The organism is Micromonospora sp. NBRC 110038, assembly GCF_020884815.1.
Lineage (GTDB): Bacteria > Actinomycetota > Actinomycetes > Mycobacteriales > Micromonosporaceae > Micromonospora > Micromonospora haikouensis.
Map to the genome: position 1 here is coordinate 56,224 of NZ_BBOL01000010.1, position 55,492 is coordinate 111,715.

The 55,492-nt window shown below is 73.7% G+C and carries 55 protein-coding genes, 1 tRNA gene and 4 pseudogenes (2 of these 60 running past the window's edge); 24 read left to right on the forward strand and 36 right to left on the reverse strand.

Annotation, left to right across the window (positions count from 1 at the left end):
- Nucleotides 1-282, reverse strand: the start of a protein-coding gene (gene cobC / locus LPU61_RS27915; protein ID WP_043966259.1) for an Rv2231c family pyridoxal phosphate-dependent protein CobC. 882 nt of this gene lie to the left of the window's left edge; 282 of the gene's 1,164 nt are visible here — the first part of the coding sequence; the start codon lies at nt 280-282; its stop codon lies beyond the left edge, outside the window.
- A 121-nt stretch (nt 283-403) separates the two neighbouring features.
- Between cobC and LPU61_RS27920 the strand changes: the two genes are divergently transcribed.
- Nucleotides 404-2,536: a transglycosylase domain-containing protein gene (locus LPU61_RS27920; protein ID WP_043966257.1), complete on the forward strand. Its 2,133-nt coding sequence runs from the start codon at nt 404-406 to the stop codon at nt 2,534-2,536.
- Between the two features lie 10 nt (nt 2,537-2,546).
- On the opposite strand, the gene LPU61_RS27925 is transcribed toward LPU61_RS27920, so the two are convergent.
- The gene (locus LPU61_RS27925) at nt 2,547-3,938 is read right to left on the reverse strand and encodes a cobyrinate a,c-diamide synthase (RefSeq protein WP_229406654.1); all 1,392 of its coding nucleotides are present in this window, start codon (nt 3,936-3,938) and stop codon (nt 2,547-2,549) included.
- A 304-nt stretch (nt 3,939-4,242) separates the two neighbouring features.
- Here LPU61_RS27925 and LPU61_RS27930 point away from each other — a divergent pair, with 304 nt between their 5' ends.
- Together LPU61_RS27930 and LPU61_RS27935 are read left to right on the forward strand one after the other, a co-directional pair.
- Complete coding sequence (locus tag LPU61_RS27930; RefSeq protein WP_229406655.1) at nt 4,243-5,064, forward strand: SURF1 family protein; 822 nt, start codon at nt 4,243-4,245, stop codon at nt 5,062-5,064.
- Between the two features lie 236 nt (nt 5,065-5,300).
- Complete coding sequence (locus LPU61_RS27935) at nt 5,301-6,089, forward strand: hypothetical protein (RefSeq protein ID WP_229406656.1); 789 nt, start codon at nt 5,301-5,303, stop codon at nt 6,087-6,089.
- Nucleotides 6,090-6,147: 58 nt separating this feature from the next.
- Here the strand turns inward: LPU61_RS27935 and LPU61_RS27940 are convergent, their stop codons facing one another.
- The 4 genes and pseudogenes from LPU61_RS27940 to LPU61_RS27955 all read right to left on the reverse strand — a co-directional run.
- Complete coding sequence (locus tag LPU61_RS27940) at nt 6,148-7,785, reverse strand: ATP-dependent DNA ligase (RefSeq protein ID WP_229406701.1); 1,638 nt, start codon at nt 7,783-7,785, stop codon at nt 6,148-6,150.
- Between the two features lie 264 nt (nt 7,786-8,049).
- Nucleotides 8,050-8,256 carry a hypothetical protein gene (locus tag LPU61_RS27945; protein WP_043966249.1) on the reverse strand — a complete coding sequence of 69 codons (207 nt, stop codon included), beginning with the start codon at nt 8,254-8,256 and terminating at the stop codon, nt 8,050-8,052.
- 113 nt (nt 8,257-8,369) lie between these two features.
- Nucleotides 8,370-9,722: a dipeptidase gene (locus LPU61_RS27950; protein ID WP_229406702.1), complete on the reverse strand. Its 1,353-nt coding sequence runs from the start codon at nt 9,720-9,722 to the stop codon at nt 8,370-8,372.
- Nucleotides 9,715-10,388, reverse strand: a pseudogene (locus LPU61_RS27955) (uridine kinase); the annotation flags it as partial. The pseudogene LPU61_RS27955 and the gene LPU61_RS27950, both read right to left, overlap by 8 nt.
- Before the next feature lie 125 nt (nt 10,389-10,513).
- Here LPU61_RS27955 and LPU61_RS27960 point away from each other — a divergent pair.
- Complete coding sequence (locus tag LPU61_RS27960) at nt 10,514-10,915, forward strand: rhodanese-like domain-containing protein (protein WP_043966639.1); 402 nt, start codon at nt 10,514-10,516, stop codon at nt 10,913-10,915.
- Between the two features lie 32 nt (nt 10,916-10,947).
- Here the strand turns inward: LPU61_RS27960 and LPU61_RS27965 are convergent, their stop codons facing one another.
- The 4 genes and pseudogenes from LPU61_RS27965 to ssb all read right to left on the reverse strand — a co-directional run.
- Nucleotides 10,948-12,009 (reverse strand): hypothetical protein, encoded by a 1,062-nt coding sequence (locus LPU61_RS27965; protein ID WP_229406658.1) that lies wholly within the window; start codon nt 12,007-12,009, stop codon nt 10,948-10,950.
- Between the two features lie 126 nt (nt 12,010-12,135).
- Nucleotides 12,136-13,784: pseudogene (locus tag LPU61_RS27970) on the reverse strand (cobyric acid synthase).
- Nucleotides 13,781-14,914, reverse strand: coding sequence for a cobalamin biosynthesis protein (locus LPU61_RS27975; RefSeq protein ID WP_082106467.1), 1,134 nt, complete (start codon nt 14,912-14,914; stop codon nt 13,781-13,783). Before LPU61_RS27975 ends, LPU61_RS27970 begins: the two are co-directional and overlap by 4 nt.
- Before the next feature lie 774 nt (nt 14,915-15,688).
- A pseudogene (ssb, locus tag LPU61_RS27980) lies at nt 15,689-16,312 on the reverse strand (single-stranded DNA-binding protein); the annotation flags it as partial.
- Between the two features lie 338 nt (nt 16,313-16,650).
- Here ssb and LPU61_RS27985 point away from each other — a divergent pair.
- The 4 genes from LPU61_RS27985 (at nt 16,651) to LPU61_RS28005 (ending at nt 20,251) form a co-directional block, all read left to right on the forward strand.
- Complete coding sequence (locus LPU61_RS27985; RefSeq protein ID WP_229406660.1) at nt 16,651-17,109, forward strand: HPF/RaiA family ribosome-associated protein; 459 nt, start codon at nt 16,651-16,653, stop codon at nt 17,107-17,109.
- Nucleotides 17,110-17,206: 97 nt separating this feature from the next.
- Nucleotides 17,207-18,247: an alpha/beta fold hydrolase gene (locus tag LPU61_RS27990; RefSeq protein WP_229406661.1), complete on the forward strand. Its 1,041-nt coding sequence runs from the start codon at nt 17,207-17,209 to the stop codon at nt 18,245-18,247.
- Between the two features lie 126 nt (nt 18,248-18,373).
- Nucleotides 18,374-18,446, forward strand: a tRNA-Arg gene (locus LPU61_RS27995).
- A gap of 1,241 nt (nt 18,447-19,687) precedes the next feature.
- The gene (locus LPU61_RS28005; RefSeq protein WP_229406662.1) at nt 19,688-20,251 is read left to right on the forward strand and encodes a dihydrofolate reductase family protein; all 564 of its coding nucleotides are present in this window, start codon (nt 19,688-19,690) and stop codon (nt 20,249-20,251) included.
- A 651-nt stretch (nt 20,252-20,902) separates the two neighbouring features.
- Here LPU61_RS28005 and LPU61_RS28010 read toward each other — a convergent pair.
- Genes LPU61_RS28010 through LPU61_RS28020 form a run of 3 tightly spaced genes read right to left on the reverse strand, consistent with a single transcriptional unit; the run spans nt 20,903 to nt 22,353 of the window.
- Nucleotides 20,903-21,691: an inositol monophosphatase family protein gene (locus tag LPU61_RS28010; protein WP_043966214.1), complete on the reverse strand. Its 789-nt coding sequence runs from the start codon at nt 21,689-21,691 to the stop codon at nt 20,903-20,905.
- Between the two features lie 9 nt (nt 21,692-21,700).
- A complete protein-coding gene (locus LPU61_RS28015; protein ID WP_229406663.1) occupies nt 21,701-22,000 on the reverse strand; it encodes a hypothetical protein in 300 nt (99 codons plus the stop codon).
- Nucleotides 22,001-22,050: 50 nt separating this feature from the next.
- Entirely contained in the window at nt 22,051-22,353 is a 303-nt protein-coding gene (locus LPU61_RS28020) for a hypothetical protein (RefSeq protein ID WP_229406664.1), read from the reverse strand.
- Between the two features lie 308 nt (nt 22,354-22,661).
- Here LPU61_RS28020 and LPU61_RS28025 point away from each other — a divergent pair, with 308 nt between their 5' ends.
- Entirely contained in the window at nt 22,662-23,546 is an 885-nt protein-coding gene (locus LPU61_RS28025) for a helix-turn-helix transcriptional regulator (RefSeq protein WP_229406665.1), read from the forward strand.
- Entirely contained in the window at nt 23,543-23,740 is a 198-nt protein-coding gene (locus tag LPU61_RS28030; protein WP_229406666.1) for a DUF397 domain-containing protein, read from the forward strand. The genes LPU61_RS28025 and LPU61_RS28030 overlap by 4 nt, the downstream gene beginning before the upstream one ends.
- 170 nt (nt 23,741-23,910) lie before the next feature.
- Here the strand turns inward: LPU61_RS28030 and LPU61_RS28035 are convergent, their stop codons facing one another.
- Complete coding sequence (locus tag LPU61_RS28035; RefSeq protein ID WP_229406667.1) at nt 23,911-25,335, reverse strand: glycoside hydrolase; 1,425 nt, start codon at nt 25,333-25,335, stop codon at nt 23,911-23,913.
- 97 nt (nt 25,336-25,432) lie between these two features.
- On the opposite strand from LPU61_RS28035, the gene LPU61_RS28040 reads away from it, so the two are divergent.
- Nucleotides 25,433-25,918 (forward strand): hypothetical protein, encoded by a 486-nt coding sequence (locus LPU61_RS28040; protein WP_229406668.1) that lies wholly within the window; start codon nt 25,433-25,435, stop codon nt 25,916-25,918.
- A 128-nt stretch (nt 25,919-26,046) separates the two neighbouring features.
- Here LPU61_RS28040 and LPU61_RS28045 read toward each other — a convergent pair whose 3' ends face one another.
- From LPU61_RS28045 to LPU61_RS28110, 14 genes and pseudogenes are all read right to left on the reverse strand, one after another.
- Nucleotides 26,047-26,412, reverse strand: a complete 366-nt coding sequence (locus tag LPU61_RS28045) for a hypothetical protein (RefSeq protein ID WP_229406669.1) — start codon at nt 26,410-26,412, stop codon at nt 26,047-26,049.
- 345 nt (nt 26,413-26,757) lie between these two features.
- Complete coding sequence (locus tag LPU61_RS28050) at nt 26,758-27,258, reverse strand: hypothetical protein (RefSeq protein WP_229406670.1); 501 nt, start codon at nt 27,256-27,258, stop codon at nt 26,758-26,760.
- 218 nt (nt 27,259-27,476) lie between these two features.
- Complete coding sequence (locus LPU61_RS28055) at nt 27,477-28,229, reverse strand: dihydrofolate reductase family protein (RefSeq protein ID WP_229406671.1); 753 nt, start codon at nt 28,227-28,229, stop codon at nt 27,477-27,479.
- Between the two features lie 127 nt (nt 28,230-28,356).
- The gene (locus LPU61_RS28060) at nt 28,357-28,824 is read right to left on the reverse strand and encodes a GNAT family N-acetyltransferase (protein ID WP_229406672.1); all 468 of its coding nucleotides are present in this window, start codon (nt 28,822-28,824) and stop codon (nt 28,357-28,359) included.
- A 45-nt stretch (nt 28,825-28,869) separates the two neighbouring features.
- Complete coding sequence (locus tag LPU61_RS28065; protein ID WP_229406673.1) at nt 28,870-30,012, reverse strand: hypothetical protein; 1,143 nt, start codon at nt 30,010-30,012, stop codon at nt 28,870-28,872.
- Between the two features lie 57 nt (nt 30,013-30,069).
- On the reverse strand, nt 30,070-30,819 hold the full coding sequence (locus tag LPU61_RS28070; protein WP_043966198.1) for a 1-acyl-sn-glycerol-3-phosphate acyltransferase: 750 nt from the start codon (nt 30,817-30,819) through the stop codon (nt 30,070-30,072).
- Between the two features lie 87 nt (nt 30,820-30,906).
- Nucleotides 30,907-32,967, reverse strand: a complete 2,061-nt coding sequence (locus tag LPU61_RS28075; protein ID WP_043966624.1) for a glycogen debranching N-terminal domain-containing protein — start codon at nt 32,965-32,967, stop codon at nt 30,907-30,909.
- A complete protein-coding gene (locus LPU61_RS28080; RefSeq protein ID WP_043966195.1) occupies nt 32,967-33,338 on the reverse strand; it encodes an SCP2 sterol-binding domain-containing protein in 372 nt (123 codons plus the stop codon). The genes LPU61_RS28075 and LPU61_RS28080 overlap by 1 nt, the downstream gene beginning before the upstream one ends.
- A 159-nt stretch (nt 33,339-33,497) precedes the next feature.
- Nucleotides 33,498-33,914, reverse strand: coding sequence for a CBS domain-containing protein (locus tag LPU61_RS28085; protein ID WP_043966193.1), 417 nt, complete (start codon nt 33,912-33,914; stop codon nt 33,498-33,500).
- Between the two features lie 86 nt (nt 33,915-34,000).
- Nucleotides 34,001-35,026 carry an aspartate-semialdehyde dehydrogenase gene (locus LPU61_RS28090; RefSeq protein WP_043966190.1) on the reverse strand — a complete coding sequence of 342 codons (1,026 nt, stop codon included), beginning with the start codon at nt 35,024-35,026 and terminating at the stop codon, nt 34,001-34,003.
- 220 nt (nt 35,027-35,246) lie between these two features.
- Nucleotides 35,247-36,593: a pitrilysin family protein gene (locus LPU61_RS28095; RefSeq protein ID WP_229406674.1), complete on the reverse strand. Its 1,347-nt coding sequence runs from the start codon at nt 36,591-36,593 to the stop codon at nt 35,247-35,249.
- The gene (locus LPU61_RS28100) at nt 36,590-37,882 is read right to left on the reverse strand and encodes a pitrilysin family protein (protein WP_077938605.1); all 1,293 of its coding nucleotides are present in this window, start codon (nt 37,880-37,882) and stop codon (nt 36,590-36,592) included. The genes LPU61_RS28095 and LPU61_RS28100 overlap by 4 nt, the downstream gene beginning before the upstream one ends.
- Before the next feature lie 125 nt (nt 37,883-38,007).
- Entirely contained in the window at nt 38,008-38,223 is a 216-nt protein-coding gene (locus LPU61_RS28105) for a hypothetical protein (RefSeq protein ID WP_043966184.1), read from the reverse strand.
- A gap of 26 nt (nt 38,224-38,249) precedes the next feature.
- Nucleotides 38,250-39,032: pseudogene (locus LPU61_RS28110) on the reverse strand (alkaline phosphatase PhoX).
- Between the two features lie 313 nt (nt 39,033-39,345).
- Between LPU61_RS28110 and LPU61_RS28115 the strand changes: the two are divergent.
- The 3 genes from LPU61_RS28115 (at nt 39,346) to LPU61_RS28125 (ending at nt 41,670) form a co-directional block, all read left to right on the forward strand.
- Entirely contained in the window at nt 39,346-40,455 is a 1,110-nt protein-coding gene (locus tag LPU61_RS28115) for a 3-deoxy-7-phosphoheptulonate synthase (protein WP_043966183.1), read from the forward strand.
- Nucleotides 40,456-41,185: 730 nt separating this feature from the next.
- Nucleotides 41,186-41,440, forward strand: a complete 255-nt coding sequence (locus LPU61_RS28120) for a hypothetical protein (protein WP_043966178.1) — start codon at nt 41,186-41,188, stop codon at nt 41,438-41,440.
- Nucleotides 41,441-41,472: 32 nt separating this feature from the next.
- Entirely contained in the window at nt 41,473-41,670 is a 198-nt protein-coding gene (locus tag LPU61_RS28125; RefSeq protein ID WP_043966176.1) for a hypothetical protein, read from the forward strand.
- 82 nt (nt 41,671-41,752) lie between these two features.
- Here LPU61_RS28125 and LPU61_RS28130 read toward each other — a convergent pair whose 3' ends face one another.
- The 3 genes from LPU61_RS28130 to LPU61_RS28140 form a co-directional block, all read right to left on the reverse strand.
- Nucleotides 41,753-42,292, reverse strand: coding sequence for a DUF1360 domain-containing protein (locus LPU61_RS28130; RefSeq protein ID WP_043966174.1), 540 nt, complete (start codon nt 42,290-42,292; stop codon nt 41,753-41,755).
- Nucleotides 42,293-42,353: 61 nt separating this feature from the next.
- A complete protein-coding gene (locus LPU61_RS28135) occupies nt 42,354-42,689 on the reverse strand; it encodes a hypothetical protein (RefSeq protein ID WP_229406675.1) in 336 nt (111 codons plus the stop codon).
- Nucleotides 42,689-43,003, reverse strand: coding sequence for a DUF6158 family protein (locus LPU61_RS28140; protein WP_043966170.1), 315 nt, complete (start codon nt 43,001-43,003; stop codon nt 42,689-42,691). Before LPU61_RS28140 ends, LPU61_RS28135 begins: the two co-directional genes overlap by 1 nt.
- 121 nt (nt 43,004-43,124) lie before the next feature.
- Between LPU61_RS28140 and LPU61_RS28145 the strand changes: the two genes are divergently transcribed.
- From LPU61_RS28145 to LPU61_RS28155, 3 genes are all read left to right on the forward strand, one after another.
- Nucleotides 43,125-43,565 (forward strand): hypothetical protein, encoded by a 441-nt coding sequence (locus LPU61_RS28145; RefSeq protein ID WP_229406676.1) that lies wholly within the window; start codon nt 43,125-43,127, stop codon nt 43,563-43,565.
- Nucleotides 43,566-43,616: 51 nt separating this feature from the next.
- Nucleotides 43,617-43,943: a DUF3817 domain-containing protein gene (locus tag LPU61_RS28150; RefSeq protein WP_043966165.1), complete on the forward strand. Its 327-nt coding sequence runs from the start codon at nt 43,617-43,619 to the stop codon at nt 43,941-43,943.
- A 172-nt stretch (nt 43,944-44,115) separates the two neighbouring features.
- Nucleotides 44,116-45,099 carry a C40 family peptidase gene (locus LPU61_RS28155; protein WP_229406677.1) on the forward strand — a complete coding sequence of 328 codons (984 nt, stop codon included), beginning with the start codon at nt 44,116-44,118 and terminating at the stop codon, nt 45,097-45,099.
- A 74-nt stretch (nt 45,100-45,173) separates the two neighbouring features.
- Here LPU61_RS28155 and LPU61_RS28160 read toward each other — a convergent pair whose 3' ends face one another.
- The 4 genes from LPU61_RS28160 to LPU61_RS28175 all read right to left on the reverse strand — a co-directional run bounded on the left by LPU61_RS28160 (nt 45,174) and on the right by LPU61_RS28175 (nt 49,486).
- Nucleotides 45,174-46,163, reverse strand: coding sequence for an RNA polymerase sigma factor RpoD/SigA (locus LPU61_RS28160; protein ID WP_199486118.1), 990 nt, complete (start codon nt 46,161-46,163; stop codon nt 45,174-45,176).
- A 448-nt stretch (nt 46,164-46,611) separates the two neighbouring features.
- The gene (gene murQ, locus LPU61_RS28165) at nt 46,612-47,565 is read right to left on the reverse strand and encodes an N-acetylmuramic acid 6-phosphate etherase (RefSeq protein ID WP_043966159.1); all 954 of its coding nucleotides are present in this window, start codon (nt 47,563-47,565) and stop codon (nt 46,612-46,614) included.
- Nucleotides 47,562-48,476, reverse strand: a complete 915-nt coding sequence (locus tag LPU61_RS28170; RefSeq protein WP_043966157.1) for a MurR/RpiR family transcriptional regulator — start codon at nt 48,474-48,476, stop codon at nt 47,562-47,564. The genes murQ and LPU61_RS28170 overlap by 4 nt, the downstream gene beginning before the upstream one ends.
- A 224-nt stretch (nt 48,477-48,700) precedes the next feature.
- Nucleotides 48,701-49,486, reverse strand: a complete 786-nt coding sequence (locus tag LPU61_RS28175; protein WP_043966622.1) for a dTMP kinase — start codon at nt 49,484-49,486, stop codon at nt 48,701-48,703.
- A 98-nt stretch (nt 49,487-49,584) separates the two neighbouring features.
- Here LPU61_RS28175 and LPU61_RS28180 point away from each other — a divergent pair, with 98 nt between their 5' ends.
- The 5 genes from LPU61_RS28180 (at nt 49,585) to LPU61_RS28200 (ending at nt 52,083) form a co-directional block, all read left to right on the forward strand.
- A complete protein-coding gene (locus LPU61_RS28180; RefSeq protein WP_255700247.1) occupies nt 49,585-50,226 on the forward strand; it encodes a nucleotidyltransferase family protein in 642 nt (213 codons plus the stop codon).
- Complete coding sequence (locus LPU61_RS28185; RefSeq protein WP_043966155.1) at nt 50,223-50,519, forward strand: hypothetical protein; 297 nt, start codon at nt 50,223-50,225, stop codon at nt 50,517-50,519. The genes LPU61_RS28180 and LPU61_RS28185 overlap by 4 nt, the downstream gene beginning before the upstream one ends.
- A gap of 13 nt (nt 50,520-50,532) precedes the next feature.
- Nucleotides 50,533-51,306 (forward strand): metallophosphoesterase, encoded by a 774-nt coding sequence (locus tag LPU61_RS28190; RefSeq protein ID WP_043966154.1) that lies wholly within the window; start codon nt 50,533-50,535, stop codon nt 51,304-51,306.
- Complete coding sequence (locus LPU61_RS28195) at nt 51,297-51,443, forward strand: GPGG-motif small membrane protein (RefSeq protein WP_013288160.1); 147 nt, start codon at nt 51,297-51,299, stop codon at nt 51,441-51,443. The genes LPU61_RS28190 and LPU61_RS28195 overlap by 10 nt, the downstream gene beginning before the upstream one ends.
- A 148-nt stretch (nt 51,444-51,591) precedes the next feature.
- Nucleotides 51,592-52,083 (forward strand): TspO/MBR family protein, encoded by a 492-nt coding sequence (locus tag LPU61_RS28200; protein WP_229406678.1) that lies wholly within the window; start codon nt 51,592-51,594, stop codon nt 52,081-52,083.
- Between the two features lie 69 nt (nt 52,084-52,152).
- Here LPU61_RS28200 and LPU61_RS28205 read toward each other — a convergent pair whose 3' ends face one another.
- Nucleotides 52,153-52,926 carry a M23 family metallopeptidase gene (locus LPU61_RS28205; protein WP_043966153.1) on the reverse strand — a complete coding sequence of 258 codons (774 nt, stop codon included), beginning with the start codon at nt 52,924-52,926 and terminating at the stop codon, nt 52,153-52,155.
- 259 nt (nt 52,927-53,185) lie between these two features.
- Here LPU61_RS28205 and LPU61_RS28210 point away from each other — a divergent pair, with 259 nt between their 5' ends.
- A complete protein-coding gene (locus LPU61_RS28210; RefSeq protein ID WP_043966151.1) occupies nt 53,186-54,532 on the forward strand; it encodes an ABC transporter substrate-binding protein in 1,347 nt (448 codons plus the stop codon).
- A 71-nt stretch (nt 54,533-54,603) separates the two neighbouring features.
- Nucleotides 54,604-55,492, forward strand: partial view of a carbohydrate ABC transporter permease gene (locus LPU61_RS28215; protein ID WP_043966149.1) — the 5' portion only. Its footprint extends 161 nt past the window's final position; the window shows 889 of its 1,050 coding nt (coding positions 1-889); the start codon lies at nt 54,604-54,606; its stop codon lies beyond the right edge, outside the window.

Here is a 55,492-nt window from a genome sequence, read left to right on the forward strand (position 1 = left end):
GGCGCGGGCGGGCCGGGGGTCCGGGTACGCGGCCAGCTCGCCCAGGGCTGCGGTGATCGGGTCGGCCAGCCAGTCCGGCATCGGGGCGCGGCGGACGTTGACGGCGAGGTCGACCAGTCCGTCGCCGACCTCGGCGTCCCCGTGGTGGCCGAGGTCGGGACCGCCGGGGGCGGCCCGGTCGGGGCCCGGTCCGTCGGGGCCGGGGCCGGGACGGGGGCCCGCCTCGACGGTGGCGTCCGGCTCGTCCCGGGTGGGTGGTGGCGGCACCAGGTGAGCACGCATGTCCGCGATCCTGCCGGGAAGCCGCCGCGCGGGACAGCGCATCCCGGCGTGGGCCGCGTCACCCGCCGCCGGTTTATGAATTGTTCTCACGGACGAATCGGAAATGTCATAACTTGACCCCGTGAGCAACCGACCCCTTGCCTCCGCTGGTCGTCTCGTCCCTCTCCTGCGCGCCGGGCTGATCGCCGGCATCGTCATCGCCGGCGCGCTCTACCCGCTGGCCGCCGTCACCGGCCTCGGCGCCAAGGCCACCGCGCACGCCGGCGAGCAGAAGGCCGACATCCTGCGCACCGCGCTGCCCGCCGAGACCTCGTACGTGTACGCGCCCGACGGCCGCACCGTGCTGACGATGTTCTACGAGGAGTACCGCCGCTACACGAAACTGTCCGACATGTCCCCGAACATCCAGCAGGCCATCGTGGCCGCCGAGGACAGCCGCTTCTACCAGCACCGGGGCGTCGACCCGAAGGGCGCCGCCCGCGCCTTCGTCGCCAACTCCCGCTCCGGCGGGGTGTCCCAGGGCGCGTCGACCCTCACCATGCAGTTCGTCCGGATGACCCTGCGGGACAGCGCCAAGACCCCGAAGGAGGTCCAGGAGGCCACCCAGCAGACCAGCCTGCGCAAGGTCAAGGAGATGCGGATGGCGATGGACGTCGAGAAGGAGCTGACCAAGGAGCAGATCCTGGAGCGCTACCTCAACTCGGCGTACTTCGGCCACCGGGCGTACGGCATCTACGCCGCCGCGCAGATCTTCTTCTCCAAGACGCCGGCCACCCTCACCCCGGTCGAGGCGGCCACCCTCGCCGGCCTCGTCAAGTCGCCCTCCGAGTACGACCCGGCCAGCTCCGACCAGAAGGACGCCACCGGCCGGCGCAACTACGTGCTGGACCGGATGGCGCAGCTCGGCTACCTCAGCCCGGACGCCGCCAACGCGGCGAAGGCCGAACCGATCCGGCTCAAGCTCACCGACCCGCCGAACGACTGCGCGTCGCTGCCGGCGACGTACCAGACCTGGGGCTTCGCCTGCGACTACCTGAAGAACTGGTGGAGCGCCCAGCCCGCGTTCGGGGAGAACCGGCTGGAACGGATGGACAAGCTGCGCCGCGGCGGCTACCGGATCGTGCTCAGCATCGACCCGAAGATCCAGGCGGCGGCCGAGAAGAACGTCGGGGCCAAGGAGAACACCGGCAGCCCGTTCGCCAACGGCATCGTCGTCGCCGAACCGGGCACCGGGCGGATCAAGGCGATGGCGGTGAACCGCAACTACTCGCTGGACGTCAGCGAGAACGGGCCCAGCTCCAACCCGGAGGCGTCGCCGAAGGTGAAGGCGAACTATCCGAACACGGTGGCGCCCCTGCTCGGCGGCGGCGACCTCCCCGGCTACCAGGCCGGATCGACGTTCAAGATGTTCCCGATGCTGGCCGCGCTCAACGCCGGGATGCCGCTGTCCACCGCGTACGACTCGCCGTACCGGTACCGCTCCGAGGTGTACGACGGGTGGGCCCCGTCCAACGCCAGCGGCGCGATGACCGGCCGGCAGACCATGTGGTCCGGGTTCGGCAAGTCGGTGAACACCTACTTCGTCCAACTGGAGGAGAAGGTCGGTGCGGACGCCGCCGTGCGGCTCGCCGAGCAGCTCGGGCTGCGCTGGCGCACCGACGTCGACCGCGAGCAGGCGTCGCCGACCAAGGCCAAGAAGTGGGGCGCGTTCACCCTGGGCGTCTCCGACGCCACCCCGCTGGAGATGGCGAACGCCTACGCCGCGATCGCCGCCGACGGGCGGTACTGCGAGGCGATGCCCGTCCAGTCCATCAGCCAGCGGGACGGCACCCCGGCCACGTACACGACGGCCGGCGGGATCGAGCGGGAGGTCGCCAAGCCGCGCTGCCGGCAGGTGGTCAGCGCCGACGCGGCCCGCGCCGCCACCGACGCGGCCCGCTGCCCGACCGGCGACACCCCGGCGAAGGGCAGCTGCGGCGGCTGGTCGACCGCCGACAGCGTGCGCGGCACGGTGGGGCGGCCGGTGGCCGGCAAGACGGGTACGACCGACAGCACCCGGTCGGCCTGGTTCGTCGGCTACACACCGGAGCTGGCGGCGGCGAGCTTCATCGCGGACCCGGACAACCCGTTCAACGCGGTCGGCGACGGGCAGTCCCAGATCCCGATCGCGGCGGTGGCAAACACCCTGCGCGACGGGCTGAAGGGTCAGCCCACCCGCCAGTTCACCCCGCCCTCCGACGCCATCGTCGGCTGACCGGCGACGGTCAGGCGGGAGCCACGAGCGTCGCGGCGGCCCGGGCCGCCGCGACGACCCGCGCACCGACCCCGGGCTGCCCGGCCCAGTGCACCATCAGCTGGGAGGCGTGCACGCCCCGCCAGACGAACCCCTCGGGCGCGCCGCCGTCCCAGCTCCACGCCGGGGCCTGCCCGGCCCGGGGGGTGAGCACCGCCCGGTGCTCCTTGTAGCCGACGACCGTCGCACCGGCCGGGGCCAGCACGCTGTCGGTGCGGGCGGTCGCCGACCGGTAGCCGACCACCACGCCGTCGCGGCTGGCGCCCACCGCGTCGAGCACGCCGCACATCGGCAGCCCGTCCAGCTCCCGGGCCAGCCAGAGCAGGCCGGTGCCCTCGGCGAGCACCGGCCGCCCGGTGCGGGCCAGCTCCGCCACCGCGATGCAGAGCCGACGGTTGGCGGAGAGCTGCTCCGCGTACGACTCGGGGAGGCCGCCGCCGACGACCAGCGCGGCCGCCCCGGCGGGCAGCGCCTCGTCGCGCAGCGGGTCGAAGCGGACCACCTCGGCACCGGCCGCGCGCAGCAGCTCGGCCGTCTCGGCGGGGCCGTAGTCGCCGCCCGGCCCGCCGGCCACCGCGATCACCGGGGACGCGCCGGCCGGCACGGGCCCCGACGAATCCGCCGGCTCGGCCGGCTCCGGCGACCAGGGCTCGCCCGGCACCGGCGGGGCCGACCTGGCCAGCGTCAGCAGCCGGTCCAGGTCGAGCGTGGCGGCCACCGCCTCGCCGAGCCGGCGGACCGCCCGCAGCGCGTCGGCGTCGCGGCCGACCACCGGGGCCAGGCCGTGCCGCCGGGCCGGCAGCACCGGAGGCAGCTCGTGGCGGCGCACCGCGCCGTAGACCGGCACGCCGACGTCGTCGAGCGCCTCGCGCAGCATCGCCTCGTGCCGGGGCGAGGCCACCCGGTTGAGGATCACCCCGCCCAGCCAGAGCTGCTCGTCGTACGCCCGGAAGCCGTGCACCAGGGCGGCCACCGACTGCCCCATCGACGCCACGTCGACCACCAGCACCACCGGGCTGCGCAGCGCGATCGCCACGGCGGCGGTGGACTCCGTCTCGGGCTGGCCGGCGACCGAGTCGTACAGCCCCATGGTGCCCTGCACCACGGCGAGCCCGGCACCGGCGGCACCGTGGCCGAACAGCGCCGGGACGCGCTCGGGCCCGACCAGCCGGGCGTCGAGGGTGCGCCCCGGACGGCCGGCGGCGAGCCCCAGGTAGCCGGCGTCGACCTGGTCCGGCCCGACCTTGAACCCGGCGACGTCGAGGCCCCGCTCGGCGAAGGCGGCGAGCAGCCCGAGCGCCACCGCGCTCGTGCCGTGACCCGAGGACGGCGCGCTGAGCACGAGGCGCGGCACGACGGTCATCAGCGACTCCTCCGGCGGGGGTGGTACGCGGCGGAGGTCGGCCCCCCGATCCGCCCGCGTGACGATACCCGCCCGGACGGACGCCCGGCGGCCACCGAACGGTTCGCGTCGCGGCGGAGGGGGCGCGTCCCGGCGGAGGGGCTGCGTCGTCGCGCCGGCCGGGTTACGTCGCGGCAGAGGGGGCGCGTCGTAGCGTCGTCGCGCCGGCCGGGTCGCGCGCCGCCGCTCCGCCACACGCCCCCGCCCGCCCGCCGTGCCGGGGCCGGTCGCCTGGTGACGGCACTCCTGCGGGTAGCCTCGACGCGTGTACCGGTTCCTCCTGACGCCACGCTGGCTGGGCATCCTCGCGCTGACCCTGGTCGCCGCGGCCGTGATGGTGCTGCTCGGCAACTGGCAGCTGGACCGCTACCGGGGCCGCACCGCGATCAACGAGCGGATCGACGCCGGCAGCCGGATGACGCCGGTGCCGCTGCGCGACGCCGTGCCGGCCCCCACCGGGGGCGACGGCACCGCCGGCCCAGCCCCCGCCGACGAGGCCACCTGGTCGCGGGTCACCGTGACCGGCCGGTACGACACGGCGAACATCGTCCTGGTCCGGGGCCGGACGGTCGACAACCGGGTCGGCTTCGAGATCGTCACCCCGCTGGTCCTCGCCGACGGCACGGCCGTGCTCGTGGACCAGGGCTGGGTGCCGCCCGCCCCGGGCGGGGCCCTGGCGCAGCCGCAGCTGCCGCCGGTGCCGCCGGGCGAGGTGACCGTGGTGGGCCGGGTGCACCCGACCGAGAGCGGGGCGGGGGCCGTCGACCGACGCGACGGCCGGCTGGAGACCCGGCGGATCGCCGTCCCCCGGCTGGCCCGGGAGCTGCCCTACCCGGTCTACGGCGCGTACGTCCTGCTCGACGAGCAGACGCCGGCCGCCGACCCGGTCTTCCAGGCGGTGCCGATCGGGCACACCAACAACTGGCAGAACTTCGGTTACGTGGTGCAGTGGTGGATCTTCGCCGTGATGACGCTCTTCGGCTACGGCTGGGTGGCACGGCGGGAGGCCCGCCGGGCGGCCGGGCTGGACGGGCCGGCGAAGCCACTCGACCGGGCCGCCGAGCCCTCCCCGAGCGCCCCCGCCTGACCGCCGCCGGGCATTTCCCCGGCCGGGCTCGCTGCGGAAACCGGACACTCGGCGGGTCGCCGGGGCGCGACGGGAAGTTGTAGTGTCCGCCGGGTGATCGACTACCGTGGGGGGTCGCGGTGACCCCTGATCCCACGCCGCCACCACACCCGCCGGAGCCGCCCGCCTCGGGCCCGCCCTCCCCGGAGCTGCCCTCGCCGGGGCCGGCTTCCCCGGGCCTGCCCTCCCCCGAGCCGGTGACCGCGACGCATCCGTCGACCGACCCGTGGGCGGTCACGCCGCGCTCGACGACGTACTCGACCCCGCCGGCGGGCTTCCCGGCCACCGCCGACCCGTTCGCCCCGCCGCCGGCCACGGCCCCGTTCCCGGTGCCGCCGGCCGCCGCGCCGTACTCGGCACCGCCCGCCGGCCCGTACTCCGCCCCGCCGGGCACGGGCGCGTTCTCCGCCCCGCCCGCGACCGGCCCGTACTCGGCCCCGCCCGCCACCGGACCGTTCTCCGCGCCGCCGGGCACCGGACCGTACTCCGCGCCGCCGGCCACCGGAGCGTTCCCGGTGCCGCCGGGCACCGGCCCGTTCTCCGCCCCGCCGGGCACCGGACCGTACTCGGCGCCGCCGGCCGGGCCCTACCCGCCGGCGCTGGCGAGCCCGCTCGGGGCCCCGCAGTACGGGACGCCCTCCGTGGTGGCGGTGCAGATCGGCGAGATCATGGTCACCCCGCCGGAGATCCGCACCCCGGCCGGCGTGCTGCCCCTGGCCGGGACGCAGTGGCACGTCGCCGACTACTGGCAGACGGAGCAGAAGGTCGCCACCTGGGCGATCGTCTGCGCCGTGCTCGGGTTCTTCTGCCTCACCATCTTCAGCCTGCTCTTCCTGCTGATCAAGGAGACCCGGCACTACGGCACCGTGCAGGTGACGGTCAGCAACGGCCCCCACCAGTACGTGGCCCGCATCCCCGTCACCGACCAGGGGCAGGTCATGCACATCAACAACCAGGTCAACTACGCCCGGTCGCTGTCAGCCTGACCGGCCTGCCGGGCGGGTGGCGGTATCCGCTGCTCGGGATGCCGCCACCCGCCCGACATCACGACGACATGTGGCCGGCGTGGATGGCCCGGACCGCGTCGATGGTGTCCGCCTCGGCGGCGGTCTTGTCGCTGCGGTAACGGACCACGCGGGCGAAGCGCAGCGCCATGCCGCCCGGGTAGCGGGAGCTGGTCTGCACCCCGTCGAACGCGATCTCGACCACCTGCTCGGGGCGGACCCGCACCACCCAGTCGCCGTGCTCGACGGCGAGGGCGAGGAACCGCTCGGTCTGCCAGCGCAGCACCTCGTCGGTGAGACCCTTGAACGTCTTGCCGAGCATGACGAACTCACCGGTGGCCGGGTCCCGCGCGCCGAGGTGCAGGTTGGACAGCCAGCCGCTGCGCCGGCCGCTGCCCCACTCCACCGCGATCACCACCAGGTCGAGGGTGTGCCGCGGCTTCACCTTGACCCAGGCAGCGCCGCGCCGCCCGGCGTCGTAGGGCGCGTCGGGGTTCTTGACCACCACGCCCTCCTGCCCGGCGTCGAGCGCCGCGGCGAAGGCCGCACCGGCCGCCTCGGTGTCGTCGACCGTCATCCGGCCGACCAGCAGCGTCGGGTCGACCGCGCCGGCCAGCGCCGCCCACCGCTCGCGGCCGGGCCGGTCGATCAGGTCGTCGCCGTCGAGGTGCAGCAGGTCGAAGAAGTACGGTGTCAGCACCGCCTCGCCCGTGTTCTCGGCGGCGGCGCGCACGGCCGGGGCGACCGGGGCGATGCCGTCGGCGGCGGGTGCCGACGCGGGCGTGTCGTCGGGCGAGCCGGCCCCGGCGGCCGGTGCGGAGCGGCGGGCGGCCCGGCTGGAGGTCTGCTGGAACGGCAGCGGTCGGCCGGTGTCGTCCAGCCCGATGGCCTCGCCGTCGAGCACCAACTCCCGGGCGGGGAGCGCCCGCACGGCGGCGACCACCTCGGGCACCCGGTCGGTGATCTCGTCCAGGCTGCGGGTGAAGACCGCGATGTCGGGGCCGGAGCGGTGCACCTGGATCCGGATGCCGTCGAGCTTCACGTCGACCACGGCGGGGACGCCGGTCGCGGCCAGCGCGTCGTCGACCGTGGGGGCGCTGGACGCCAGCATGGGGGCGAGCGGCCGGCCGACCCGGAGCCGGAACTCGGCCAGCGCCGCCGCGCCGCCGCCCAGGGCGGCCACCGCCACGGCCCGCAGGTCACCGGCGAGCAGCAGCGCCCGGCGTACGGCGGCCAGCGGCACGTCGGCGGCGCGGGCGACCGCGTCGGCGAGCAGCCCGGCCTGGGCGCCCTGGCGCAGCTCGCCGCTGAACAGGCCGCGTAGCATCCGCTGCTCGTCGGCGGTGGCGGCGGCGAAGAGCCCGTGCAGGAGCTGCCGGCGGCGGGCCTGGGAGCCGGGGCCGGCCACCGACGCGATGTCGTCGATCGCGGCGTCGACCGCGCGGACGGTCAGGGTCGGCTCGGCGGCCGGCGGCGGCAGGTCGCGCAGCCCGGCCCAGCCGACGCCGGTCTGCCGCTGCCGCAGCTCACCGGCGAGCCAGCCGGCGCCCGCCGGGACCTCGGCGGGGTCGAGCGCCCGCAGCGCCGCCGCGAGCAGGTCCACCTTGGCCCGCCGGCCGGTGGTCGCGCCCACGGCGGCGGAGGTGGCCGCCAGGTCGAGGAACCGCACGCACCTCATCCTGCCAGCCACCCCCGACACCGCTGGGGATACGCGGAACGCCACCGGAAGTTGCCGCTTCCGGAGCCGCCGCGTCACCCCGGCCCGGCACCCGTGCCGGATGCCCGGACCGCCCGGTCCCCGCCGCCCCCCAGCGTGCGGGGACCGGTGTCTCGGTGGAGCCCGGTCCGCGCCGACCGCGCACGGCCGGTCGAGCCACGACCGCGAGCGGACGGCCAGCCCTGACCGCGAGCGGACGGCCAGCCACGACCGCAGGCCGCACGGTCAGGCCGCGACGGGCTCCTCGATGCGCAGGCCGCGGGCGCGCACCTCGTCGGCGACGCGGGAGAGCAGCGCGTCGAGCGTCACCAGGGCGGTGGAAAGGTCACCGAGCTGTTCCTTGAGCGTGTCCTCGGACCACGCGGAGACGTCCACGTCCCCCAGAGCGCTGACGGCGGCCCCGAGCCGCGCCATCACCTCGTTCGTACTCATGTTCGAAAGGCTATACCGGGCTGTCCCGCGACACGCCGAAAACACCCCGATGAACTGGGACGTTACGGTTCCGTCACCTAACTCCGGTTCGTGCCGGCGGCGTCACCCGCGCCTCAGCGACCCCGCCCCGCCGCCGCGGCCACCTTCGCCAGCAGCAGCGCCTCGGCCGCGCAGACCCGGGCGAACTCGCCGAGGTGCAGGCTCTCGTTCGGGCCGTGCGCCCGGGCGTGCGGGTCCTCCACCCCGGTCACCAGGATCGCCGCCTGCGGGAACATCTCCTGGAACGTGGCGATGAACGGGATCGACCCGCCGATGCCGATGTCCACCGGCTCGGTACCGTCCCAGGCCGTACGGAAGGCGTCGCGGGCCGCGTCGAACATCGGGCCGGACGCGTCGATGACGCACGGGGCCCCGTCGTGTTCCAGCGTCACCGCCACCCGGGCGCCCCACGGGGCGTGCCTCGTCAGGTGCTCGCGCACCGCCGCGTACGCCCGCTGCGGGTCGTCGCCCGGCGCGAGCCGCACGCTCAGCTTGGCCTTCGCGGCCGGGACCAGGGCGTTCGGGGCCTCGCCGGTGGCCGGGGCGTCGATGCCGAGCACGGCCAGCGCCGGCTTGGTCCAGATCCGGTCGGTGATCCGGCCGGTGCCGATGAGGGACACGCCGTCGACCAGCCCGGCCTCGGCCCGGAACCGGTCCTGCGGGTAGTCCACGGTCGCGCCCTCCCGGGCGGACAGCCCGGCGACCGCCACGTCCCCGGCGTCGTCGTGCAGCGTCGCCAGCAGCCGGACCAGCGTCGTCAGCGCGTCGGGCACCGCGCCGCCGAACATGCCGCTGTGCACGGCGTGGTCCAGGGTGCGGACCTCCACGAAGCAGTTGACGATGCCGCGCAGCGAGGTGGTCAGCGCCGGCACGCCGACGTCCCAGTTGGCCGAGTCGGCGATCACGATCACGTCCGAGGCGAGCGCGTCGCGGTGCTCGGCGAGCAGCCGCTCCAGCGAGTCCGAGCCGTACTCCTCCTCGCCCTCGACGAAGATCACCACGCCGACGGGGAGCCGGTCGCCGAACGCGCGCAGCGCCGCGACGTGCGCCATGATCCCGGCCTTGTCGTCGGCCGCGCCCCGTCCGTAGAGGCGGCCGTCCCGCTCGACGGGCTCGAACGGGTCGGACTCCCACAGCGACAGGTCGCCCACGGGCTGCACGTCGTGGTGGGCGTAGAGCAGCACGGTCGGCGCGCCGGGCGGGGCGGCCCGCGTCCCGATCACCGCCGGCTGCCCACCGGACCGCACGATCCGCACGTCGAGGTCGCAGCCGCGCAGCAGCTCCGCCACCGCCTCGGCGGACCGCTCGACGTGCGAGTGGTCGAAGCCGTCGAAGGCGATGCCGGGAATGCGGACGAGTCGTTCCAGGTCGGCGCGGACGCCGGGCAGTTCCCGCGCGACGGCGGCCCGCACCTCGGCGTCGGACATGATCGGTGAGGTCATGACCGGCATCGTATGCCGGCCTTACCGAAGCCGGCGGCGGACGTACTCGGTGCCGGGGTCGTGCGGCACGTCCGGCGCACCGTCGACGACCAGGTCCACCGCGTCGGCCGTGCCGTCGGCGGCGAAGTGCGCGCGCTCGCCGACGTGCCAGCGGCGCAGCTCGGGCAGGATCCCCGGCCCGTCCCGGGCGACGGCCCGGGTCAGCCGCAGCTCGGCGGGCGCGGTCACCAGCACCGACAGGGTCAGCTCGGGCCGCACGGCCGCCCGCGCCGCCGACACCCCCTCGACGATCACGACGGGGGCGGGCGGGACGGGCAGCTCGCCGGGCAGGAAGCGGTGCCGCACCCAGCTGTACCGCCGGTAGGACCCCGGCTGCCCGGCCCGCAGCGGGGCGAGCACCCACCGCTCCAGCCGGGACCAGAACGTGAGCTGGTCGGCCCAGCCGTCGAGCAGGTCGTCGGTGTGCACCACCGGTGGTCGCCCGCCGCCGGGCAGCGCCGCCAGGGCGTCCGCGAGGCGCGCCGCGAAGAGGCTCTTGCCCGCGCCGCTCGGCCCGTCGACCGCCACCAGTCGGGTACGCCCCAACCGCGCCGGCCCGGCCAGCACCCGCCGGCCCAGCCCGGCGTACGTCTCGACGACCGGCACCCCCACGGCCCCGACGCTAGCGGTCCGCCCCGGCGGGCACGTCGGCCGTACGTCGTCCGGTCGAACCGAGGCCGTTTCGGTGCGCGGAGTCCCCGGGCCGCAGGCATGATCGTGCCGTGCGCCACAACGTGATGAGCCCGGGCATCGACGCCCTGCTGGAACAGGCCCGTTCGGGGGTCCGCCGGCTGACCCCGCACGAGACGGTCGAGGCGGTACGCCTCGGCGCGCTGCTCGTCGACACCCGCACCGACGCGCAGCGCCGGGATCAGGGCGACCTGCCCGGCGCGGTCGTCATCGACCGGACGGTGCTGGAGTGGCGGCTCGATCCGGCCAGCGAGTGGCGCATCCCCGAGGCCACCGGGTACGACCGGGAGATCGTGGTGGTGTGCCGGCAGGGCTACAGCTCCAGCCTGGCCGTGGCGAGCCTGCGGACGCTCGGCCTGCACCGCGCCACCGACCTGGTCGGCGGCGTCGAGGCGTGGCGGGAGGCGGGGCTGCCGATGTCCGACCGCCCCGCCGACATCCGCTACTGACCGCCCGCTGGCGGTGCTGGGCCGGGCGGCGGTCAGGCCGGCTCGGCCACCCGGCCCAGCCAGTGCGCCGCCTCGGCCTCGGTGAGCGCCCCGTCGACCGTCAGGGCCGCCGACATCAGCGGGAACCGCCGGATGTTGTTCCAACTCCGCTGGTACGGCGGCGGGTCCAGGACCACGACGCGGGCGTCCTCGAAGAGCGGGATGTCCGCCGGGGCGCCCTCGTTCCAGATCCACTTGCCGTACCCGTCGACCAGGTTGAAGCTGCCCACGACGGTGCCGCCGAACCGGTCCTCGGGCGCGTCGGTGGCCACCTCCACCCAGGCCGGGTCGACGGTCAGCCCCTCGATCAGCCCCCGCTCCGCCGGGCCGGCGAGCGCCCCGGCCAGCAGGGTGTGCAACTGGAAGTTGTCGGCCACCCCGTCGATGGTGACCCGCCAGCCCCGGCCCGTGGCCCGGTGCAGCACCAGCAGCCGCTCGCCGTCGAGCACCCGCAGCAGCCCCAGGACGCACTCCAGGTCGGGCCGCTCGCCGGCCAGCCCGGCCCCGACCTCCAGCAGCCGCTCCCGGTGCGGGAACGAGGCGCGCACCGACGCGGACTGCTGCAACAGGGTGATCACGGGCATCGCCCAGGTGCCGGCCGCGTACCAGCCCTGGACCGCGTCGATGGCGGCGGCCTCGTCGTCGTACGCCTGGGTCAGGGCGGCGAGCGCGTCGTCCATCGTGGCGGGATCGTCGGGGTCGGGCAGAGCGTCGTCGCCGCGTGCCCGCTGCCAGCCGGAGCGGAAGCGGTGCGCGCCGGCCAGCGCGGCGGCGAGCCCGTCGGCGGCCGGGGTGACCAGCTCGTCGGGGCGGGCCCCCAGCTCGACCAGCGCGCCGCAGAGGACGGAGAACTGGCCGCCCGCGCCCGTGCCGAGCTGCGGCAGCAGCGCCACGCACCGGGGCAGCACCGCATCCAGCTCCGCCACGGACGCCTGCTGCGCCGCCTGCCAGACCCGCGCCACGGCCCTGGTCATGGCGTCACCGTCACGCCCGCGCACGGCCGCCTCGACGTCGGCGACCCGGTCCGCCAGCTTCCCCCTGCGATTGAAGATCATCGGCGCAGCCTAGCGAGCGCGCCGGGCCCCGACGGCCGCCGACGGGGGCGGCGGCGACCCGCTATCCGGCTCGCGGTCGCCGACCTGCGCGTGTCCGGACATGTGCGACACGTCACTGCCGGCGCGTCACGGAGAACCGCTCCGGCGCGGCGCGCCGGGTGGGTTCGACGCGGCGCGCCGGGTGGCCGGGGTACCTGGTCGGCGCGGCGCTCCGGGCATGGGGTCCTGGGTCAGCGCGGCGCTCCGGGTGGAACGAACGGCAGGCCGGCGGGCGGACCGGACTCGATCAGCCGCCACAGGGCCGCCGTGTCCAGGTGCTCCTCGACCATGTCACCGAGCAGGTCCAGGGAGCGCTCGCGGGCGGCGGCGAAGCTGGTGTCCGGGGCCACCCGGAACCCGGTACGGCCGGCGAGGCGGGCCGCCTCGGTGAGGAACCGGCGGCGGAACGCGTCGGACTCGAAGGCCCCGTGCCAGTGGGTGCCGCACACCGCGCCGCGCACGGCCCCCTCGCCGGTGCCGTCGGCGTACGCGAGCAGGGGCGGCAGCCCTGGGTCGGCCGACGAGACGTGCCCGTGGTGGATCTCGTACCCCCGGACCGGGACGCCCGGGTCGGCGGCGGCGGTGCCGGCGGCCTGCCGGACGGTCTTGCGCGCGGCGAAGGTGACCTCGACCGGCAGCAGGCCCAGCCCCGCGACGCTGCCCGCCCGGCTCTCCACCTCGTCGTGCACGGCCCGGCCGAGCATCTGGAAGCCGCCGCAGATGCCCAGCAGCGGCTTCCCGGCCGCCGCGTGCGCCGCCACGGCGTCGGCCAGCCCGGTCTCGCGCAGCCAGGTCAGGTCGGCCACGGTGGACTTCGAGCCGGGCAGCACGACCATGTCGGCGGCGGCCAGCTCGGCCGGCTCCACGGTCAGCCGGACCCGGACGCCCGGCTCGGTGGCCAGCGCCTCCACGTCGGTGGCGTTGCTGATCCGGGGCAGCCGGACGACCGCCACGTCCAGCCAGTCCGTGCCGTGCGGGGCCGCCGGCCGACCGAGCACCCGGCCGTACGCGAGCGAGTCCTCCGCGTCCAGCCACAGGTCCAGGTGCCAGGGCAGCACCCCGTACGTGGGGCGGCCGGTGACCCGGGCCAGCATGTCCAGCCCCGGCCGGAGCAGCCCGAGGTCGCCCCGGAACTTGTTGATCACGAAGCCGGCGACCAGCGCCTGGTCGGCCGGGTCGAGCAGTGCGACCGTGCCGAACATCGAGGCGAACACCCCGCCCCGGTCGATGTCGCCCACCACGATCGTGGGCAGCCCGGCGTGCCGGGCCAGCCCCATGTTCACGTAGTCGCCGGCCCGCAGGTTGATCTCCGCCGGGCTGCCGGCCCCCTCGCAGACCACCACCTCGTACGCCTCCCGCAGCTCGGCCAGCGCGGCGAACGCCGCCTCGGCGAGGCGGGGCCGCAGGGCGTGGTAGTTGCCGGCGGTGACCGTGTCGACGGCCTCGCCGAGCAGCACCACCTGGCTCGACCGGTCGCTGCCCGGCTTGAGCAGCACCGGGTTGAACCGCAGGTCGGGGGCGATTCCGCAGGCGGCCGCCTGCATCGCCTGGGCCCGGCCGATCTCCCCGCCCCGGCCGTCCGGGCCGACCACCACGGCCGAGTTGTTCGACATGTTCTGCGCCTTGAACGGGGCGACCTTCACCCCGCGCCGGTGCAGCCAGCGGCAGATCCCGGCGGTGAGGACGCTCTTGCCCGCGTCGGAGGTGGTGCCGGCGACCAGCAGCCCCCCGCTCACCTGCCTTCCCCCCCGCCCCACCGGCCCGCCCTCGCCGCCGCATTCCCAGCCTCGGCGTTCCTGGCGAGCGCGCTCCTCGTCAGGGCGGCCCCCGCCGCCGCGGTCCTCCTCAGCGCGGTCCCCGCCACAGCAGCGCCCGCCGCGGTGGTCCTCCTCAGCGCGGTCCTCGCCGCCGCGCCGACCAGCCGGCCGACCGTCACCGGGTAGGCGGCGGCCAGCCCGAGCGCGGCCAGCCCCACCGCCCCGGAGATCCGCGCAGCGCGCTTCAGGTGCCGCGCCTCCGGGCGGGGCCCGTCCCCGAGGTACGGCCGCACCTCCGACCGCCCGAAGTAGACGTTGCGCCCGCCCAGCCGCACGCCGAGCGCGCCCGCCATCGCCGCCTCGCACTGCCCTGCGTTCGGGCTGGGATGGTCGTCACGGTCGCGCAGCCACACCCGCCAGGCCCGCCCCCGGTCGCCGTGCGCCGTCGGGGCCACGGCGACGGTGAGCAGGCCGGTCAGCCGGGACGGCACGAGGTTGAGCAGGTCGTCGAGGCGGGCCGACGCGGTGCCGAAGCGGGCGTACCGGGGCGACCGGTGACCGACCATCGCGTCGAGCGTGTTCGCCGCCCGGTAGCCGAGCAGGCCGGGCAGCCCGGCGACCGCCCCCCACAGCAACGGGGCGACCACCGCGTCGGAGGTGTTCTCGGCAACGGACTCGACGGTGGCGCGTGCCAACTCGGGCTCGTCCAGCATCGACGGGTCCCGCCCGCACAGGTGCCCCAACCGGCGGCGGGCCGCCGGCACGTCCCCGCCGCGCAGCGCGCGACCCATCATCTTCGCCTCGTGGCGCAGGGTACGCCCGCCGAGCACCGTCCAGGTGGTGGCGGCCACCAGCACTGCCCGAGCGACGGGCCGGTGTCGGGTGCCCACCGTCGCCGCCGCCCCGACCAGCACCGGCACGCCCACGGCGAGCGCCGTGAACGCCGCACCGGCGGCCCGGTCCGGCCGGTAGACGCGCCGCTCCAGCGCCCCGGCCGCCCGGCCGAACCCGGCCACGGGATGCCAGCGTCGCGGGTCGCCGAGGAGGGAGTCCAGCGCGTACCCCGCCACCAGCCCTGCCGCGTTTGCCACGGCGATCGACTGCCGCACCTGGCACCACCTCCGGCCGGCAGCCTAGCCGCCGCTCCCCAGCGGGGCGGCGTCATACCGCCCGGATCGGGGCCGGGGCCGGGGCGGGGGCGGGGCCGGGGCCGGGGCGGGGCCGGGGCGGGGCCGGGCGCGCCGCCGGGGCGACCCGCTTGGGCGACGTCATGTCGGCGACATGGCGGTATCCCAGCGCCAGGACACCGCCATATCCCCGACATGATCACTCCTTCGGCCCGAACCCGCCCCGTGCCGGGCCCCGGCCGGCACGCGCCCCGTGCCGCGCCCCGGCCGGAGTGCCGGCATCGGTCGGCGCCGCGCCCCAGCCGGCATGCCGCCGCCGGGCCGTCAGGCCGGCGCGCCGACCCGGCCCCGGCCCCGCCGACCGCGCCGGGTCGGGGTCACCCCGTCGGTCCCGCCGCCAGCCCCCTCGCCGACCTCCTCGCCGGACGGCGCGGAGCCGTCGGATCCGGCCCCGGCGGACAGCTCGTCGTGCTCGGAGAGGCCCAGCGGGCTACCGGACGGGGACGGGCCAGCACCGGCCACGCCCGCCCCGGTCAACTCCTCGTCGTCACCGAACGTGTCACCCCCGCCGAACGCGCGACCCGCGCGACCCGTGCCACCCACGCCGAACGCGCCATCCGCGCCGGTGCCAGCGCCGAGCCCGCCGTCCTCACCGAGCCCGCCGCTGCCGCCGATCCCGCCGCTGCCATCGAACCCGCGGTTGCTGCCGATCCCGTCGTTGCCGTCGAACCCGCCATTGCCGTCGAGTCCGCCGCTGCCGTCGAACCCGTCGTCCTCACCGAGCCCGTCGTCGTCGCCGGAGTCGTCGTCCAGATCGTTCCGTTCGTCGAGTTCGTCCAGGCGCCGCGGGCCGAAGGAGGCGCGGGCCGGGGCGAAGTCGTCCGGCTCGAAGTCCTCGTCGTAGGGGCGGTCCTCCGGCCCGCTGGGGGCCTGCCCGCGCGGGACCCGCTCGGTCGGCTCGCCGTGCACCCGGCTCTCCGCCTCGGCGTCCTCGACCGTGCTCGTGGCCACGTTCGGTCGGTTGCGCAGGAACCGCCCGCGCCCTCGGGACAGGTCGTGGCCGACGGCGACCGCCTCCAGCTCGTACACCGTGCGGTGGTTGCCCGCGTCGTCGGTCCAGTCGCGGGTGTAGAGCCGCCCGGCGACCACCACCGGGTCGCCGACCATCACGGAGGCGGCCACCCCCTCGGCCAGCTTCCGCCAGCAGTTGACGCGGACGCGGAGGCTGTTGCCGTCGACCCACCGGCCGCTGCCCCGGTCGAGCCGGCGGGCGGTGGAGGCCACCTTGAAGTTGGCCACGAGCGTGCCGCTCTGGGTGGTACGCCGCCACTCCGGCGCCGTCAAAACATTGCCGACGATCGTTACGTACGTGTCGAACATCGTCCCTCCAGGAAGAGATCGGGGTTGCCATCGTGAGTCGACCCGCCGCCGACACTGGCCGCCCCGGCCCGCCCGCCGCCACCGCGAGGCCGCCGCCTGTGGACAAGCCGACGGCCTGTGGACAAAGACCTGATCAAGCTCGGATGTGCTAGGCCCCCGGCCGGGAAGCGCCACGGGTGACCCCGCCGGAGGCGTTTCCGGACGGCCCGTGACTGGGTACAGCTTTGATCAAGCGAGCACCACCGACGGCACGCCGTCCGATCAGAGAGGCCACGGGACATGACTTCCTGCCGACCCCGTACGACCGGTTCCGTCCGCACGGACGGCGAGGCGCAGCGATGAGCGCCGTGGCGAACCCCGCGACCGTGGCCGAGTGCCTGCGCGTCGGGGCCGGGTTCTCCCAGGGCGACCGGAACTGGATCGCCGAGCAGTTCGCGACCCTCGACGCCCGGCTGGCCGGCTTCCACGCCGACGCCACCGAGCTGGAGGTGTCGGTGAAGGACCGGGAGGCGCGGGGGCAGAAGGTCACCCTGGAGTGCTGGATCGCCGGTCGGCAGAAGATTGTCACCACCTCGGCCGAGGAGGACCTGCACGCCGCGCTCAATGACGTCCGCGACGACCTGCGCCGCCGGCTCAACGACGCCAAGACCCGGCAGGAGCCGCGCAACAACAAGCGGCTGCGCGACACCGGCCAGCCCGACGCGGGCCTGCCCGAAACCGAGCTGGACGACACCGACACCGACACCGACAGCGGCAGCGGCAGCGACGCGCCCCGGGCCGACGCCGAGACCGCCTGATCCGACCCCCGCGTGGGGAGGTGGTGTCCGCCACGGCGGGCCGCCATCTCCCCGGCGGGGCTACCGTCGGGTAGCTTGCGGGCGTACCGTCGCGGTCGTGGAACCGGATGTGCTGGGGCCGCCCTACGAGCGGCAGACGATCGACCTGGGCACCGACGACGAGGGCCCGGTCGTCGCGACCCTGGTCCGCCGCCGGGCCGACCGGCCGACCCGCCGCGCGGTGCTCTACGTGCACGGCTACGTCGACTACTTCTTCCAGACCCACGTGGCCGACTTCTTCGCCGAGCGGGGCTGGGACTTCTACGCCCTCGACCTGCGAAAGTACGGCCGCAGCCTGCTCGCGCACCAGACCCCGAACTTCTGCCGCGACCTCGGCGACTACTTCCCCGAGCTGGACGCCGCCGCGAAGATCGTCCGCACCGACGACGGCCACGACACGCTGCTGGTCATGGGCCACTCGACCGGCGGCCTCGTCATCTCCCTCTGGGCGCACGCCCGACGCGACGCCGGCATCGTCGACGGGCTCGTGCTCAACAGCCCCTTCTTCGACATCAACGCCCCCTGGGTGGTCCGCAGACCCCTCGCGGCCGCCGTCTCGCGCCTGGGCCGCAGCGCGCCGCGCCGCCGCCTCCCCTTCGGCCTCGGCACCGTGTACGGCGAGAGCCTGCACGCCGACCATCGGGGCGAGTGGACGTACGACCTGGCGTGGAAGCCGCTCGCCGGGTTCCCGGTCCGGGCCGGCTGGCTGAACGCGGTCCGCGCCGGCCAGCGGCAGCTCCGCGCCGGCCTCGACATCCCGGTGCCGGTGCTGCTGGCCTGCTCGACCCGCACCTTCCGGGGCACGAAGTGGCACGATTCGGCGGCGCTCGCCGACGCGGTCCTGGACGTGGAGCACATGGTCCGCTGGGCGCCCCGCCTCGGCCGGCACGTGACCCTGGCCCGCTTCGACGGCGGCATGCACGACCTGACCCTCTCCGGTCCCGCCGTGCGGGAGAAGGTCTTCGTCGAGGTGGGCCGGTGGGCGGAGGCGTTCCTCGCCGCCGGCCCGACGCCCGAGGAGCCGACGCCCGAGGTGCCGGCCAGTCGGGCACCTGCGGAGGCGACCACGCCGAGCGCGGAGGCCGCCGCAACGAGCTGACCGGGCGAAACAGGGGTGCCCGCCGGCACCGGGCCGTGCGACGCTGAACGCGCGTCGACGGGTCGCCCCGTCGCGCCGGGCACCCTCGGCGCGGCGGTACCCTCTTGGCGCGAGACCCACCAGCGCGCGCCCGTAGCTCAGCGGATAGAGCAGGGGACTTCTAATCCCAAGGCCGCAGGTTCGAATCCTGCCGGGCGCACAGGTACTGCCCTCTTCTGAACAGCTCGCGTGGAGCTGTTCGCGGTGCGAGCGTGCTACGCCGCCCGCATGGCCCCCTCGAGCGGACGCAGCCAGCACCAACGCGACAAGATCGAAACCCTCCCCAGCGGGTCGCTCCGCGTCTATGCGGGCGTCGACCCGATCAGCGGCAAGTGGCACTACATGACCGAGATCATTCCAGCCGGCCACACCGCCGCAAGGAAGCGGAGAAAGCAGGTACCCGGCCCAGGTGGACGAGCGGCGCTACCCGCGCACCCGGGCCACGATCGACCAACTTCCAGGCCGGTGGCTTGAGATCGGACGGCTCACCCCAGAGACGCTGGAGTCGTTCTACGCGAGCCTGTCGCGATGTGTACGTGCAGCACCACCTGGAAAGTAAGTACACCTACGCGGCGAACTGCGCGCCACTCAGCGCGTCGTCAGCCCGGCTGATTCACTAGATTCCCAGTGGTGCCCTCAGTCGGGCCGCCCGGTGGCGTTGAATCGCCGTCAATCCCCTCGGGCAGGGCGAGCCTGTCACTTGGCTAGTAGCCTTTGCCGTTGCATCTGGTGCAGATGAGCCCTCCTTGGGACGCACCATGGAACCGGCCCGACCCTCCACAGTATCCGCAGGAAGGCGCTCCCGGGGGCCGCGCCTCCTGCTTGCCGCCAGACGTGAACCAGATGAGAACCAATAGCGGCAAGCCGCAACATATTCCGCCGAGCACGAGACTGCGCAGCCAGGAATCGATGTCGATGCTCATCGAACTAGTTTGGAGGATCCACCGGCGTTGCACCATTCCACTCGCGTCGGCCAACCTCTTCGACTGCACTCTCTGGCCAACCCGTCGTCCATCGTCTGCACATCGTGGAGCATGGGGAGACTGCCCGGTCAGTGGGAGCACCCTAATTGTCTGAATGACCTTGACCGGGCAGGCCCCCATGCTCGGCTCTGCCGAACGGGGGCCTACAGAATGGCGCTACCGACCCCGAGCACCTGACGACCCCACCGGCGGCACTGCCCCGATCCGATCACTACTGCAGCCCCGGCTCTGCCATTGACCAGGGGTGGCACCACCAGAGCTTTTTCACATGACGCGCCGCACAGTGGGCTGGCAACCCCGTGCCGGCGGGCACGCCACCGTCCCTCTGGTGAGCCAGCCTTCGGTGTGGCCTGACCGATGATTCCTCCGCGCCGTGCTCGTCTGTATGCCGAGGACCGACCCACGAGAGGCTGACACGATGCGGAAACTGACCTTCGGCATGAACCTGAGCCTGGACGGCTACATCGCCGCGCCCGGCGACGACCTCGGCTGGAGCGTGCCGAGCGACGAGCTGTTCCAGTGGTGGTCCGACCGGGTGGGGGCGACGGGCACGGGGCTGTACGGGCGGAGGCTATGGGAGATGATGAGTTCCCACTGGCCGACCGCCGACCAGCGGCCGGGTGCCACCCCGGCGGAGATCGAGTTCGCCCGCCGCTGGCGGGACATGCCGAAGGTGGTGTTCTCCTCGACGATCAGCACGGTCGACTGGAACGCGCGCCTGTTCACCGGCGACGCGGTCACCGAGATCGCGCGGCTCAGGGCCGAGGACGGCGGCTCCCTGGACATCTCCAGCCCCACCCTCGCCGCCGGGGCCATGCGCGCCGGGCTGATCGACGAGTACACGCTCGTCACCCACCCGGTCCTGCTGGGCGGCGGCAAGCCGTTCTTCGCGGCCCTCGACAACTGGGTCAACCTGACCCTGGTGGAGACCCGGACGTTCCCTGACGGAGTGATCTTGACGAGGTACGAGACCAGGCGCTGAGCACAGCCGCAGACTCGGGTCCGAAGGAGCGCCCTGCCCGGACGCACCAAAACGCAGGGGCGACGCCGACGTGCCCGGTCACGCTCCCGGCGATGGTTGCCGAGCAGCGTGAGCGGGCCTGGGCCCGTGACGTGTCAGTGCGGGTCGCCGGACAGGGAGGTGCGCCGCTGTGACGCCATGACCAGGGAGTAGACGTTCTCGCGGAGTTCGCCGAAGAGCCCCGTCTGCTTGGTAGCGATCTGGCCACGGGGCTGGTCGAGTTCGACCGGCCAGCACGGGCGTGTCGATGCGGGGGTGTAGCCCCGGCATATCCGTCGCCTTCGAAGGCGGGCCGGTGGCCGACGCGGCGTACCTGCATCTTCCGCCCGGAAGGCCCCGACGCATGGAGGCCGAACCCGCTCCCGAGACCCCAGCCGGGCAGGCGGTTCGGTTCCCCCACCCCAGTGCGCGCGGCGGCCGGCGACGTCCGGGACACCACCTGCGGTCGGCCCCGCTGCGCGATCTCGGTACTCCCGCGGCACGGTTCGCGACGCGCTGATGACGGCGTGCGCAGACGTGAGGACCAGGCGCGGTACGGGCGGTGCGTCCGTTACCTGTCGTGGCCGACGTGACCTGGGACGCCGGAGATCGTGCAGCCGGAGCCGACGAGGCTCACGCGCCACGGACGAGAGCCAGCAGGGCGGCGTGTGTCCGATCGTCGGCGGCCACGACGAGCCCGCCGACGCCGGTGTGCAGCGGTTGGCCGTCGATCCCGGTGACGACGCAGCCGGCCGCCTGGCAGAGGGCGATCCCGGCGGCGAAGTGGACGCTGTCGCGCAGGTGGCCGTCCGTGACGTACGCGGCGCGGCGTCCGGCGGCGACCCAGGCCACGGCCAGGGTCGTGGATACCACTCGGGGGCGGAACTGCTCGATGAAGCCCTCGTCGGCCAGCATCCGGGCGGCCAGGAAGGTGTCCCTGTTCGGGAACGGCGGGTCGAGGTTGACGTCGACCAACCTGGACCCGGCCGACGGGACGAGCCGTTCGTCCCCGCCCCGGCTGCGCACGTACGCGGCGTCGCCGTCGGTCCAGAACACCTCCTCGGTGAACGGGTCCGCCGAGGCGGCCACGGCGGTGCGCGTCCCGGTCTGGAGCGCCACGTTGACCGAGACCAGCATGTTCCTCGCGGCGTAGTTCACCGTTCCGCACAGCGGGTCGACCAGCCACACGCGGCCGTTATCCTCCCGGCCCCTGCGTCCGCCCTCCTCACCGAGCACGACGTCGTTCGGACGCGCGGCGCGCAGGACGTCGACGATGGCCGCCTCGGCGGCGATGTCGGCGGTGGTGGCGAAGTCGCCCCCGGCCTTGTCGATGCGCCCCAACGCCGATCCGTAGTGGGCCCGGACGACCGCAGCACCGGCATCTACCGCATCGAGGACCAGCGCCACATCGGTGATCGACATGAATCAACCCTAGCCGCCGCCCGTGCTCCTCACCGCGCCGCTGCCAGTCGTACGCCGAGCGGGGGCTGAGCGGGGTGCAGGGGCGGGCCGCAGTACGCGCAGCCCGGCTGGGCGTACGAAGATCGACCGGCGGGCGACGGCATCGCCCCTGCCGTCGAGTTGGTACACGTCGAGCCACACCCACCCGTCGTAGGTGATCCAGTCGAGCACCCGGACGACCCGGCACCTGATCGGCTCGACGAACTGCACGCTGGCCGCCCGGGTCACCTGCACCAGGTCGCCCGCCTTCGGCAGCGGCGCACCCCGCACTGGCGCACCCGTCGCCGCCACGTCAGACACCGCCACCGGACGGCCGCCGGTCACGGCCCCTCCCCCAACCCGCGCCGCCGCCCCGCCCCGGGCCGCCGCCGGCCGCCCTGCCCCGCCCCGAGCCGATCGACCTCCCCCGGCCCAGGCCGACCGGTCTCCCCCGACCCGGGCCGGGCGTCGTCCTCCCCCGGCCAGTGCGCGCGGCTGATCGGGATGCGGTGCCGGGCCCGGCAGGGCAGTTCCGCGCCGCAGCGGCACACCCTGCGCCAGCGCTTCCAACTCCAGACCGGCCGATGCCGGCGGGCGAGCGTCAGGGCGACGGCGACCACGTACTCCTCGTACGTCACGCGCATCGGGCGTCCTTCCCGAGGGATGGCGCCGCCGAAGAACAGCGCCGCCGAAGAATTGCGCCGCCCCGCCCGCGCGTGACTCGCAACGAGCGGGACAGCGGGCCGGCAGGGGGGCGACGGGCTATTTTCGACGCCATTTCTGGCACCCCCGCACCACCCTGCCGACATTCGACAGAATGCAACCCGCCCGCCACCTTGCGCAACACAACCCACCCCCTCTAGCCTCGATTCGAATCAATCCCCGAGGAATGGAGGAAAGAAATGCGCGGGAATGGGCGGGGAATGTTGCACGAGGGGCATGGTGATGTTGCATGACGGATGAAACAAGCGGGTCGACGGTCCCCCGGCGGCAGCTCGGCAGGCTCCTCACGCAGCTCCGCGAGGACGCCTCGGTCTCGCTGGACGCCGCCGCCGAAGGGCTGGACTGCTCGCGGCAGAAGGTGTGGCGCATCGAGAAGGGCCTGGTGCCGGTGCGGGTGGTGGACGCCCGCGCCATGTGCGAGATCTACCGCGCGCCGGAGGACATGAAGGCGATCGTCACCGGCCTGGCGAAGGAGACCCGCGCCAAGGGCTGGTGGCACTCGTACGGCGAAATTGTCCCGCCCTGGTTCTCGCTCTACGTCGGGCTGGAATCGACCGCCGCCCTCATGCGCCGATACGACTCGGAACTGATCCCGGGGCTGCTCCAGACCCGCGAATACGCCGCCGAACTCTTCCGCCGCAAGAATCCCACGATGACCGAGGCCGAGCGGGAGAAGCTCGTCGAGGTGCGGATGCACCGCCAGCACGTGCTGACCCGGCGGCTGCCCAGCGCGCCCACGCTGAAGGCGGTGCTGAGCGAGGCCGTGCTGCGCCGCACCATCCCCGACCGGCGGGCGATGGCCGGGCAACTGCGCCACCTGCTCGACATGGCCGCGCTGCCCAACGTGAGCCTGCGCATCCTCCCGCTGGCCGCCGGCCCGCCGCTGGCCAGCGAGACGGGCACCTTCGTGATGCTGGACTTCCCGCAGGCGTTCGGCCGGGCCTCGACCGAGCCGACGACCGTCTACCTGGAGAACATCACCGGCGCGCTCTATCTCGACCGGCCGGCCGAGGTCGCCGCCTACGAGCACGTCTGGTCCGACCTGGAAACGCTCGCCTCCGATGAGGCAGAATCAGAGAAAATGATCAACATGATCATCGAGGAGCGCGCATGACTGACCTTGCCGGTGCCGTCTGGCGCAAGAGCACCCGCAGCGGCGGGAGCGGCGGCGACTGCGTCGAGGTGGCCGCCAACCTGCCGGGCGTCGTGGGCGTACGCGACAGCAAGGACCCGGCCGGGCCGGCGCTCCTGTTCGCCCCGACGGCTTGGACCACCTTCGTCAGCCAGGCGGGCCGCGAGCCGCGCTGACCACGACCAGGTCCGGGACCACGACCAGATCCGGGACGGCGACCGGGACCCGGGCCGGGACCGCGACCGGAACCGGAACCGGAGCCAGGGCCGATACCCCGACTGCGACCGGGGCCGCCCACCGTGCCGGCGGGCGGCCCCGAAGCCACGCGGGGTAGGGACCGGACGGCTCAGCCCCGGCCGCCGACCAGGGTGGTCAGCGAGCGCGGCGGCAGCTCGACCGTCGCGTGCGCGCCGTGCCCCGAGACGAGCCCGTCGACCTGCTCCAGCCGGTGCGTCGAGTCCGTGAGGTAGGCGGTCGGCCTCCGCAGGTCGACGGTGGTCCGCACCGCCTCGGTCGAGGTGTTGATCACCTGCACCACCTCGGTGCCGTCGGCGTTGCGGTAGGCCGACACCGCCAGGCCCGCCGGCGCGCCGTCGACGCCGATCCGCACCGCCCCGGGTCGAATGAACCTGCTGTACGCGGCGAAGGCGTAGAGCCGGGACGACACCCGGTAGCTGTCGGTGGCGTTGTCGACCTGCACGAGGGCCGCCGTCGCGCCCCGGGAGGACCCGAGCCAGTAGACGAAGGCGCTGGCGTCGGCCTTCGCGAGGGTGTCGTGGATGCGCTGGGCCACGGCGATGCCGTCGGTGCCCTTGCCGCTGTCCCACGCCTCGTTCCAGCCGTCGGCGGTGCTGGACGGGGCCCACTCCGTCATCCAGGTGCGAGCCGTGGTCGGCAGCGGGCGGTCCGAGGGGCTGGCGTAGCCGTGCCCGGTGAACAGGTCCAGGTGGCGGCGGGCCTCCGGGTCCGCCTCGATCGCCTGGGCGTACGCGTCCGACTGCTGCCAACCGAACGAGTCGCAGCACACCAGCTTCACCCCGGCCTGCGCGGCGACGGGGCCGAGGACCTTCACGAACTCGGCGGCCTGCGCCGGGGTGAAGCGCATCGAGGCGTACGGGGCCGTCCAGTCGGGTTCGTTGGTGAACCCGATCTCGTCGATCCGGATGCCCTCCTGCCGGTAGAACCTGGCGTACTGCACGAGATAACGCGCGTACGCCTCCCGCCAGTCGCCGCTGGCGCAGGTGACGCCCGACAGGCCGCAGAGGCTGCCGCCGTTGGCGTCGGTGCCGTTGTCCTTCATGTATCCCGGCGCGCTCCACGCGTCGGCGTAGAACCGGTTGATCCCGCGCTTGCGCGCCTCCTTGGCGTACCAGACCTGGCCGCCGTCCCAGCCGTCCCACTGGTAGTTCGGGGTGGCCGCCGGGCCACCCGGGTCGGTCGGCTGGATGGACAGCATGTTGTCGTACACGTCGGTGGTCGACGAGCCGATGCCGAGCCGCAGGATCGTCGGCGCGGCGCCCTTGCGCCGGTCGAGGAGCAGGTCGAGCACCTCCGCGCGCTTCGCCTCGGACAGGTTGTGGACCAGCGTGGCGCGCTGGAACGCGATCGAGTAGCCGAAGCCGTCGATGCTCTGGTGGATCTCGGCCCGGTCGAGGTCGAGGCCGGGCGCTTGACCGGGTCGGGTGCGGGCGTCAGCGGGCGTACCGGCCAGGACGGTGACGGCAGCGACGGCGGTGGCGACAGCGCTGGCGACATTGCGGGATCGAAACACGAAGTTCTCCTTGACGTCGCGCGGGAGACACTCCGGGCATACTACAGACATTGACGCTCATCGTCGGGCAACGATTCTTCCGAGACGGGAGCAGGAAATGCCAACGACCACGCACAGGAAGATCGGACGACGCGCGGGGGGCCTGGCCGCCACGGTCGCCCTCGCCACCACGACGGCCGTCCTCGCCACCGCCGCGGCCACGCCGGCCCAGGCCGCCACGGCGACTCAGGCCGCAGCGTCAGCGCGGGCCGCAGCGCAGGCACGGGGCACCACGCCGGCCCGCGTCCACGTGGCGACGATCATGGTGGCCGCCTCGTCCACCCAACCCTTCCGCATCACCTACGGCGCGTCGATCACCGAAGGCACCGTCACCTTCTACAACCGCAGCCTGGACATCAGTGGCTACGTGAAGGCGGTCAGCGCCTCGCGGACGGTGGAGTTCATCGGCTACAACGGCGACCTCAGCTGCTATTTCGACGAGACGCGCACCGCCTCCGCCGGCACCACCCGCACGTTCGGGTTCGGCGAGACGTGCGACGTGGCCGGCGGATTCGCCGCAGTAGACGTCTACTTCCCGGCCTGACCCCCCCGACCGCCCCACCGCACCGCCCCACCACGCCCCACCGCGCCGCGCCGCGCCGCATCTTGGACACTGACGTACGGCACGAACAACAGGTGTCCAAGGTCCGAAGAACTGCCGGCGGTGGCCGGTCAACCGAGGTGTTCGCAGGGCACTTCCGCCCCACGGTGCCAGACGCTGTCCCGCACCGCGACGGGGTAGGTGACCTCTCGGGTCCGCCGGTCGGCGGTCTCGACCGACAATCGCACCGGCAGCGGCTCGCTCCCGAAGGCGGTCGCACATTCGAGGCGGAGCTTGACGTCGATCCACCCGACGCCGCCCGGCCGCACCAGCCGCGACTGGCCGGTGTCGCGGAGCACCACGCCCGGCCCCTGCCCGGTCACCGCACGAAGCGTGATCGGCGCGGGGCCGGCGTTGACCACTGCCAGGAGCGCATCCATCTGGAGGACGCCCGCGACGTCGGAACCGCCGCCACCGCCACCGGCGGGGAACGCCACGAGTGAGACCGCCGAGTTCCGCTGCCGCTCGTCTCGCGCGTCCCGCAGCTCGTCGACGCCGACTCCGCCCAGCACGACGCCGGCAGGAGGGCGGCGACGAGTTGCGCCTTCCTCCGCCGCCCGCTCGGGTGGCCGTCGGGAACGACGCTGGCCGTCTCCGCCGGCTCGCGGCCGCCCTCGTCCAGATCGATCACGTCCCGCCGCCCCGACACGCCACGAGCCTGGACCCGCGCCGCCACACCAGGCGGGCAGGTGAGCCGCAACCAGGAGATCTCAGCCCCCGGGTCCACCGGCTTCCAGGATCTCCAGAGCATGGGCTCGCCAGATCTCGGGCCTTCCGGTCCGTCAGTCGCCGCCGCCCTCGCCGGGCCGCCCTTCGCGGTCACCAGCCGGGTCGCCCCGCCCGAGGCGGTCGACTACCCCCACACCGCCCACGCCAGCCACATCGCGGCCCAGAGCGATCGAACAGTCGGCGATCAGGCGCGTGATCCCCGGGTACCAGGACGCCGATCTCGCGTAGTGCGTCTGCAGCGCCGGGCTGGAGGAGAAGGTGTCCACCATGTACGCCTTCCAGCCCCCGCCATTCTCCGCATCGAAGCTCTTCCGCTTGTACCAGATCCACTCGAACGAGTCGAGCACCAGCTCGGCCACCGCCTGAACCCTGGGGAGCTGCGGATCGTCAGCAGCCAAAGGTTTTCCCCCATAGAAGTAGGGCCGGATTTCGGGATGCTCGATGAAGGTCTTGTCCAGTTCTCTGAGGAGACCAATGACGCCATGGTAGGTGGCCACGTGATGGGACTGCCGGGACAGCCGATAACTGTAGACCGCTGACAGCAGCGAGGCCACGATCGCCACAGTCGCCAGGACGTCAGAAGCATTCAATACGGGCTCCGGGGTGTCCGTTCCAGACAGGAGGCGCCTACCAGGATCGCGCGGGCGGTGGGGCCTGTCCGACCACAGTGCTACGTTCTGTCAAGGAACGACTCCGATGTGGAACCGCGCCCGCTCTCGGCAAGGCGACGGGGCCAGCCGGCGGGATCCGGGCCATCCCGCCAGCAGCCGCCCTACTCGGCGGTCCTCGTCGGGCCGCCGCCGCTGCCCCGGTCGTCGAGCACGAGAGGGGCGCGACCGCGCACCGCGTACCGGATGTGGGTGACCTCCGGCGTGGCGACGACCCGGGTCGGGGTCAGCTCGATCGCCTCCTTCTGGCCGAGACCGAGCTCGGCGTCGGGGCCGCCGTCGGCACCACCGCCGAGGCCGCCCCCGGAGCCGGCGTCGAACAGCCGCAGCCCGCCGCCGAGCACGACCGGCACGATGTGCAGTTCCAGCTCGTCGAGCAGGCCGGCCCTGAGCACCTGCCGGACGAGGCTGCCGCCGCCGGCCACGGCGACGTCCCTGCCGCCGGCCGCCGCGCGGGCCTGCGCGACGGCGCTGGCCACGCCGTCGGTGACGTACGTGAAGCTCGTGCCGCCACCGCGCACCAGGGTCTCGCGGGGGCGGTGGGTGACGACGAAGACGGGCGCGCGGAACGGCGGCTCCTCGCCCCACGGGATCTCGCCGCCGTCGGTCATCCGCCGCCCCATCACGTACGCGCCGGCCGCGCCGAAGGACTCCGCGACGATGTCGGAGTTGGCGTCCTGCTCGCCGCCGGCGAAGCCCTGGCGTTCGCGCCACGCCATCGCGTTGGTCACCCAGCGGGTGACCCGGAAGAAGCCGGCACTCTCGGCCGAGTCCATCCAGTCGCCGTCGCCGGTGTGCCGGGGGCCGGCGTAGCACCCGTCCAGCGACACGGACAGCTGCGCGGTCACCTTCGTCATCTCGCGGTGTTCCTCTCCGTCGGGCGGGCACCGGTGCCGGCACCCCTGCGGACACCGGTTCCGGCACCCCTCAGGCAACGGTCGGAGCCGGCCGGGGAACACCGACAGGAGGGCAGCGTGACGACCGTCACACCACCAGGGGAAGCTCGCCGACGGTCTGGCCGCCGCTGCGCTCCCCCGTCGGGCGAAACCCGAGCCGCAGGTAGAACCCCTCCGGCCCGTCCTGCCCCGGCTCCCAGGTGGTGAAGATGCTGCGCTCGCCGCGCCGCCGCGCCTCCTCGGCCACGGCCCGCACGGCGAACCGCCCGTAGCCGCGCCCCTGCCGGTCGGCGGCGATGTTCAGCCGCCACAGCCCGGAACGCAGGTCGGTCGGGGTGTCCTCGCTCCACGGGATGCGGAAGAAGCCCATCAGGAAGCCGACGAGGTCGTCGCCGTCGTAGACGAGCCGGGGCCAGGCGATGCCCGGCCAGACATACGCCTCGGCCAGCGACCGGGCGACCGGCTCGACCAGGTGTTCCTGGTCGGGGCGGATCCGCAGCTCGCAGGCGGCGTCGAGGTTGGCCGGGGTGATCGTCTCCAGGCGTGGTGTGGGCATCGGGGCACCCTAGCCGGCCACCCGCCGCCGCCCCACCGGATTCGGTCAGGGCGTGCGGGGGCCGATGCCGTCCTTCGTCGTGGGCGCCACCAGCAGCCCGACCTGGTGGCCGATGAACCGGTAGACGACCTGGCTGGCCGCCCACATCAGGTGGCCCCGGTCGCTGCGGGCGATCGCCCGCCCGTCGGCGTGGCCGACGCTGACGAACAGCACCCAGCTGCCCGACGTCGACACCACGTCGACCGTCTCGCCGTCGAGCCCGGCCTGCGCGGTGCCGGAGCGCAGTGGGCCCCGCCGCGCGCGGGCCACGGCCTCGGTCGGGAACAGCACCGCCGCGAGGCGCACGACGGCGTCGCTGTCGTCGGTGGTCCAGCTTCCCCGCACGGTACGCACGCAGCCGTCCAGCCGCCCGCCGCCGGCCAGCGCCCCGGCACAGCCCCGCCGGTCGTCGGTCGACGTGCGGGTGAGCGTGTCCCCGGCGGCGGTGAACGTGCGCTCGGGGAACGCCAGCTCGGCGGTGACCGGGACGGGCTCGACCCGGCCCAACGCCACCCCCAGCATGGCCAGGCACGCCCCGGCCGCGACGAGCGACGCCCAGACCGGCGGCAGGGCCACCTTCATGTTCTCGGCGAGCACCGCGACGACGAGGAGGGTGAGCACGGCCAGGGCGACGCCCGCCCCGGCCCAGGTGACGCCGGTGGCCGTCGCGTACCGGGCCGGGCCGTCGACGAGGTCGTCGAGGTCGTTGCGCCCGCCGGGCACGAAGAGGAAGCCGCCCACCACCAGGGGCGCCGCCAGCAGGATCAGCACCGGGCGGGCCCGGCCGGGCAGGCGGGACCAGAGCGCGACGGCGGCCACCACGTACAGGAACGGCACGGTGATCAGCAGCCAGCCCGCCGTGGCCATGCCGGGGCCGGTGCAGCCGGTGACCGCGCAGGCGTACCCCTGGATCCGCTCCCGGCCCACGTAGCCGAGCGCGGCCTGCGCCACGACGAAGGTGACCAGGCCGAACGCGAGCAGCGCGCCGAGCGACAGCCCGTCGCGGGCGGGCCGGGCGGGCGCCTCGGCACCGTCCTGGGCCTGCGGGGCGGCGTCCGGTCGCGGGGCGGCGTGCCGCCGTTCCGCGTCCGCGCGGGCCTGCGCCACCAGGTCGACGGACCGGCCCCGGCCGCCCTTGAGGTTCCACATGATCGCGAGGCTAGAACAGCCGCGCATCCCGCGACCGGCCCCGCCGGACGGCCCCGGTCAGGCGGCGGGGGTGCGCCGGCCGCCCCGGTCGAGAGCGAGGGCCTCCTCCTGCGTCGGCGCGGTGCCGCCGAGGTGGGCCGGCTGCCACCAGCTGTCGTCCGGCCCGGCCGGGGTGTCCGGGTACGCCCGCTGGGCCCGGTCGACGAGGGCGGTCAGCCGGGTCTTCAGCTCGGCGCTCAGCGCGTTCGCGTCGGCGTGGTCGGCCGGGTCGATCGGCTCGCCGACCAGGATGGTGATCGGGGTGTGCCGGCGGGTCAGCGTCCTCGGGCGGCCCTTCGTCCAGAGCCGCTGGGTGCCCCACAGCGCGACCGGCAGCAGCGGCACGGCGGCCTCCTGCGCCATCCGGGCCGCCCCGTTCTTGAGGTCCTTCACGGTGAACGAGCGGCTGATGGTGGCCTCGGGGAAGACGCCCACCACCTCGCCGCGGCGCAGCGCGTCCACGGCCGTGCTGTAGGAGCCGGCACCCGCCCGCCGGTTCACCGGGATGTGCTTCATGCCGCGCATCAGCGGGCCGGAGACCTTGTGCGCGAACACCTCGTGCTTGGCCATGAACCGCACCAGCCGGCCGGACGCGTGCGCGCCGTAGCCGCAGAAGATGAAGTCCAGGTAGCTCACGTGGTTGCTGGCCAGCACCGCGCCGCCGGTGCGCGGCACGTGGTGGCTGCCCTCCACGGTCAGGCGCAGGTCGAGGACCCGGAACATCGTCTTGGCGGCGGCGATCACGGGCGGATACACGAGTTCCGGCATCCGGCGACTTTACCCTGCTGGGGGTGGGGGCACGCCAGGGCCGGACGTACCCTCCCACGGCGTGCCGCCACCCCCGGGGGCGACTCGTCAGTCGGCCAGGTTGTGCAGGTCCAGCCGGCCCCGGGCGAACGCGTCGACCTTGCCCCACCGGCCCGGGATGTCCAGCACCTCGATCCGGCCCATGCCGATGGGCAGGCGCGGCTCCACCGACAGGTGCCCCTCGTGCGGTTCGATGCCGAGCATGGTGCGCAGCAGCAGCATCGGCGCGCCCGTCGACCAGGCCTGCGGGCTGCACGCGGTCGGATACTCCACCGGGAACTTGGTCAGCTCCCGCTGGTAGCCGCCGAACGCCTCCGGCAGCCGCCCGTCGAAGTAGCGGGCCGCGTCGAGGATCCCGTTGGCGATGACGGCGGCCTCCTCGGCGAAGCCGTACCGGCGCAGCCCCCACGCGATGAACGAGTTGTCGAACGGCCAGATCGTGCCGTTGTGGTAGCCGATGGGGTTGTAGCGGACCTCCCCCTCGGCGAGCGTCCGCACCCCCCAGCCGGAGAACAGCCTCGGCCCGACCAGGTGCTCGGCGATCCGTTCGGCCCGGTCGTGGTCGACGATGCCGCTCCACAGCAGGTGGCCGATGTTGGAGCTGAGCACGTCGGCCCGGCGGCCGTCAGGGTCGAGGGCGAGCGCGTAGAACTGGCCGTCGTCGACCCACCAGTCCCGGTTGAACCGCTCCTTGAGCTGCGCGGCCTCCCGCTCCAGCCGGTCGGCGTACGCGGGGTCACCCCAGAACTCGCGCGCCATCCGGGCGGCCCGCATCTTCGCGTCGTACGCGTACCCCTGCACCTCGCAGGTGGCGCGGGGGAAGGGCAGCAGGGTGCCGTCGCGGTACGAGATCGAGTCCCAGGAGTCCTTCCAGCACTGGTTCTCCAGGCCGGTGTCGGTGTTGCGCCGCTCGTACCAGATGTAGCCGTTGCCGACCAGGTCGGCGTAGTCGTCGATCCACTTCAGCGCGGCCCGGCACTCCTGCTCCAGCTCCCGCACCAGTGACTCGTCGCCGCTCCACCGCTCGTACTCGTCGAGCAGCACCACGAACAGCGGCGTCGCGTCGACCGAGCCGTAGTACGGCGAGTGGGGCTGCTCCTCGAACGCGGCCGTCTCGCCGTACCGCATCTCGTGCAGGATGCGCCCGGGGTCCTCGTCGCGGAAGTCGTCGAACCGGGTGCCCTGCAACGAGGCGAGGATGCGCAGCGTCGTCTTGGACAGCCCCGGGGCGAACGGCAGCACCTGGAGGCAGGTCAGGATGCTGTCCCGGCCGAACATCGTCATGAACCAGGGCAGGCCGGCGGCGGGCAGGGTGGTGCCGCCGAGCGACAGGGGCGAGAAGCGCAGCGCGGCGAGGTCGACGAGGCTCCGCCGGTACGTGCGGGCCAGGTGCTCGCACTCGCTGTTCACCTTCGGCGCGGCGGCGATCCACTCCTGGAGGTCGTGCTGGAGGGCCAGCCGCTCGGTGCCGTGCGCCCGCACGCCCATCCGCAGGTCCCGCCCGCCCGGCCCGAGGGCGAAGGTCTGCACGTCGATGTCGGTGCTCCACTGCTCGTTCGGTTCGAGGTGGACGCTGAACGAGAAGCCGTTGCGGTCGTACGTGGCCGTCCGCGAGCAGGAGATGACCGTCTCCCGCCGGAAGTTGCCCCGGCGGTAGCCCAGGCGCAGCCGGTCGGCCTCGGCCTCGGCGTACAGCTCGCCCTTCTTGTTGACGATCTCGTCCTTGACCTGGAACAGGTCGGCGAAGTCGGAGCCGGCGTCCATCCGGACCTGGAGGTCGACGGGCTTCTCGTCGTGGTTGAGGATGGTGACCTGCTCCCGGAAGCTGCCGCCGACCATCCGCTCGCGGATGATCGACAGCTTCGCGTCGATGTAGTGGGTGGCCATCCCCGGCACCAGGAAGAACCGCGCCTCGTAGTATTGGAGGTCGTCGTAGGACAGGGCGTTGAGCCGCTCGCCGTTGACGGTCAGCACCCAGCGGGACAGGAACCGGGTGTCGAGGGAGAACATGCCGGTGGGCTCGCTCGGCGTCGCCTCGATGTCGCCGGTGTCCTCGGAGACGACGAAGGTGCTGCCGTCGAGGATCCGGATCGTGTTGCCCTCCGTCATCAGCACGCCTCCCTCTGGAACAGCCGCTGCGGGCCCCTGCTGGTCGGCGGGCCGGGGAAGAGCCGCTCGACCTGCACCACCAGCCGGGCGTCGCCGCTGACCGTCATGTCCCCGCGCAGGATCGCGGCGATGCCGTCCTCCCGGCCGGCGGCGAGGTCCTCGAAGAGGACGGGGCTGGTGTTGACGACCGTGTCCGCCTCCCGGTCCTCCTGGCTGACGCTGATCCGGCCCCGGTCGATCGCGACCAGCCAGTGGGTGGTCTGCGGCCCCTCGTGCAGGTCGAAGCGGATGGTTCCGGTTGTCTTGACCAGCAGCGGCTCGTACCCCCGCCGGTCCAGGTCCTCGAAGAATCTGGTGGTCGCGTCCGGCATCGGGCCTCTCCCCTCCCGTCGACCCGCGGCGTTCGACGTCGGGAAAGGGTCCCCGTCCGGTACGGGGTCAACCTCACCCGGATCGGGTGAGGCGGAGCGGGCGCGCACACGACGCGACGCCGGCCCCCGGGTCGGGGGCCGGCGTGCCGCGGCGGACGGTCAGTTGTTGGGGTCGTCGGCGCTGATGTCCGCCAGCACCGACTGCGGCTCCCGCTCGACCGCGAGGTCGCCCATGGAGACCAGGCCGACCAGCCGGCCGTCGTCGATCACCGGCAGCCGGCGCACGGCGTACGTGCGCATCAGGTCGGCGGCGGCCACGGCGTCGTCGTACTGGCTCACCGTGATCACGTCCCGGCTGGTGATCTGGTTGAGCCGGGTCGTGTTGGGGTCCATCTCCTCGGCGACGCCCCGGACCGCGATGTCCCGGTCCGTGACGATGCCGACCACGTCGTCACCTGCGGTCACCACCACGTCGCCGATGGCGCTGTCGCGCATCTCCCGCGCGGCGGCGGTGAGCGTCTCGTGGCCGTCCATCGTCACCAACCGGGTCGTCATGAACTCTCCGACCGTTGTCATGGTGCTCCCCTCTCGGTGTCGGCACCGCCGTGTCTACCCGCCGCCCCGGCGGGGTAACGCAGCGTGCCGCAGGGGCGCGCCGGCGGTCAGCGCAGCTCGGCGGCGACGAGTTCGGCGAGCTGGACGGCGTTGAGGGCGGCGCCCTTGCGCAGGTTGTCGTTGGAGCAGAACAGGGACAGGCCGTGCTCCACCGTCTCGTCGGCGCGGATCCGGCCCACGTACGTCGGGTCGTGGCCAGCGGCCTGCAGCGGGGTAGGCACGTCGGACAGGGCCACGCCGGGCGCGCCGTCGAGCAGCTCGCGGGCCCGCTGCGGGGTGACCGGCCGGGCGAACCGGGCGTTGATCTGGAGCGAGTGGCCGGTGAAGACGGGCACCCGGACGCAGGTGCCGGAGACCTTCAGCCCGGGGATCTCCAGGATCTTGCGGCTCTCGTTGCGCAGCTTCTGCTCCTCGTCGGTCTCCGCCGAGCCGTCGTCGACGATCGAGCCGGCGAGCGGGAGCACGTTGAACGCGATGGTCCGGGCGAAGACGCGGGGGGCGGGAAACTCCACGGCCGTGCCGTCGAACGCCAGCCCGGCGGCCTGCTCGGCGACCTTGCGGACCTGCTCCTCCAGCTCAGCCACGCCGGCCAGGCCGGCACCGGAGACCGCCTGGTAGGTGGAGACGACGAGGCTCACCAGCTCCGCCTCGGCGTGCAGGGGGCGCAGCACCGGCATCGCGGCCATGGTGGTGCAGTTCGGGTTGGCGATGATGCCCTTCGGGCGGTGCGCGGCGGCGTGCGGGTTGACCTCGGCGACGACCAGCGGCACGTCCGGGTCCATCCGGAACGCCGACGAGTTGTCGATCACCACCGCGCCGGCCGCGGCGACCCGGGGGGCCAGCTCCAAGGCGGTGCCCTTGCCGGCGGAGAAGAGCACGATGTCCAGGCCCGCGTAGTCGGCCGTGGCCGCGTCCTCGATCGTCACCTCGCCGCCGCGCCACGGCACGGTCCGCCCGGCCGACCGGGCGGAGGCGAACAACCGCACCTGCTCCGCCGGGAACTCGCGCTCCGCCAGCACCTGCCGCATCACGCCACCGACCTGGCCGGTGGCCCCCACAATGCCGATCCTCATGCCCGCGAGGCTACCCAGGTCGGCGGCCGGGCCGGGAACGCTTTCCCACCGCCCGGGCGGCGGCCGGACGGGCCGGGGGCGGCCCCGCGCCGCAACGTCGGCGTCGCCACCGCGCGCCGCGCCGGAATTTCCGGGGCGTGGGCGGGCCCCGGCCGGAACATCGCCGCCCCGGCCGGGCCGCCCCGCCGGCCGGGGCGCGACGCGAATCACACCGCCCGGGTCAGGGGCGGACGTCGACGATCTCCCCGAGGCCGGTGGCCGCCAGCTCGTCGCGGATGAGGGCGGCGTCGCCCTCGACCACCAGGGTCAGCGACTCCGGGTGCAGGTGGGTCGCGGCGGCGGCCGACACCTCGGCCACGTCGGCGGCGAGCAGGGACTCGCGCAGCCGGGCGTGGTAGTCGTCCGGCAGGTCGTGCACGACCAGGGTGGTCAGCGCCGACGCGATCGCCCGGGGGCTCTGCAGCTCGACCGAGAGCTGCCCGGCCCGCCACGACCGCGCCACCGCCAGCTCGTCCTCGGTCACCCCGCCGGCCCGGGTACGGGTGATCTCCCCGACCGCCTCGACGAGGGCCGGCGCGGTCACGGCCGTCTGCACCCCGGAGCTGACCGCGAACCGGCCGAACCGGCGGGACGAGGCGAAGTCGCCCCGGATGCCGTACGTGTAGCCGCGCACCTCGCGGATCAGGTGGTTGAGCCGGGAGGTGAACGCGCCGCCGAGCACCGTGCCGGCCAGGGCCATCGGCACGTGGTCGGGGTGCGCCCGGTGCGGGGCGGTGTGGCCCAGCCGCAGCGTGGACTGCACCGACCCGGGGCGGTCGACCAGGATGATCCGCCGGCCGGCGCGCAGCGGCACGTCGATCGGGCCCTCGACCGGGGTCGGGCCGCCGCCGGTGCCGGCGAACGCCGCCGCGCCCAGCGCGTCCAGGTCGAGCCGGTCCAGGTCACCGGCGACGACCAGGGTGCCGGGGCGCAGGAACCACTCGGAGTGGAAGACGGTGACGTCCTCCGGGTCCAGGGCCGCCACCGAGTCCGGGTCGCCGTACATGGGTCGACCCCAGCGGTTCTGCGCGCCGAACAGGTCGGCCCGCAGCGCCGCCTCGGCCCGGGGCCCGGGGTTGGCCCAGTCCATCCGCAGGGCGGTCGCCTCGTCGTCGCGGACCCGGCGCAGGTCGTCCGGGTCCAGCTTCGGCGTGCGGACGGCCTCGGCGAGCAGCTCGACGGCGGCGCCGAGCCGCTCCACCGGCACCTGGACGCTGACCTGGAACGAGTCCCAGTCGAGCCCGGTCACCAGCTCGGTGCCGAGCGCCTCGATGGCGAGCGCGTACGCGGTGGCGTCCCGCTGCGCCGTGCCCTCCTCCAGGGCCTTGGCCAGCACCGCGCCGAGCCCCTCCCGGCCGACCGGCTCGCGGCCGGCCCCGGCGTCGAGCAGCAGCAGCGCCACGGCCAGGTTCTGCCCGGGCAGGTGCGCGGCGACGACCCGGCCGCCGGCGGTGTCGCGGCGCACCACCTGCGGGAACCGGTACGGCCGGGCCAACCCCGGCCCGGGACGGTCGGCGATCAGGCTCATGCGGTCTCCTCGGGCAGGTAGGTCAGGGTGACCCGGTCCTCGGCGCGCAGCGCCTCGGCGGCGAGTTCGGCGATCTGGTCGGCGGTGACCGCCAGCCAGGCGGGCAGCCGCTCGGCGGCCTTCGCCGGGTCGCCGAACTGGGTGGCGTACCGGCCGAGGATGTCGGCGCGGCCGTCGACGGTGGACATCTGCCGCCACCACGCGGTGCTGAGCAGCGCCTTGGCCCGGTCCAGCTCGGCGGCGGTGACCGGCACGGTGGCCAGCTCGTCGACGACCTCGGCCACCCCGGCGGCCAGCCGCTCCCCGGTCACCCCGTCCCGGGCGGTGGCGGTGACGATCAGCGGGGCCGGCGCGTGCCGCAGGTCCACCCCGTACGCGCCGACCAGGTCGGGCTGGGCGAGCCGCTCGCCGTCGGCGAGGCGCTGGTAGAGGCGGCTGCCCCGGCCGCTGCCCAGGACGGTGGCCAGGACGGTCAGCACGTCGTACCCGGGGGTGCCGAACGGGTGGGTGCGGTGCGCGACGAACACGCGGGGCGCGGGCACGGCGGCGGTGACGGTCTCGGCGACCGGCGCGCCGGCGCGGGGCACGTGCCGGCCGTCCGGCGCGGCCGGGATCGACTCCCGGGCCGGGATCGCCCCGAAGTACTTGTCGGCCAGCGCGAACACCTCGGTCGCGGCGGCGTCGCCGACCACGGTCAGCACGGCGTTGTTCGGCGCGTAGTAGGTGCGGTGGAACGCCTGGAAGGTGGCCAGGTCGGCGGCGTTCAGGTCGGCCATCGACCCGATCGTCGCGTGGTGGTAGGGGTGGCCGGGCGGATAGAGCAGCGGCAGCAGCCGCAGCCACGCGTCGCCGTACGGGACGTTCTCGTAGCGCTGGCGGCGCTCGTTCTTGACCACGTCCCGCTGGTTGTCCAGGGTCTCCTGGGTCAGCGCCGGCACCAGGCCGCCCATCCGGTCGGCCTCCAGCCAGAGCGCCAACTCCAGGTGCTCGGCCGGGACGGTCTCGAAGTAGTTCGTCCGGTCCGGGTTGGTGGTGGCGTTCAGCGAGCCGCCGGCGCCCTGGACGAGCTTCATGTGCTCGGTCTTCGCCACGTTCACCGAGCCTTCGAACATGAGGTGCTCGAAGAGGTGGGCGAACCCGGTCTGCCCGTCGGGCTCGTGCCGGGAGCCCACGTCGTACCAGAGGTTCACCGCGACCGCGGGCGCGGTGCGGTCCTCGCTCACCACCACACGCAGGCCGTTGTCCAGTCGGGTCGTTTCGATCGGCCAGGGGAAACCGCTGTCGGGCATGGCCCGACGCTATCCGATCCCGAGGTCGCAGGCGTGACGCGAGTGGGTCGGCGCGGCGCGGCACGGCCGGTCCCGCCCGCCCCGGGCGGCGCGGGCCGCCGCCCGGGGTGGACGGGGTGGGGCTCTCAGTCCGGGGGCTCGATCGTGGTCACCGTCTCGTCGGAGGTGCGTTGCTCCAGCACCGTGTCGGGGGCGGCGGAGCGGTCGGCCTCCCGCCGGTCGGACTCGGCGAGGATCGCCTCGGCCTGGGCGTAGGCGTCGTCGCTGCCCACCGCCGCCTCCTCGGGCAGCAGGTGGGCGCGGGAGGAGATCCGGTCGGCGTCGCTCTGGTCGTGACTCATGCCGGAGTCTCTACCCAGTGGGCGGCTCAGCGGAACGGGCCGCGCACCTCGTAGGTGATCCCGCCCGACGACGCGCCGGAGGTGCCGCGCTGGGAGGAGAAGTAGAGCCGGGTGCCGTCCGTACGCCAGGTCGATGCGCTGCGCGACCGCGTCGTACGCCCAGACCCGGTTGTCGCCCTTGGTGGTGAACCAGCAGGTCCCGTCGGCGTACCAGCAGCCCTCGCCGCCGTCGAACCGCTTGGCCCCGGAGACCTGCTGGCGGGTGTACGTCGGCGAGCCGTCCGGGTCCGGCACCCGGGCCCAGGTGACCGGGCCGCTGGTGGCGGTGCCGTCCCGCCCTGCGGGTACGTCTCGTAGACGTACCCCCGGCTGACCTCCTCGCAGGAGAGCCAGGTGCCCCACGGGGTCGCGCCGCCGGCGCAGTTCTGGTTGGTCCCGGACAGGATCCGGTACGCCGAGGCGATGCTCCCGTCGGCGGCGAACCGCACGGCCGACGCCCCGCCGCCCGGGTTGATCTCGGAATTCGAGACGTAGATCCACCCGGTTCCGGCGGGGAAGCAGGCCCCGCCGTCGGGGGCGTCGTGCCAGGCGTACGAGGTGCCGGCGACAGCCTGCCGGGACCGGGCCACCACCCGGCTGGTGAACCCGGCGGGGAGCTGGATGCCGTTGCCGTCGGCGGCGCCCAGCGGCCCGTACGGACCCGTCCCGGGCTGGGCGGGGGCGGCCGACGCGACGGACGACCAGAGGCTGCCGGCCAGCGCGGCGGCCCCCGACGCGGCGGTGGCGCGCAGCAGCGTACGACGGTCCATTCGAACCTCCAGGCGATGGTGTGTGGCGCCGAAACTACCGACGAATACATCGACGAAAGTGAGCGTGAGGCGAGGCTTTCCCGACGACGGGGTGAGCCTTTCCCGCCGCGTCGGGTAGGCTGGTCGGCGTGACGCGGTCGTATCGATGGTTTAGACAGCCGGCTGGAGGAGCCGGTGACTTCACCGTGATCTGACGTCACTTCCTCTTCGAGCCGGCTGGGCAGGGGCCTGATTCCCTGCCCTTTTGCGTACGAGCAGCCGGCTCGACCTCGGGCGCCGGCCCCGGGGCACGGTCGGCGGAAGGAACCCCACCGTGACGTCCCCGGACAGCCATCGCGTCATCGACCAGCGGATCGACCGCGTCGTGCCGTTGACCACCCCGGCCCTGCTCCACCACCACCTGCCCCTGGACGCGGCGCTCACCGAGGCCGTGCTCGACGGCCGGCGCGCGGTCGCCCGCGTGCTGGACCGCGCCGACGACCGGCTGCTGGTCGTGGTCGGCCCGTGCTCGGTGCACGACCCGGCGGCCGCCCTGGAGTACGCGGCCCGGCTGCGCACCGTCGCCGACCGGCTCGCCGACGACCTGCTGATCGTGATGCGGGTCTACTTCGAGAAGCCGCGTTCCACGGTGGGCTGGAAGGGCCTGATCAACGACCCGGCGCTGGACGGCTCCGGCGACGTGAACACCGGCCTGCGCACCGCCCGCGCGCTGCTGCTGGACGTGCTGCGGCTGGGCCTGCCGGTGGGCTGCGAGTTCCTCGACCCGATCACCCCGCAGTACATCGCCGACACCGTCGCCTGGGGCGCGATCGGCGCCCGCACCGTGGAGAGCCAGGTGCACCGGCAGCTCGCCTCCGGGCTGTCGATGGCGATCGGCATGAAGAACCGCCCCGACGGCAGCATCGGCACGGCCGTGGACGCGATCCGCGCGGCCGGCGTCCCGCACGTCTTCCCCGGCATCGACGTCTCCGGCACCCCGGCGATCATGCACACCCGGGGCAACGCCGACGGCCACCTGGTGCTGCGGGGCGGCAACGACGGCCCGAACTACGACGCCGCCTCCGTCGCCGCGGCGCTGGCGCAGTTGCGGGCGGCCGGGCTGCCGGAGCGGGTCGTGGTCGACGCGAGCCACGCCAACAGCGGCAAGGACCACCGCCGCCAGCCGCTGGTCGCCGCCGACGTCGCGGCCCAGCTCGCCGCCGGGCAGCGCGGCATCGTCGGCGTCATGCTGGAGAGCTTCCTGCTCCCCGGCCGGCAGGACCTGGACCCGACGCGGGAGCTGGAGTACGGCCGCTCGATCACCGACGCCTGCCTCGGCTGGGACGACACCGAGGGGGTGCTGGACGACCTGGCCGCCGCCGTCCGCGCCCGCCGCGCCACCCCGGCCACCACCTCTCCCACCCCGACCTCCACCCCCGCCTGACGCCGGCGAGGGGCACGTCGCGGTCACCGACGGTGACTGCGACCCTCGACCGAGAGGGATCCGGGGCGGTCTCACGCTGCGTGCCGGCCGGCCAACCCCACGCCGGCTCCCGCATCTCCTTTGCTCTGCACCCACCGGCGCAGCACCCCGGCGGAACAGCATGTTTGCGGTGTCCGCGCGGGGTCGGCCCGGATGGCTTGGTGACGCCCCGTAGCCGTTGCGTCGGCGGGTGCAGAGCAAAGGGGGCGGGAGCGGATGGCGGACGTCGCCCGGCAGACCCCGGCCGGCGCCCGCCGGCGGTAGCGGTGCGTCACGCCGGACGGTGCTCAGGCGGGCGCGGCACGAGGCGCGCCCCGGCTCGGCTCCTGCCACCTGCGGCCCGGGGTGGGCAAAGCCAGCGGCGCCCCGGCCGAAAGACCGGGGCGCCGCTGGTGTCGGTGTGCAGGTCGCCTCTCGGCGCGTGGCGCGACGCGGCTCCAGCCGGACGGTATTCCGCGAAGGCATTTCAGGTGAGGCCCGGGGACACTGGGCACACCGACACCCGTCACAACCGGCGGGGCCCGGTCGATGTTCCGGCCGCCGACGTGACGGGCGTCACGCCACGGGCGCGACCGCCCGGCGCGCGACCGCCCGGCCCGGCCCGACGCGACCCGACACCCTGTGCGCGCTCGCCCCTCCCGGGTTTGGTCGTTTCCGCCCCGGGTAGCTGATCGTCGTGACCGACGAAGCTGTGACCGACGAAGCACCCGTGACGGCGGCCCCCGTGAGCGACGCCGGCCCGGTCGGGGAGCCGGACACCCGGCAGCTCGACGAGTTGCTCGACGACGTCTACCGCGGCCAGGAGCGGATCAGCCAGGCGGACATCTACCGCCGGGCCGTCGCCGCCGAGCTTCCCGCGTCGCTGCTCACCCGGATCGCCGCCCTCCCCCAGGGCGAGTACGCCGTGGACGAGGCGGCCGACCTGCTGGGCGGTTCGGCACCCTGACGCCCCGGCCACGCAACCGAGAGGACAGCCAGATGACCGATCGCCAGGAGCAGCACCACGAGCACATCGAGGCGCTCGGCCAGCCGCCGGAGGGCCTGGACAGCACGCCCGAGCCGGACTTCGCCAACGAACACGACCGGACGGCCGTCGACGCGGACGTGATCACCGGCGAGGACGAGGACGAGCGCGAGCCGGAGTCGCCGCACGGCTGGTCCGGCATGCAGCGCTGAGGCGAGGCGCAGGCCGCGGCAGACGCGAACGCGAAGGGAGGGGGCCGGCGAGGGCCCCTCCCTTCGGGCGTACGACAGGGGATCAGTCCTTGTGGTGGCCGCCCTCGGCCGCCTGCTGGGCCACGGCGTAGCCCATCTGGAGGAAGTCGGAGGCCGCGACCGCGGTCAGGGCGGTGGCCACCAGCCGGGTCAGCCGGGGGGCCAGGACGAGCCCGCCGGTGAGCCCGGTGGCCACCCAGACGGCCAGGCAGAACGGGCAGCTCAGCAGCTCGCCGATGGCGTGCCGGGTGGGGCTGCCCGAGTCGCGGACCTGCTCCATCACCTCGCCGCTGCCGATCGGGTGGTCGTAGCGGGTGAACGGGGCGCGCAGCGGGCTGGTCACCGCGTCCTTGGACAGCAGCCGGCTGAGCTTGTGGGTGGCGATGGCGAGCAGCACCACGTCGGCGGTGGCGGGCCGGTCGGGCACGGGGCGGCCGGTCGCCCGCACCAGGCCCGCGATCGTGGCGGCCACGCCCGCGTACGTGCCCATCGCCGCGAGGTAGCCGCCCAGCGGGCGGTGCTCGTGCGGCGCGTACGCCTGGCGCAGTCGCGCCACCTTCTGCTTCAGGCTGCTCTCGCTCAACCCGGTCTCCTCATCGTCTGCGCGTCGCGGCCCCGCGAGGGGCCCGCCGCCGGCCGGCCGGTCAACCGGCGGTCAGGTTGTCGGCCACCTCGCGGGCGAGGTTGGCCAGGATCTCGTCGGCGAGCCCGGCCTCCGCCCCACCGGCCGCGCCGGCGAGGTCGAGGCGCACCCGCGCGCCCCCGGCGTCGGCCGGCTCGACCCGGATCTCGGCCGACCAGCCGGGCGCGGAGTCGCTGCGCCACCAGGCCCGCAGGTCCCCCGCGTCGACCTCGGGGCGGCTGTCGCCGTCGGACCGCAGCGGCTCGGGCAGCCAGGCCGCGGCGCGATCCGGGTCGGTCGCCGTGCTGAACACCACCTCCGGCGGCGCGGACATGCCGCGCTGGGCGCGTGCGGTCATCACTCGTCCCGCAGCCTGGCCGGGTCGATCTCCCGCCCCGGGTGCCGGGCCAGGTACTCGGTCTCCAGCTCCGCCGTGCGGCGCAGGTGGTTGGCGAGCGCCGAGTCCGACGCGTGCCGCAGGGTGTCGAGGCGGGTGCGGTGCAGGCTGTGCATCTCGCGGATCAGGTCGTCGTCGGCGAGCTCGGCCGGGTCGATGCCGGGCTCCTCGTCGGTGCCCGGGTCGCGCAGGTGGTCCCCGTCCCATTCGGGCATCCGCTGCTCCGGGCTGGCCTCGGCCGGGCCGGTGGTCGTCCGCCAGGCTGATTCGGTCATGTCGCCCCCCTCGTCTCGTCTGGGCTGGCGTCTAGACGGATGCCCACCCGCGCCCCCGGCAAACCACCGGCACTACGACGCCGCGTCGGAGACGACGCCGTCGACCGGTACCCTCGATGCCATGAAGCGGCTCTGGACACCGGCGTGGATCGCCCGCCACGTGGCCATGGTCGTGCTGGTCGTCGGCTTCCTCGGGCTGGGCTGGTGGCAGATCACCCGGGCCGCCGGGGGCAATGCGCTGAGCTGGGGGTACGCGGTCGAGTGGCCGGTCTTCGCCGCGTTCGTGCTCTTCGTCTGGTGGCGTGAGCTGCGGCACGCGCTGCGGTCGGCCCCCGGCGACGAGCCGGCGGAGCCGGCGACGGAGGAGCCGGCCCAGGCCGACCGGGTCGCGGCGGCCACGCCGTCCGCCACCCCCACGGTGGTACGCCGGCCGGTGCGGGTGTCCCGCGCGCCGGCCACGCCGGTCGACGGCGCGGACGACGCCGACCTGGCCGCCTACAACCGCTACCTGGCATGGTTGAACGCCAACCCGGGCGCCCGACCCGGTGACTATCCCGGCTGACGCCGGTTCGCGACTATCCGGCGCAGGCCGGTTTCGGAAGGACGGACGAAGGTGGGCGGAGCCCTTACCCGGTACCGCGTGATCGCCTGGATCGTGGGCGTGGCGCTGGTCGTGCTGGTCCTGGTCGGCATGCCCCTGAAGTACGGGTTCGACGAGCCGGCCGTGGTGGCGGTCGTCGGCACCGCGCACGGCTGGCTCTACATGGTCTACCTGGCCGCGACGTTCGACCTGTCCCGCCGGGCGGACTGGCCGTTGAAGCGGATGCTGCTGGTGATGCTCGCCGGCACCGTCCCGTTCGTGTCCTTCTACGCCGAGCGTCGGGTCAGCGACTGGCTCGCCCCGCGGCCCGCCCCGGCCGTGGAGCCGGTGGCCGGCTGAGTAGGTCCCCTTTCGCCACTTTCGTCCCTGCTTCACCTGCGGGTAACTTCCGTCCCGCGCTAGGTTGATCAGGCCGGACCGGTCGACCGCCGTCCACCAGGACAGCCCCGGGCCAGTGCCGACGCGGCGTCCGTGACGTCGTGCCGGCTGGTGGGAGAGGAGCCCTCCGCTCTTGTCGTCCCTCAGAAATTCGCTGCGCGCACTGGTGACGGCCGGCCTCGTGGCCACGCTGATCGCCCCGGCGTCGGTGGCTCGGGCCGAGCCGACCCCCGCCGAGCTGACGCGGCGGATCGAGAAGTCCTCGACCGAGCTGGAACGGGTCGTCGAGTCCTACAACAAGCTCAACGAGGACATCAAGGCGAACAAGGCCACTGCGGCGAAGCTCGCGGCCCGGATCGGGCCGCTGGAGGCGCAGACCGCGCAGAGCCGGGCGGACGTCGGCACGATCGCCGTCACCGCGTACAAGTCGGGCCGGTTGGACACCGCCAACGCGCTGCTGAGCCCGGGCGGGCCGAGCACCCTGCTGGACCGCCTCGACACCCTCGACCAGCTCAGCCGGCAGCGCCAGCAGCGGATCGCCGGCTACACCGAGAACCAGCGCCGGCTGCTCGACCAGAAGGGGCGGCTGGACGCGACGCTCGCGAAGCAGGCCGCGCAGGCGAAGCAGCTCACCGCCAGCCGCAAGCGGATCGAGAAGGACCTCGCCGAGCTGTACGAGATGCGCCGGCAGGCGTACGGGCGGGCCACCGAGCCGACCCCGTCGAAGGCGCGCTCGGGCGGGAAGTCCGGCGAGAAGGCCCCGGCCGTCTCGGGCCGGGCCGGCGCGGCCGTGCGGTACGCGTACGGGGCGCTCGGCAAGCCCTACGTCTGGGCCGCCGACGGCCCGAACGGGTACGACTGCTCCGGCCTCACCTCCGCCGCCTGGCGGGCGGCCGGCAAGTCCCTGCCGCACAACACGCGGATGCAGTGGGGCGTGGTCAGCCACATCAGCCGCAGCGAGCTGCGCCCGGGCGACCTCGTCTTCTACAACAGCCTGGGCCACGTGGCCCTCTACGTCGGCGACGGCCAGGTGATCCACGCGCCGACCTTCGGCCGGCACGTGGAGAAGCGCGACGTCGACCTGATGCCGCCCTACGGGTACGGCCGGGTCCGCTGACCGGCTCCCGCGCGACGGCGAACGGCCGGCGTCCCCCTATCGGACGCCGGCCGTTCGCCGTCATTACTACCAGCTCAGGCGGCCTGCAGCCCCTCCGCCCGGGCCAGCTCGCGCAGCCGGCCCAGCGCCTGGATCTCCAGCTGCCGGATCCGCTCCCGCGACAGCGAGAACCGCGACGCGACCTCGGTCAGCGAGTGCTCCCGCCCGTCCTCCAGGCCGTAGCGGGCCCGCATGATGCCGGCCGACCGGTCGTCGAGGTGGTTGAGCAGGCCCTCGATGCGCTGCCGCTCCAGGCCGGTGAGGACGATGTCCTCCGGCGACGGGGCGTCGCTGTCGGCGACCAGGTCGCCGAGGTTGGTGTCGCCGTCGTCGCCGACCGGCGTGTCGAGCGACACGGTGTCCTGCGACCAGCGCACCAGCTCGTTGACCCGCTCGACGGTGACGCCGAGGGCCGCCGCGATCTGCTCCGGCTCCGGGTCGCTGCCCAGCTCGCGGGTGAGCTGCCGGGCGACGTTGCGCATCCGGTTGACGTCCTCGACCAGGTGCACCGGGAGCCGCACGGTGCGCTCCTGCTGGGCGATCGCCCGGCTGATCGCCTGGCGGATCCACCAGGTCGCGTAGGTGGAGAACTTGAACCCGCGCTCGTAGTCGAACTTCTCGACCGCCCGGACCAGGCCGGTGTTGCCCTCCTGGATCAGGTCGAGCATGGGCATGCCCGAGCGCACGTAGCGCCGGGCGATGGAGACGACCAGCCGCAGGTTGGCGCGGATGAAGAGGTCCTTCGCCCGCTCCCCCTCGGCGACCACCCGCTCCAGGTCGTCCCGGGCGACACCGGCGGGAACGCTGTCCGTCTCGAGCAGGTGCTCGGCGTACAGCCCGGCCTCGATCGACTTGGAGAGGTCGACCTCGGTGGCGGCGTCCAGCAGTGGCGTCCGGGAGATCTCGTGAAGGTAGACTCCGACCAGGTCGCGCTCCTCGGCCACCTCGTCGGTTCGCATGCCGATGTTCTTGTCCACGTTGCCCACGGTCCCCTCGCTCGCGCCGGTTGCCCGGTTCCTTGCCATCCCCACGTCCATCAGCCCTCCCCCGTAACTTCCGCTGTGCCCTCCGGTGCTGACCTGACACCTGCACAACAGTTGAGACGCGTCGGGGATTCCATGTCGTGAGTCGAAAGTGTCACGAATGCCTGAGTAGTAGCTGAGAGCCCGGTCCATGTTTGCTGTCAGCACCCCGAAAAGTGGCTCGCCGTTGGCGCCACCGACGGGTCGGCGGATCGACGGAACGCGTCCGCCTCTGGCATGGCACCATCGCCACCCCGGGGCGCACAGCGACCCGCGTCACCGCCGTACTGCGATCCTGGTCACCGGCTGATACGCGGCGGCGGACCGGTCGGTTCATTCACGGATACGGAATACCCTCGCCCCGGTTGAACAATCCGTGGCGTGTGGTAAGTCCCACCGTCGGCGCTTGGTGACCACCGTCACGGCCCCGCACCGGTGGTGCCGCAGACGCTCAGGAGGCGAGCAGGTCGAGCGCGCCCCTGACCTGGTCGGCGGCGCGGGCCAGGGCGGCCCGGGCGGCGGGGACCTCGGCGCCGGAGACGAGCGACACCAGGGCGGTCTTGAGGTCACCGTCGGCCTCGTGCAGGGCCCGCCGGCAGACCTCCTCGGCGCAGCCGGTGGCCTCCATCAGGATCGAGATCATCCGGCCACGCAGCTTGGCGTTGGTGGCCACCATGTCGATCATGAGGTTCGAGTAGACCCGCCCCAGCCGCACCATGACGGCCGTGGAGAACGTGTTGAGCACCAGCTTCTGCGCCGTGCCCGCCTTCATCCGAGTCGAGCCGGTCACCACCTCGGGGCCGGTGTCGACCCCGATGAAGACGTCGACCGACCCGGCGGCCTCGGCCTCCGGGTTGGCGCAGAGCAGCACCGTCGAGGCCCCCTGGGCCCGGGACGCGGCGAGCGCCCCGAGAACGTACGGGGTGCGTCCGCTGGCCGCCAGCCCGACGACGAGGTCGCCCGCGCCGACGCAGTCGGCCGCCTCGGCCGACCCGCCCCGGTGGTCGTCCTCGGCGTCCTCGACGGCCCGCCACATCGCGTCCGGGCCGCCCGCGAGGTGGGCGCAGAACCAGTGCCGGGGCGAGTTGAAGGTGGGTGCCAGCTCGGCGGCGTCCAGCACCCCGAGGCGGCCGGAGGTCCCGGCGCCGAAGTAGTGCACCCGGTGCCCGCCGCGCAGCGCGGCGACCGCGAGGTCGACGGTGGCGGCGATCTCGTCGAGGACCGCCGCGACGGCGGCCGGCACCCGCCGGTCCGCCTCGTTGATCACGGTGAGCACGTCCCGGGTGGACATCAAATCGAGGTCGACGCTGCGCGGGTTGCGCCGCTCGGTGGGCGCACCCACCCGGACCACCGGGCGGGCGGGGACCGCCGCGACCTCCCCGGGCTCGACGCGCCCGGCCGTCATCCCCGCCTCCGGCCGGGGCCGACCCGCCGGGTCCGCACCGCGTCGGCGGTGACCTCCAGCGCCCGTCGGGCCCGCGCGCGGTTGCGGGCGGCCACCCCGACGAAGAGGCAGTCGACCACGGTGAGCTGGGCCAGCCGGCTGGCCATCGCACCCGAGCGGTACGTCGTCTCGCGGGCGGCCGTGGTGAGCACGAAGTCGGCGACGTCGGTGATCGGCGAGCGGGGGAAGTTGGTCAGCGCCACCGTGCTGGCCCCCCGGGCGCGGGCCTGCTCCAGCACCTCGATCACGTCGGCGGTGGTGCCGCTGTGCGAGATGCCCACGGCCACGTCGCCCTTGGCGAGCAGCGCGGCCGAGGTGAGGGCGGTGTGCACGTCGGGGAAGTAGAACGCCATGCGGCCGATGCGGTGCAGCTTCTGCTGGAAGTCCGAGGCGACGAAGCCGCTGGCGCCCGCGCCGTAGACCTCGATCCGCCCCGCGCCGACGATCGCCTCGACGACCTGCTCGCAGACGGCCGGGTCGAGCTGCTCTGCCGTCTCCTCCACGGCCCGGGCGTCGTTGAACGCGATGGTGGCGATGATCTGGGCCAGGTCGGCGCCGGGCGGGATGTCGCCGCCGACGACCCGGGCGTCCGGCGGCTCGACCCGGCGGGCGGCCTCGGCGGCGAGCCGGATGCGCAGCTGCGGGTAGCCGTCCATCCCGACCGAGCGGCAGAACCGGATGACGGTCGCCTCGGATGTCTCGGCGGCGGTGGCGAGGTCGGTGATGGTGCGCCGGGCGGCGTCCGCCGGGTCGGAGACCACCAGCCGGGCCACCCGCTGCTCGGCGGGCGACAGCGAGGGGAGCAGGCCGCTGATGTGGACGATCAACCCACCCGGCTCGTGACTCGCAGAAATCTTCGGACTCTTCGCCACGGATGAAACTTACTTTCACCGGGCGCGAGCGTCAACCATGTCTCCACGTATCGGGAAAAAAGTACTCCGGACGTTCACGAGTGTTGCGGAAAGACTGTCATCCACGCAGCGCTCGACACCTCCCCCGGAGGGGCCCCGCCCCGTGCTGGACGGGGGCGGCGACCCACCGTCCGGGCGGCGGCACCCTTCGGTGGGGCACCCGGGGTGGGCCGGCCGGCCTACGGTCAGGCCTGACCCGCCACGAGCAGCCCCGGCCCCCGGCCGGCGTCATCGACGGGGCGCGCCACCGGGCCGGGCGTGCCGGTCGGTGCGGCCGGAGCGGGCTCGGCCGGCGGCGGAGCGGCCGGGGCGGCGGCCTCGGCGGGCGCGGCACCCTGGGCCGGCAGCCAGGCGGCCAGGTGGGCCCGGATCTGCCGGGACACCTCCTCGGGCGGGCGGCCGGCGTCGACGACCACGAAGCTGGGGAACTCGGGCAGCGTGCGGTACGCCGTGTCGGCGGCGGTCAGCCAGCCCATCGTCTCGTGGTCGGTGCCGCGCCGCTCGATCCGCTGGTACGCCTCGGCCGGGTCGACCGCGAGCAGGAAGGTGACCTGCGGCGGTGGGAAGAGGCGGTAGCCGGCGCGGGCCAGCCGCTCCCAGCGCTGCCCGCCGTGCGCCCGGATGCTGGCGTACTGGCAGGCGGAGTAGCGGTCCATGACGGCCGTCCGGCCGGTGACGAGGCAGCTCAGCAGCGCCGCCGCGATCGCCAGCCAGCGCAGCACGGACTCGACGGCGAGCAGGCCGCGCCGGCCGACCAGCCGCTCGGCGTCGGGGCGGCCGAGCCGCTGGGCGACGCGGCCGAGCCAGCGACGGCCGCCGGCGTTGCGGTGGTAGGTGGCGGGGCGGCCGGCGGCGGTCAGCGCCTCGGCGAGGTGGTGGGCCTGGGTGGTCTTGCCCGACCCGTCGATGCCGATCAGGGCGACGGCGCGCAGTCGGGCCCCGCCCCGCCGGTCCCGCAGTGATCTGGCCACCTTCACCAGACTATCGGACCCGCGCTCACCTCCGGCGTTTCGTCCCTTTGCAGCCGGTTCGCGCCCCGAGCGGCGAGGCTCAGGTGTGGGCGAACGAAATGCCGGGTACGCAAATCGAATCCGCCTGTCCACGACACGACCGACGGGAGAGCCACATGGCCGAGCGCGGGGACGAGACCCTGGTGCACACGCTGAAGAAGGTCGCCGCCGTGCTCAAACAGTCCGAGATCCCGTTCGCCCTCGGCGGCAGCTTCGCGGTGTACGCCCACGGCGGGCACTCCAGCGAGCACGACGTCGACTTCCTGATCCGGGGCGAGGACGTGGACCGGGCCCTGGAGGCGCTGGTCGAGGCGGGCTTCGACGCCGAGCGCCCGCCCGAGGACTGGCTGGTGAAGGTCTACGACGACGGCCGGATGGTGGACCTGATCCACCGCCCGATCGAGACCCCGGTCACCGAGGAGACGTTCGCCGACACGATCGACCGCCCGGTCGACGCGATCCACATGCCCGTGCTGTCCGCGTCCCTGCTCATGGTGCACAAGCTGCTCAGCTTCTCCCAGCACTACTGCGACTTCGCCCGGGCGCTGCCGCTGGCCCGGTCACTGCGCGAACAGATCGACTGGGAACGGGTACGCAAGGAGACGCAGCACTCGCCGTACGCCGAGGCGTTCCTGGTGCTGCTCGACCGGTTGGACGTGGTGCCGTACGCCGGCGCCACCGAGGAGAAGGAGACCGCGTGAGCGAGCACCGTGACAGCGCCGCCGGGACGCCCGCCGTCACCGCCGGCCCGCCCGACGAGTACGTGGAGGCCGAGATCCACCGGCTGCTGGCCGAGGACCCGGCCGTCGCCGAGCAGGGGATCACCGTGGTCCGCCGGGAGCGCGGCCTGGTCCTCTACGGCGAGGTGGAGAGCCCGCACCGGCGCGAGGAGATCCTGCGCCGGGTCGCCGAGCGCTTCCCCGACGTGCCGGTCACCAGCGACATCGGGGTGATCCGCACGCAGGCGCCCACGCAGGTCGAACAGCTGCCGTGAGGGAGGTCGGAAGGTGATCCGGATCGCCGCCGTGGGCGACGTGCACCTGGACGAGGACGTGGTGGGCCGGTTCCGGCCCGCCCTGGACGAGTTGCCCGACTGCGCCGACGTGCTGCTGCTCGCCGGCGACCTGACCCGGCACGGCACCGAGGCCGAGGCGCGCTGCGTGGCCCGGGAGTTCGGCGGGCTGGGCGTGCCGGTGGTGACGGTGCTCGGCAACCACGACCACCAGTGCGACCAGGTGCCGCAGGTGGTCAAGGTGCTGGAGGAGGCGGGCATCCGGGTGCTGGAGGGCGAGGGGATCGTGCTGGAGTTCCCCGCCGGGCGACTCGGCGTGGCCGGGGTGAAGGGCTTCGGCGGCGGCTTCGCCGGCCGGTGCGCCAGCGACTTCGGCGAGCCGGAGATGAAGGCGTTCGTCCGCACCACGAACGAGAGCGCGGAGGCGCTGGGCGCGGCCCTACGGGGGCTGGACTGCGACCTGCTGGTGGCGCTGACCCACTACTCCCCCGTGCCCGACACGCTGGCCGGCGAGCCGCTGGAGATCTACCCGTTCCTCGGGTCGTACCAGCTCGGGCAGGCCATCGACTCGGCCCCCACCGCGCTGGCCCTGCACGGGCACGCGCACGCCGGCAGCGAGCGGGGCACCACCCCGGGCGGGGTGCGGGTGCGCAACGTGGCCCACCCGGTGATCAAGCAGGCGTACAGCATCTTCCACCTGGGAGATCACCTGGACGCCGGGGAGGTTTCCCGGATCGGTCAATCGGGTACTCAGCAACCATGGAGCTGATTCTCTGGATTCTCGCAGTCGTACTCGTGGTCGCCGGCATTCTCGCGCTGTTCCGCCGGCAGATCCTGTGGGGCATCGTCCTCATCGTGGTCGGGCTGTTGGTCGGCCCGGGCGGGGTCAGCATCTTCAACACTTGATTCCCCGACTTCGTCGTATCCACCACCGACCCGCCGGGGTCGTCGTGACCGGAGCCTCGTCCTCCCAGACAGGGGCCACCGGACAGGACGACCCCGGCGCCATGCCGTCCGGGGTTTGCCCGCGCCGGCCGCCGGGCACCTGCTGCACATGACAGTTTCGGACAGCCTCCGGCGCAGGACCGGGGGGCGGAGGTGGTGGGCGCTGCTCGGCTTCGGCGCGGCCGTGACGGTCGCCGCCGCGATCGGCGGGCTCGGCGTGCGGGGCACCTCCGAGGAGTACGCGAGCCTGAACCAGCCGGACTGGGCGCCCCCGTCCTGGGTCTTCGGCCCGGTCTGGACGTTCCTCTACGCGCTGATCGCGATCGCCGGGTGGCTGGTGTGGCGGCGGGTCGGCTTCGGTCCGGCGCTGTACGCCTGGACGGCCCAGCTCGTGCTGAACGCGATCTGGACCCCGCTGTTCTTCGGCGCCGGCCGGTACGGCCTGGCGTTCGCCGAGATCGTGCTGATGTGGCTGGCCATCGGGGTGACCGTGGTGCTGTTCGCGCGGGTCTCCCGGCTGGCGGCGGCGCTGCTGCTCCCCTACTGGGCGTGGGTCACCTTCGCCGCCGCCCTCAACCTCTCCATCTGGCAGCTCAACTGAGGTGCAAGGAAGGGCCCCCTCTCCACGCTTTCTGTTGCACAGGGGACCCCTCCTGACCCGCGCGGCGGGTCAGCAGCGCGGGACGTTCGGGATGTAGCCGTCGTAACCGGTGTAGACGTACGCGTCGGCGATGTACCGGCCGCTGCCGATCCGGTCCCAGATCGAGCTGGTGCCGTACGTGCCGGTGACCGTGGTGCCGCTGGTCTGGCAGTGGATCGTCACCTTCGTCCCGTCCGCGACCGTGCCGACCGAGGAGTACCCGGTGCCCGGGCCGGAGCGGACGGTCAGCGGGGTGCCGCTGGTGTCGACCGTGCCGGAGCCGGTGCTCGACGAGCAGTTGTTGTCGCTGGTGTACGTCTTGGTGCCCCAGTACAGCGCCAGGTTGCCGTTGAACCGGACCTGGATGTCGTTGCCGTTGAGCCGCTGCTCGTAGTGCAGGTGCGGGCCGGTGGAGCCGCCGGTGCTGCCGACCCAGCCGATGACCTTGCCGTAGCCGACGCTCTGGCCGACGGAGACGTTGAAGCCGTTGAGGTGGGCGTAGTAGGTGGTGTAGCCGCCGCCGTGGTCGATGCGGACGTACTTGCCATAGCTGGTGCCGCCGAGGTCGGTCACCCGGTCGACGGTGCCGGGGGCACTGGCCACCACGGGGTCGCCCTGGTCGTCGGTGCGGTTGAAGTCGACGGCGTACGCCGGGCTGTGGTCGGAGCGGGTCTGGCCGGACCAGGACTGGCCGCAGGGGAAGGGGACCTTGAAGGTCGGGGCGGCCATGGCCGGGGTCGCCGGCACCAGGGTCGCCGCGATCAGTGCGCCGACCGCCGCGAGGCTGTACCACCGCTTACGCATCCAGCACCTCCGATGTCGATAAACTTCAATCGATTGCCTTCAGCGTGACAGATTCCTGCATCGACCGAAAGGGGTCACGGAGGGTGGAACCCCCCTATCGGTGGGAGCGTGCCCACTAGGGGTGAGCTGGTTTCGGGATTGTTACTCGTCCGTGTCCGATGGGGGGTGGACGCGCTCCAATGCAAGCGCTTACATGTGGTGACGCCCATCGGACCGGCGCCGGTTGAACGCGACCGCGCCGGCAAGGAAGGAGAACGGCATGGCGGTCTTTGCCAGACCACGCCAGGCTCTCGCGGTCGCCGGCGTACTGGGGCTGGCGCTCAGCGTCACTGCCTGTGGCACCGGCGACGACAAGAGCAGCGACAAGGCGGACTCCGCGGAGTGTGCGGCTTACGAGAAGTACCAGGGCAACGACGGCAAGAAGGTCACGATCTACTCGTCGATCCGGGACATCGAGGCCGACCGCCTCGACGAGTCCTGGAAGCAGTTCGAGGACTGCACCGGCATCGAGATCGACCACGAGGGCAGCGGTGAGTTCGAGGCCCAGCTCGGTGTCCGGGTCGACGGCGGCAACGCGCCCGACCTCGCCTTCATCCCGCAGCCGGGTCTGGTCAAGCGGTTCGCCGACGCCGGCAAGCTCAAGGCGGCCAGCGCCGACACCAAGGCGATGGCCGAGCAGAACTACTCGGCCGACTGGCTGAAGTACGGGACCGTCAACGGCCAGTTCTACGGCGCCCCGCTCGGCTCCAACGTGAAGTCCTTCGTGTGGTACTCGCCGAAGACCTTCAAGGAGAAGGGCTGGACCGTCCCCACCACCTGGGACGAGCTGATCGCCCTGAGCGACAAGATCGCGGCGAGCGGCACCAAGCCGTGGTGCGCGGGCATCGAGTCGCAGGACGCGACCGGCTGGCCGGCCACCGACTGGGTCGAGGACATGATGCTGCGGACGCAGACCCCCGAGGTCTACGACCAGTGGACCACCCACGGCATCCCGTTCAACGACCCGAAGGTCGCCGAGGCCGTGGACAAGGCCGGCACCATCCTCAAGAACGAGAAGTACGTAAACGGCGGCTTCGGCGGCGTGAAGAGCATCTCCACCACCTCCTTCCAGGAGGCGGGCACGCCGATCACCACCGGCAAGTGCGCCCTGCACCGGCAGGCGTCCTTCTACGCCAACCAGTGGCCGCAGGGCACCAAGGTGGCCGAGGACGGCGACGTCTTCGCGTTCTACTTCCCGGCCATCGACCCGGCCAAGGGCAAGCCGGTGCTGGGCGGCGGCGAGTTCGTCGCGGCCTTCGCCGACCGTCCCGAGGTCCAGGCCGTGCAGACGTACCTGGCCTCCGGTGAGTACGCCAACAGCCGCGCCAAGATCGGCGACTGGGTGTCGGCCAACAAGCAGCTCGACCTGGCCAACGTGCCGAACCCGGTGGACAAGCTCTCCGTGCAGATCCTGCAGGACCAGAAGAGCGTCTTCCGGTTCGACGGTTCGGACCTGATGCCGGCCGCCGTCGGCACGGGGACGTTCTGGAAGGGCATGATCGACTGGATCAACGGCAAGGACACCGCGACCGTGCTCCAGAGCATCGAGAGCAGCTGGCCGAAGTGATCTGAGGCGGTGGGCCGGTCCGTCGACACGGGCCGGCCCACCGGCCGAGCCGAAACCCCGAAGGAGGGTTGATGGAGTTCGACTTCGCCGACGTGCAGCCGAAGCTCCTCATGTTGTTGTACGGGCTGATCGCGTTCGCCGTGGTCGTCGGGGGCCTGCTGCTGCTCCTCGACGCCGTGCCGTCCTACTTCGCCCGACGCCACGAGGCACAGCTGATCGCCGCCGCGGCGAACGGGGCTCCACTGCCCCGGCGCCGCAAGCCGCGCGAGGGCATGTTCGCGTTCTTCTTCCTGCTGCCAGCGGTGCTGCTGCTCATGATCGGCCTGGTCGTCCCGGCCATCCGCACCACGTTGCTGTCGTTCATGGACGGCGGCAGCCGCAACTGGGTGGGACTCGACAACTACGCCTGGATGTTCTCCGACAGCTCGATCATCCGGGTGCTGATCAACACGCTCGTGTGGGTGCTGCTGGTGCCGCTGGTGGCCACCGCTTTCGGGCTGCTCTACGCGGTCATGGTGGACAAGGCCCGGTTCGAGTCGGTGGCCAAGTCCCTGATCTTCATGCCGATGGCGATCTCGTTCGTCGGCGCGGCGATCATCTGGAAGTTCGTCTACGCCTACCGCGGCGAGGGGCAGGACCAGATCGGCCTGCTCAACCAGATCGTGGTGAGCCTCGGCGGTGAGCCCAAGCAGTGGCTGCTGGAATCGCCGCTGAACACCCTGCTGCTGATCGTGATCATGGTCTGGATCCAGGCCGGCTTCGCCATGGTGGTGCTCTCCGCGGCGATCAAGGCCATCCCGGCCGACATCGTCGAGGCCGCCCGGCTCGACGGGGTCACCCCGTGGCAGATGTTCTGGCAGATCACCATGCCGAGCATCCGCCCGGCGCTGATCGTCGTGGTCGTGACGCTGTCGATCGCCACGCTGAAGGTCTTCGACATCGTCCGGACCGCGACCAACG

Excerpts from the sequence above, each read along its gene's own strand:
- LPU61_RS28075 (WP_043966624.1), bottom strand. The coding sequence starts at position 32,967 with ATGACGGAGGGCAACACGATCCGGATCCTCGACGGCAGCACCTTCGTC.
- LPU61_RS28070 (WP_043966198.1), bottom strand. The coding sequence starts at position 30,819 with ATGCCGGAACTCGTGTATCCGCCCGTGATCGCCGCCGCCAAGACGATG.
- LPU61_RS28200 (WP_229406678.1), top strand. The coding sequence starts at position 51,592 with ATGACAGTTTCGGACAGCCTCCGGCGCAGGACCGGGGGGCGGAGGTGG.
- LPU61_RS27945 (WP_043966249.1), bottom strand. The coding sequence starts at position 8,256 with ATGAGTACGAACGAGGTGATGGCGCGGCTCGGGGCCGCCGTCAGCGCT.
- LPU61_RS28080 (WP_043966195.1), bottom strand. The coding sequence starts at position 33,338 with ATGCCGGACGCGACCACCAGATTCTTCGAGGACCTGGACCGGCGGGGG.
- LPU61_RS28160 (WP_199486118.1), bottom strand. The coding sequence starts at position 46,163 with ATGGCAAGGAACCGGGCAACCGGCGCGAGCGAGGGGACCGTGGGCAAC.
- LPU61_RS28060 (WP_229406672.1), bottom strand. The coding sequence starts at position 28,824 with ATGCCCACACCACGCCTGGAGACGATCACCCCGGCCAACCTCGACGCC.
- LPU61_RS28195 (WP_013288160.1), top strand. The coding sequence starts at position 51,297 with ATGGAGCTGATTCTCTGGATTCTCGCAGTCGTACTCGTGGTCGCCGGC.
- LPU61_RS28055 (WP_229406671.1), bottom strand. The coding sequence starts at position 28,229 with ATGACGAAGGTGACCGCGCAGCTGTCCGTGTCGCTGGACGGGTGCTAC.
- LPU61_RS28145 (WP_229406676.1), top strand. The coding sequence starts at position 43,125 with ATGAAGCGGCTCTGGACACCGGCGTGGATCGCCCGCCACGTGGCCATG.
- LPU61_RS28065 (WP_229406673.1), bottom strand. The coding sequence starts at position 30,012 with ATGTGGAACCTCAAGGGCGGCCGGGGCCGGTCCGTCGACCTGGTGGCG.
- LPU61_RS28085 (WP_043966193.1), bottom strand. The coding sequence starts at position 33,914 with ATGACAACGGTCGGAGAGTTCATGACGACCCGGTTGGTGACGATGGAC.
- LPU61_RS28025 (WP_229406665.1), top strand. The coding sequence starts at position 22,662 with ATGACGGATGAAACAAGCGGGTCGACGGTCCCCCGGCGGCAGCTCGGC.
- LPU61_RS28090 (WP_043966190.1), bottom strand. The coding sequence starts at position 35,026 with ATGAGGATCGGCATTGTGGGGGCCACCGGCCAGGTCGGTGGCGTGATG.
- LPU61_RS28210 (WP_043966151.1), top strand. The coding sequence starts at position 53,186 with ATGGCGGTCTTTGCCAGACCACGCCAGGCTCTCGCGGTCGCCGGCGTA.
- LPU61_RS28100 (WP_077938605.1), bottom strand. The coding sequence starts at position 37,882 with ATGCCCGACAGCGGTTTCCCCTGGCCGATCGAAACGACCCGACTGGAC.
- LPU61_RS27965 (WP_229406658.1), bottom strand. The coding sequence starts at position 12,009 with ATGATCTTCAATCGCAGGGGGAAGCTGGCGGACCGGGTCGCCGACGTC.
- LPU61_RS28040 (WP_229406668.1), top strand. The coding sequence starts at position 25,433 with ATGCCAACGACCACGCACAGGAAGATCGGACGACGCGCGGGGGGCCTG.
- LPU61_RS28010 (WP_043966214.1), bottom strand. The coding sequence starts at position 21,691 with ATGTCGATCACCGATGTGGCGCTGGTCCTCGATGCGGTAGATGCCGGT.
- LPU61_RS28140 (WP_043966170.1), bottom strand. The coding sequence starts at position 43,003 with ATGACCGAATCAGCCTGGCGGACGACCACCGGCCCGGCCGAGGCCAGC.
- LPU61_RS28125 (WP_043966176.1), top strand. The coding sequence starts at position 41,473 with ATGACCGATCGCCAGGAGCAGCACCACGAGCACATCGAGGCGCTCGGC.
- LPU61_RS28020 (WP_229406664.1), bottom strand. The coding sequence starts at position 22,353 with ATGCGCGTGACGTACGAGGAGTACGTGGTCGCCGTCGCCCTGACGCTC.
- LPU61_RS27925 (WP_229406654.1), bottom strand. The coding sequence starts at position 3,938 with ATGACCGTCGTGCCGCGCCTCGTGCTCAGCGCGCCGTCCTCGGGTCAC.
- LPU61_RS28180 (WP_255700247.1), top strand. The coding sequence starts at position 49,585 with ATGCCGGGTACGCAAATCGAATCCGCCTGTCCACGACACGACCGACGG.
- LPU61_RS28205 (WP_043966153.1), bottom strand. The coding sequence starts at position 52,926 with ATGCGTAAGCGGTGGTACAGCCTCGCGGCGGTCGGCGCACTGATCGCG.
- murQ (WP_043966159.1), bottom strand. The coding sequence starts at position 47,565 with ATGACGGCCGGGCGCGTCGAGCCCGGGGAGGTCGCGGCGGTCCCCGCC.
- LPU61_RS28005 (WP_229406662.1), top strand. The coding sequence starts at position 19,688 with ATGCGGAAACTGACCTTCGGCATGAACCTGAGCCTGGACGGCTACATC.
- LPU61_RS28030 (WP_229406666.1), top strand. The coding sequence starts at position 23,543 with ATGACTGACCTTGCCGGTGCCGTCTGGCGCAAGAGCACCCGCAGCGGC.
- LPU61_RS27960 (WP_043966639.1), top strand. The coding sequence starts at position 10,514 with ATGAGCCCGGGCATCGACGCCCTGCTGGAACAGGCCCGTTCGGGGGTC.
- LPU61_RS27985 (WP_229406660.1), top strand. The coding sequence starts at position 16,651 with ATGAGCGCCGTGGCGAACCCCGCGACCGTGGCCGAGTGCCTGCGCGTC.
- LPU61_RS27950 (WP_229406702.1), bottom strand. The coding sequence starts at position 9,722 with ATGTCCGACGCCGAGGTGCGGGCCGCCGTCGCGCGGGAACTGCCCGGC.
- LPU61_RS28135 (WP_229406675.1), bottom strand. The coding sequence starts at position 42,689 with ATGACCGCACGCGCCCAGCGCGGCATGTCCGCGCCGCCGGAGGTGGTG.
- LPU61_RS28095 (WP_229406674.1), bottom strand. The coding sequence starts at position 36,593 with ATGAGCCTGATCGCCGACCGTCCCGGGCCGGGGTTGGCCCGGCCGTAC.
- LPU61_RS28105 (WP_043966184.1), bottom strand. The coding sequence starts at position 38,223 with ATGAGTCACGACCAGAGCGACGCCGACCGGATCTCCTCCCGCGCCCAC.
- LPU61_RS27940 (WP_229406701.1), bottom strand. The coding sequence starts at position 7,785 with ATGAGGTGCGTGCGGTTCCTCGACCTGGCGGCCACCTCCGCCGCCGTG.